Source organism: Amycolatopsis sp. NPDC051371, from assembly GCF_040682155.1.
Lineage (GTDB): Bacteria > Actinomycetota > Actinomycetes > Mycobacteriales > Pseudonocardiaceae > Amycolatopsis.
The window spans coordinates 137,136-187,728 of the sequence record NZ_JBFBAG010000016.1; the positions used below are offsets into that span (position 1 = coordinate 137,136).

50 protein-coding genes are annotated in these 50,593 nt (G+C 71.8%); 22 read left to right on the top strand and 28 right to left on the bottom strand.

Features of this window, described 5'->3' with window-relative positions:
• The 3 genes from AB0M59_RS21200 to AB0M59_RS21210 all read right to left on the bottom strand — a co-directional run.
• Positions 1 to 1,075, bottom strand: a 1,075-nt coding sequence (locus AB0M59_RS21200) for a WXG100 family type VII secretion target (RefSeq protein WP_364617391.1), incomplete at its 3' end; no start/stop codon positions are given.
• Positions 1,075 to 1,389, bottom strand: coding sequence for a hypothetical protein (locus tag AB0M59_RS21205; protein ID WP_364617393.1), 315 nt, complete (start codon positions 1,387 to 1,389; stop codon positions 1,075 to 1,077). The genes AB0M59_RS21200 and AB0M59_RS21205, both read right to left, overlap by 1 nt.
• The gene (locus AB0M59_RS21210; RefSeq protein WP_364617395.1) at positions 1,386 to 1,901 is read right to left on the bottom strand and encodes a YbaB/EbfC family nucleoid-associated protein; all 516 of its coding nucleotides are present in this window, start codon (positions 1,899 to 1,901) and stop codon (positions 1,386 to 1,388) included. The genes AB0M59_RS21205 and AB0M59_RS21210 overlap by 4 nt, the downstream gene beginning before the upstream one ends.
• A gap of 185 nt (positions 1,902 to 2,086) precedes the next feature.
• Between AB0M59_RS21210 and AB0M59_RS21215 the strand changes: the two genes are divergently transcribed.
• Complete coding sequence (locus AB0M59_RS21215) at positions 2,087 to 3,097, top strand: aldo/keto reductase (protein WP_364617397.1); 1,011 nt, start codon at positions 2,087 to 2,089, stop codon at positions 3,095 to 3,097.
• 102 nt (positions 3,098 to 3,199) lie between these two features.
• Here the strand turns inward: AB0M59_RS21215 and AB0M59_RS21220 are convergent, their stop codons facing one another.
• The 3 genes from AB0M59_RS21220 to AB0M59_RS21230 all read right to left on the bottom strand — a co-directional run bounded on the left by AB0M59_RS21220 (position 3,200) and on the right by AB0M59_RS21230 (position 7,730).
• Positions 3,200 to 3,745, bottom strand: coding sequence for a DUF4232 domain-containing protein (locus tag AB0M59_RS21220; protein WP_364617399.1), 546 nt, complete (start codon positions 3,743 to 3,745; stop codon positions 3,200 to 3,202).
• A 127-nt stretch (positions 3,746 to 3,872) separates the two neighbouring features.
• Positions 3,873 to 4,442: a DinB family protein gene (locus AB0M59_RS21225; protein ID WP_364617401.1), complete on the bottom strand. Its 570-nt coding sequence runs from the start codon at positions 4,440 to 4,442 to the stop codon at positions 3,873 to 3,875.
• Positions 4,443 to 4,460: 18 nt separating this feature from the next.
• Positions 4,461 to 7,730, bottom strand: a complete 3,270-nt coding sequence (locus AB0M59_RS21230) for a glucodextranase DOMON-like domain-containing protein (RefSeq protein WP_364617403.1) — start codon at positions 7,728 to 7,730, stop codon at positions 4,461 to 4,463.
• A gap of 122 nt (positions 7,731 to 7,852) precedes the next feature.
• Between AB0M59_RS21230 and AB0M59_RS21235 the strand changes: the two genes are divergently transcribed.
• On the top strand, positions 7,853 to 8,263 hold the full coding sequence (locus AB0M59_RS21235) for an ATP-binding protein (RefSeq protein ID WP_364617405.1): 411 nt from the start codon (positions 7,853 to 7,855) through the stop codon (positions 8,261 to 8,263).
• Between the two features lie 3 nt (positions 8,264 to 8,266).
• Here the strand turns inward: AB0M59_RS21235 and AB0M59_RS21240 are convergent, their stop codons facing one another.
• The 6 genes from AB0M59_RS21240 to AB0M59_RS21265 all read right to left on the bottom strand — a co-directional run bounded on the left by AB0M59_RS21240 (position 8,267) and on the right by AB0M59_RS21265 (position 16,038).
• Positions 8,267 to 8,989, bottom strand: a complete 723-nt coding sequence (locus tag AB0M59_RS21240; RefSeq protein ID WP_364617407.1) for a GAF and ANTAR domain-containing protein — start codon at positions 8,987 to 8,989, stop codon at positions 8,267 to 8,269.
• A 212-nt stretch (positions 8,990 to 9,201) separates the two neighbouring features.
• Complete coding sequence (locus AB0M59_RS21245) at positions 9,202 to 9,504, bottom strand: STAS domain-containing protein (protein WP_364617409.1); 303 nt, start codon at positions 9,502 to 9,504, stop codon at positions 9,202 to 9,204.
• A complete protein-coding gene (locus tag AB0M59_RS21250) occupies positions 9,501 to 13,568 on the bottom strand; it encodes a SpoIIE family protein phosphatase (RefSeq protein ID WP_364617411.1) in 4,068 nt (1,355 codons plus the stop codon). The genes AB0M59_RS21245 and AB0M59_RS21250 overlap by 4 nt, the downstream gene beginning before the upstream one ends.
• 99 nt (positions 13,569 to 13,667) lie before the next feature.
• On the bottom strand, positions 13,668 to 14,087 hold the full coding sequence (locus tag AB0M59_RS21255; RefSeq protein ID WP_364617413.1) for an ATP-binding protein: 420 nt from the start codon (positions 14,085 to 14,087) through the stop codon (positions 13,668 to 13,670).
• Positions 14,084 to 15,658: a GAF domain-containing SpoIIE family protein phosphatase gene (locus AB0M59_RS21260; RefSeq protein ID WP_364617415.1), complete on the bottom strand. Its 1,575-nt coding sequence runs from the start codon at positions 15,656 to 15,658 to the stop codon at positions 14,084 to 14,086. The genes AB0M59_RS21255 and AB0M59_RS21260 overlap by 4 nt, the downstream gene beginning before the upstream one ends.
• On the bottom strand, positions 15,655 to 16,038 hold the full coding sequence (locus AB0M59_RS21265; RefSeq protein WP_364617417.1) for an STAS domain-containing protein: 384 nt from the start codon (positions 16,036 to 16,038) through the stop codon (positions 15,655 to 15,657). The genes AB0M59_RS21260 and AB0M59_RS21265 overlap by 4 nt, the downstream gene beginning before the upstream one ends.
• 169 nt (positions 16,039 to 16,207) lie before the next feature.
• Here AB0M59_RS21265 and AB0M59_RS21270 point away from each other — a divergent pair, with 169 nt between their 5' ends.
• Positions 16,208 to 16,591 carry an STAS domain-containing protein gene (locus AB0M59_RS21270; protein WP_364617419.1) on the top strand — a complete coding sequence of 128 codons (384 nt, stop codon included), beginning with the start codon at positions 16,208 to 16,210 and terminating at the stop codon, positions 16,589 to 16,591.
• Positions 16,592 to 16,610: 19 nt separating this feature from the next.
• Here AB0M59_RS21270 and AB0M59_RS21275 read toward each other — a convergent pair whose 3' ends face one another.
• Entirely contained in the window at positions 16,611 to 17,834 is a 1,224-nt protein-coding gene (locus AB0M59_RS21275; RefSeq protein ID WP_364617421.1) for a GAF domain-containing SpoIIE family protein phosphatase, read from the bottom strand.
• A gap of 82 nt (positions 17,835 to 17,916) precedes the next feature.
• Between AB0M59_RS21275 and AB0M59_RS21280 the strand changes: the two genes are divergently transcribed.
• Together AB0M59_RS21280 and AB0M59_RS21285 are read left to right on the top strand one after the other, a co-directional pair.
• A complete protein-coding gene (locus AB0M59_RS21280) occupies positions 17,917 to 18,636 on the top strand; it encodes a histidine phosphatase family protein (RefSeq protein WP_364617423.1) in 720 nt (239 codons plus the stop codon).
• Positions 18,637 to 18,640: 4 nt separating this feature from the next.
• The gene (locus tag AB0M59_RS21285) at positions 18,641 to 19,483 is read left to right on the top strand and encodes an NAD(P)H-hydrate dehydratase (RefSeq protein WP_364617425.1); all 843 of its coding nucleotides are present in this window, start codon (positions 18,641 to 18,643) and stop codon (positions 19,481 to 19,483) included.
• A gap of 4 nt (positions 19,484 to 19,487) precedes the next feature.
• Here AB0M59_RS21285 and AB0M59_RS21290 read toward each other — a convergent pair whose 3' ends face one another.
• The 3 genes from AB0M59_RS21290 to AB0M59_RS21300 are packed head-to-tail and all read right to left on the bottom strand — an operon-like array spanning position 19,488 to position 22,698.
• Positions 19,488 to 20,213 (bottom strand): SDR family oxidoreductase, encoded by a 726-nt coding sequence (locus AB0M59_RS21290; RefSeq protein ID WP_364617427.1) that lies wholly within the window; start codon positions 20,211 to 20,213, stop codon positions 19,488 to 19,490.
• 43 nt (positions 20,214 to 20,256) lie between these two features.
• Complete coding sequence (locus AB0M59_RS21295; RefSeq protein ID WP_364617429.1) at positions 20,257 to 21,075, bottom strand: helix-turn-helix transcriptional regulator; 819 nt, start codon at positions 21,073 to 21,075, stop codon at positions 20,257 to 20,259.
• A 60-nt stretch (positions 21,076 to 21,135) separates the two neighbouring features.
• Positions 21,136 to 22,698, bottom strand: a complete 1,563-nt coding sequence (locus tag AB0M59_RS21300; RefSeq protein WP_364617431.1) for an alkaline phosphatase D family protein — start codon at positions 22,696 to 22,698, stop codon at positions 21,136 to 21,138.
• 134 nt (positions 22,699 to 22,832) lie between these two features.
• Here AB0M59_RS21300 and AB0M59_RS21305 point away from each other — a divergent pair, with 134 nt between their 5' ends.
• Positions 22,833 to 25,043, top strand: a complete 2,211-nt coding sequence (locus AB0M59_RS21305; protein WP_364617433.1) for a PHB depolymerase family esterase — start codon at positions 22,833 to 22,835, stop codon at positions 25,041 to 25,043.
• On the opposite strand, the gene AB0M59_RS21310 is transcribed toward AB0M59_RS21305, so the two are convergent.
• Both AB0M59_RS21310 and AB0M59_RS21315 read right to left on the bottom strand, forming a co-directional pair.
• Positions 25,040 to 25,534, bottom strand: coding sequence for a methylated-DNA--[protein]-cysteine S-methyltransferase (locus tag AB0M59_RS21310; RefSeq protein ID WP_364617435.1), 495 nt, complete (start codon positions 25,532 to 25,534; stop codon positions 25,040 to 25,042). The two genes, AB0M59_RS21305 and AB0M59_RS21310, sit on opposite strands and share 4 nt — an antisense overlap.
• 17 nt (positions 25,535 to 25,551) lie before the next feature.
• On the bottom strand, positions 25,552 to 26,448 hold the full coding sequence (locus AB0M59_RS21315) for a glycoside hydrolase family 16 protein (RefSeq protein ID WP_364617436.1): 897 nt from the start codon (positions 26,446 to 26,448) through the stop codon (positions 25,552 to 25,554).
• 325 nt (positions 26,449 to 26,773) lie between these two features.
• Between AB0M59_RS21315 and AB0M59_RS21320 the strand changes: the two genes are divergently transcribed.
• Positions 26,774 to 27,946 carry a glycoside hydrolase family 64 protein gene (locus AB0M59_RS21320; RefSeq protein ID WP_364617437.1) on the top strand — a complete coding sequence of 391 codons (1,173 nt, stop codon included), beginning with the start codon at positions 26,774 to 26,776 and terminating at the stop codon, positions 27,944 to 27,946.
• Positions 27,947 to 27,988: 42 nt separating this feature from the next.
• A complete protein-coding gene (locus tag AB0M59_RS21325) occupies positions 27,989 to 28,201 on the top strand; it encodes a hypothetical protein (protein ID WP_155546378.1) in 213 nt (70 codons plus the stop codon).
• A 177-nt stretch (positions 28,202 to 28,378) separates the two neighbouring features.
• Here the strand turns inward: AB0M59_RS21325 and AB0M59_RS21330 are convergent, their stop codons facing one another.
• Positions 28,379 to 28,867 (bottom strand): ATP-binding protein, encoded by a 489-nt coding sequence (locus AB0M59_RS21330; RefSeq protein ID WP_364617438.1) that lies wholly within the window; start codon positions 28,865 to 28,867, stop codon positions 28,379 to 28,381.
• Positions 28,868 to 29,141: 274 nt separating this feature from the next.
• Here AB0M59_RS21330 and rho point away from each other — a divergent pair, with 274 nt between their 5' ends.
• Complete coding sequence (rho, locus tag AB0M59_RS21335; RefSeq protein WP_364617439.1) at positions 29,142 to 30,203, top strand: transcription termination factor Rho; 1,062 nt, start codon at positions 29,142 to 29,144, stop codon at positions 30,201 to 30,203.
• 1 nt (position 30,204) lies between these two features.
• Here rho and AB0M59_RS21340 read toward each other — a convergent pair whose 3' ends face one another.
• The 5 genes from AB0M59_RS21340 to AB0M59_RS21360 form a co-directional block, all read right to left on the bottom strand.
• Positions 30,205 to 30,378 (bottom strand): hypothetical protein, encoded by a 174-nt coding sequence (locus tag AB0M59_RS21340; protein ID WP_364617440.1) that lies wholly within the window; start codon positions 30,376 to 30,378, stop codon positions 30,205 to 30,207.
• An 11-nt stretch (positions 30,379 to 30,389) separates the two neighbouring features.
• A complete protein-coding gene (locus tag AB0M59_RS21345; protein WP_364617441.1) occupies positions 30,390 to 30,668 on the bottom strand; it encodes a hypothetical protein in 279 nt (92 codons plus the stop codon).
• A gap of 243 nt (positions 30,669 to 30,911) precedes the next feature.
• On the bottom strand, positions 30,912 to 31,112 hold the full coding sequence (locus AB0M59_RS21350) for a DUF3072 domain-containing protein (protein ID WP_364617443.1): 201 nt from the start codon (positions 31,110 to 31,112) through the stop codon (positions 30,912 to 30,914).
• 67 nt (positions 31,113 to 31,179) lie between these two features.
• Positions 31,180 to 31,602, bottom strand: coding sequence for a hypothetical protein (locus tag AB0M59_RS21355; protein ID WP_364617445.1), 423 nt, complete (start codon positions 31,600 to 31,602; stop codon positions 31,180 to 31,182).
• A 69-nt stretch (positions 31,603 to 31,671) separates the two neighbouring features.
• Positions 31,672 to 32,724 (bottom strand): NlpC/P60 family protein, encoded by a 1,053-nt coding sequence (locus AB0M59_RS21360; protein WP_364617447.1) that lies wholly within the window; start codon positions 32,722 to 32,724, stop codon positions 31,672 to 31,674.
• A 351-nt stretch (positions 32,725 to 33,075) separates the two neighbouring features.
• On the opposite strand from AB0M59_RS21360, the gene AB0M59_RS21365 reads away from it, so the two are divergent.
• The 6 genes from AB0M59_RS21365 (at position 33,076) to AB0M59_RS21390 (ending at position 40,432) form a co-directional block, all read left to right on the top strand.
• A complete protein-coding gene (locus AB0M59_RS21365) occupies positions 33,076 to 33,279 on the top strand; it encodes a heavy-metal-associated domain-containing protein (protein WP_364617449.1) in 204 nt (67 codons plus the stop codon).
• Positions 33,276 to 34,154: a hypothetical protein gene (locus AB0M59_RS21370; protein ID WP_364617451.1), complete on the top strand. Its 879-nt coding sequence runs from the start codon at positions 33,276 to 33,278 to the stop codon at positions 34,152 to 34,154. The genes AB0M59_RS21365 and AB0M59_RS21370 overlap by 4 nt, the downstream gene beginning before the upstream one ends.
• A 44-nt stretch (positions 34,155 to 34,198) precedes the next feature.
• The gene (locus tag AB0M59_RS21375) at positions 34,199 to 36,292 is read left to right on the top strand and encodes a heavy metal translocating P-type ATPase (protein ID WP_364617493.1); all 2,094 of its coding nucleotides are present in this window, start codon (positions 34,199 to 34,201) and stop codon (positions 36,290 to 36,292) included.
• 69 nt (positions 36,293 to 36,361) lie between these two features.
• On the top strand, positions 36,362 to 37,192 hold the full coding sequence (locus AB0M59_RS21380) for a peptidoglycan-binding protein (protein WP_364617453.1): 831 nt from the start codon (positions 36,362 to 36,364) through the stop codon (positions 37,190 to 37,192).
• 166 nt (positions 37,193 to 37,358) lie between these two features.
• Complete coding sequence (locus tag AB0M59_RS21385) at positions 37,359 to 38,588, top strand: DUF222 domain-containing protein (protein WP_364617455.1); 1,230 nt, start codon at positions 37,359 to 37,361, stop codon at positions 38,586 to 38,588.
• Positions 38,589 to 39,613: 1,025 nt separating this feature from the next.
• Positions 39,614 to 40,432, top strand: coding sequence for an LLM class flavin-dependent oxidoreductase (locus AB0M59_RS21390; RefSeq protein ID WP_364617457.1), 819 nt, complete (start codon positions 39,614 to 39,616; stop codon positions 40,430 to 40,432).
• Here AB0M59_RS21390 and AB0M59_RS21395 read toward each other — a convergent pair.
• The gene (locus AB0M59_RS21395; RefSeq protein ID WP_364617459.1) at positions 40,386 to 41,330 is read right to left on the bottom strand and encodes a threonine/serine dehydratase; all 945 of its coding nucleotides are present in this window, start codon (positions 41,328 to 41,330) and stop codon (positions 40,386 to 40,388) included. The genes AB0M59_RS21390 and AB0M59_RS21395 overlap by 47 nt on opposite strands.
• 84 nt (positions 41,331 to 41,414) lie before the next feature.
• Here AB0M59_RS21395 and AB0M59_RS21400 point away from each other — a divergent pair, with 84 nt between their 5' ends.
• On the top strand, positions 41,415 to 42,299 hold the full coding sequence (locus tag AB0M59_RS21400; RefSeq protein ID WP_364617461.1) for a LysR family transcriptional regulator: 885 nt from the start codon (positions 41,415 to 41,417) through the stop codon (positions 42,297 to 42,299).
• On the opposite strand, the gene AB0M59_RS21405 is transcribed toward AB0M59_RS21400, so the two are convergent.
• On the bottom strand, positions 42,289 to 43,212 hold the full coding sequence (locus AB0M59_RS21405; RefSeq protein ID WP_364617463.1) for a LysR family transcriptional regulator: 924 nt from the start codon (positions 43,210 to 43,212) through the stop codon (positions 42,289 to 42,291). The genes AB0M59_RS21400 and AB0M59_RS21405 overlap by 11 nt on opposite strands.
• A 73-nt stretch (positions 43,213 to 43,285) precedes the next feature.
• Between AB0M59_RS21405 and AB0M59_RS21410 the strand changes: the two genes are divergently transcribed.
• The 3 genes from AB0M59_RS21410 to AB0M59_RS21420 are packed head-to-tail and all read left to right on the top strand — an operon-like array spanning position 43,286 to position 45,709.
• A complete protein-coding gene (locus tag AB0M59_RS21410; RefSeq protein WP_364617465.1) occupies positions 43,286 to 44,194 on the top strand; it encodes a DMT family transporter in 909 nt (302 codons plus the stop codon).
• Positions 44,195 to 44,231: 37 nt separating this feature from the next.
• Positions 44,232 to 45,128, top strand: a complete 897-nt coding sequence (locus tag AB0M59_RS21415; protein ID WP_364617467.1) for an NAD(P)H-binding protein — start codon at positions 44,232 to 44,234, stop codon at positions 45,126 to 45,128.
• A complete protein-coding gene (locus tag AB0M59_RS21420) occupies positions 45,125 to 45,709 on the top strand; it encodes a CPBP family intramembrane glutamic endopeptidase (protein WP_364617469.1) in 585 nt (194 codons plus the stop codon). The genes AB0M59_RS21415 and AB0M59_RS21420 overlap by 4 nt, the downstream gene beginning before the upstream one ends.
• On the opposite strand, the gene AB0M59_RS21425 is transcribed toward AB0M59_RS21420, so the two are convergent.
• Positions 45,706 to 46,764, bottom strand: a complete 1,059-nt coding sequence (locus tag AB0M59_RS21425; protein ID WP_364617471.1) for a serine hydrolase domain-containing protein — start codon at positions 46,762 to 46,764, stop codon at positions 45,706 to 45,708. The genes AB0M59_RS21420 and AB0M59_RS21425 overlap by 4 nt on opposite strands.
• Positions 46,765 to 46,918: 154 nt before the next feature.
• On the opposite strand from AB0M59_RS21425, the gene AB0M59_RS21430 reads away from it, so the two are divergent.
• Both AB0M59_RS21430 and AB0M59_RS21435 read left to right on the top strand, forming a co-directional pair.
• On the top strand, positions 46,919 to 48,703 hold the full coding sequence (locus AB0M59_RS21430; protein WP_364617473.1) for a glycoside hydrolase family 76 protein: 1,785 nt from the start codon (positions 46,919 to 46,921) through the stop codon (positions 48,701 to 48,703).
• Positions 48,704 to 48,717: 14 nt separating this feature from the next.
• Positions 48,718 to 49,329 (top strand): precorrin-3B C(17)-methyltransferase, encoded by a 612-nt coding sequence (locus AB0M59_RS21435; RefSeq protein ID WP_364617475.1) that lies wholly within the window; start codon positions 48,718 to 48,720, stop codon positions 49,327 to 49,329.
• A gap of 3 nt (positions 49,330 to 49,332) precedes the next feature.
• On the opposite strand, the gene AB0M59_RS21440 is transcribed toward AB0M59_RS21435, so the two are convergent.
• Positions 49,333 to 49,815 carry a MarR family winged helix-turn-helix transcriptional regulator gene (locus AB0M59_RS21440; protein ID WP_364617477.1) on the bottom strand — a complete coding sequence of 161 codons (483 nt, stop codon included), beginning with the start codon at positions 49,813 to 49,815 and terminating at the stop codon, positions 49,333 to 49,335.
• 82 nt (positions 49,816 to 49,897) lie between these two features.
• Here AB0M59_RS21440 and AB0M59_RS21445 point away from each other — a divergent pair, with 82 nt between their 5' ends.
• A complete protein-coding gene (locus AB0M59_RS21445; RefSeq protein WP_364617479.1) occupies positions 49,898 to 50,539 on the top strand; it encodes an NAD(P)H-dependent oxidoreductase in 642 nt (213 codons plus the stop codon).
• Positions 50,540 to 50,593 lie beyond the last annotated feature (54 nt).

Here is a 50,593-nt window from a genome sequence, read left to right on the forward strand (position 1 = left end):
GTTCCGGCTTGGGTTCGGGAGTGGCCGAGGACGGTGTGGTGTCCGGCTTCGGCTCGGGCGTGGTGTCGGGCTTCGGCTCCGGCTTCGGTTCCGGGGTGGCCGAAGACGACGACGGCGCGGGCTCCGGTTTGGGCTCGGGCTTCGGCTCGGGCGTGGTGTCCGGTTTCGGCTCGGGCTTGGGCTCCGGCGTCGCCGAGGACGGTGTCGTGTCGGGCTTGGGCTCCGGTTTGGGCTCCGGCTTCGGCAGCGGCGTGGCGTCCGGCTTGGGGGTCGGGGTCGGCGTCAGGCTGCTCGCCGGCGGCTTCGCCCCGGCGATTTCGTCGCCCGCCTTGCCCATCTTCGCCAGCGCCTGCACCAGGTCGCCCAGCTTCCGGCCCAGCTGGACGAGCTTCGCGCCGATCTTGCCCAGTGCCGTGGCCACCGTGCCGATCGTCGTGCCGACGAAGATCGCGATCGACGCACCGAACGTCACCGGGGCCAGCGCCGCCGCGATCAGGGCGCCCTTGATGATCGTCGCCAGCAGCATCGCGATCAGGTCGCGGAAGATGCCGCGGAAGGCGCCGACGATGCCGCCGGCGATCTTCATGTTCTTGCCGGCCTGGTCGAGGTAGCCGCCGAGGGAGTTCAGCTGCTCGGTGACCGCGTCCATGTCCTTCTTGAACTGGTCCGCGGCGTTGCCGGACCAGTCCTTCATGAGCGTTTCGATCGCCGACTGGTGGTCCGTCGACCACTGCTCCAGCTTCTTCTTCTCGGCGGAAAGCGCTTCGGCGGCCGCGTTGATGCCGATGGGGTCGCCCATCAGGATGTCCAGCGGCCACCGCAGGATCGTGATGTGCTCGATGAGCCAGCCGATCCCGGCGGTGAGCAGGCTGCCGATCGGGTCCAGCACGAGACCGATGGTCTCCAGCGCCATGCCCGCCGCGCCGATGCCGATCGCGACCTTGTCGTTTTCCTTGACGGCCTTGTCCAGGCCGATCGCGGCCTCGAAGAACCCGGCGCCGGCCGAAGCGTTGTCGCTGTTGAAGAGTTCGCCGCCGTGGAGGCTGACGTCCTTGCTCTGGTAGTCGTCGCCCACTATTCGAACCTCACGATCGAGTCGACGGCGTCTTCTTCGCCCGACTGGTAACGCTTCGCGGCCTCGGCGACCTTGTCGGAGAACTCGCCGATGGTCTTGGCGTAGTCGCCGAACTGGTGGTGCGCCTTGTCGGTCCACGTGCTCGCGCCCGCCGCCATCAGCTGGCACGCCGGGTTGATGCCGAACATGCCGGGGTCGCAGGTCATGCCGCCGACCAGGTCGGCGGTGCTCTGCAGGTTGCTCTGGAGCTCGTCGAGGTGCTTGCCGAAGGTGGTCAGGGGCTCCGAGTCGACCCTGAAGCCGCCGCCGCTCACCAGGGGTTCGATTCGTCGTCGTGGTCGTCGGCCGGGGGACGACGACGCGGGGCAGGCCCGGCCGCCGGCGGCGCGGGCGGACGCGCCGGGGGAGCGGCCGGCGGCGGGGTCCGCTCGGGCTCGGCGCTCTCCGGCGCCGCGAAGTCGGCGTCGGGCGGCGGGTCCGGCGGCAGGAACGATCGGACCATGTCGGTCGATTCGCTGTCGCCGTTGATGGTGGTGAAGGAGTCCGCGACGCTGCGGGCGGTCTGGCGCTGCGCTTCGCGGACGGTGCCCATGATGGCGGCGGTCAGCCGGGCGGGGCCCAGTTCGCACGCCCGGAGTCCGAGCTCGAGGTTCGTGAGCGCGCCGTTCGGCGCGAGCGTCACGGTGACCGACCCGTCGCGGGAGCGGACCGTGGCGCCGGCGGCGGAAAGCGCTTCGCTCAGCGCCGCCGCCTTCGACTGCATGTCCCGGACCTGCCGTTCGAGCAGGAGCTCGAAGTCTTCACCTGGCCCCAGGTTCGGTTGCACGAATTCGACTCCTCGCCACGCCGGGGTACGGGGCCCCCGGGCCCCACGATCGGGCCAGGCTAGCGCACCCCAGGAGTTCATTTCGGGCTAACCGGGAGGATGGCTCGTTTTCTCCCCGATGTTGCCCTCGAATGCCCTCGATCGGGTTTGACCCGGACCACGCTCCGGGTTGCACGATCGGGGACATGACACGATTGGACGACTACCGGGCGCTGGGCCGCTCCGGACTGCGGGTCTCCCCGCTGGCGCTCGGCGCGATGACCTTCGGCACCGGCTCCTTCTGCGCCGATGACGACACCGCGCGCAAGATCTTCCGCGCCTACGTCGAAGGCGGCGGCAACTTCGTCGACACCGCGGACAACTACAGCGCCGGCCGCTCCGAGGAGCTGGTCGGCGAGTTCCTGCGCGACGTCGACCGCGACGACGTCGTCCTCGCCACGAAGTACTCGGGGCCCGGCTTCAGCGGCGGCGAACCCCGGTCGGACCCCCGTCGGCGCAGCAACGGCCGCAAGAACATGGTCGCGTCGCTGGAAGCGTCGCTGCGGCGGCTGCGCGTGGACCACGTCGATCTCTACTGGCTGCACATCTGGGACGGCTTCACCCCGGCCGAGGAGGTCATGGCGGCGTTCGGCGACCTCGTGCGCGCGGGGAAGGTCCGCGCCGTCGGGCTCAGCGACGTCCCGGCCTGGTACGCGACGAAGGCCGCCATGCTCGGCGGCCCGCCGGTGACGGCCCTGCAGCTGGAGTATTCCCTGGTCGAGCGCGCGATCGAGGCCGAGTACGTGCCCTTGGCGCGGGAGTTCGGCATCGCGGTCCAGCCGTGGGGCGCGATCGGCGGCGGGTTCCTGTCCGGCAAGTACACCCGCGACGGCGCCGGCGAGGGCCGCCTCGCCGACGGCGCGCCCTACCGGTCGCTGCCGGAAAGCCGCTGGGCCGTGCTGGACGCCGTCCGCGAGGTCGCGGCCGAGGTGGGCGCGACCCCGGCCCAGGTGGCGCTGCACTGGGTGACGCGCCGGCCGGCGATGCCCGCGCCGCTGATCGGCGCCCGGTCACCGGAGCAGCTCGCCGAAACGCTGGGCGCGCTCGAGCTGGCGTTGACCGACGCCCAGCTCGACCGGCTGACCGAGGTGAGCGCGCCTTCGCTGCCGTTCCCGCACGGCATCCTGGCGCGGCTCAACGCGGGCGTGCCGAGCTGAATTAGGGAGTCCACAGTAGACCGACGTGAGGGAAGGGCCGGCTCGCGTGATCGGGCGGACGACACGGCGGCAGCCGGCGTGTCGTCCGCCGCCGCGTACGAGTTACAGCTCCGCCGGGCCCGCGGTCACCGCGCCGACGGTCAGCCCGTGCGCCTCGGCCGAGGCGTCGAGCGGGCCCTGGTTCCACGGCAGCGTGATCGCCGGGTCGCTGACGTCGCCGCGCGGGGTGGTCGTCTGCGGCGCGGTCACCGTGACGCTCACCGGCCGGACCTGGTTCTCCGGTGCCTCGATGCCGGTCCAGTGCAGCAGCATCGACGCGGGCGCGCCGTCGGCGACGGTGACCGCCGGCGCGTCGGCCGCGGCCGGGTCCGGCGTCACCGTCACGCCGGGCGCCCCCGACAACACGACCGGCAGCGCGCCCTGCAGCGTGCAGGACTCGCCCGGCTTCGCGGTGAACTGGACGGACGCGTACCGCTGGCCCGCGCCCGGGGACCCGGCGACCAGCGTCGTGTCGACCTGCGAGGAGGTGCAGCGGAAGTCGGTCGGCATGGCGGACGCGGTCCCGGCCGCGGACACGATGGCCGTCGCGGCGGCTCCGGTCACGGCGAGAGCGGTCACGGTGCGGCGGACGCTCGGACGAATGGTCATGAGCGGGAACCCCTTCCGGTGTCGGTACTTCGCGTACACAAGAAGAGATGTTCGTGACTCGATCAGGTTAGCTCCGAAGTGCGATTGCCCGCACGAAAGCAACCCTGAGTGATCTTGAACGTCGTCCTCACCGACCGGCGGCCTGAGCGGCCCGCTCGATTTCCGCGTACCGCTCCGTCCAGAACTCGCGGCCCCGGGATGGGGCGCTGGTCGCCCCGTCCAGCTGTTCCCGCAGGATGTCGGCGTGCCCGGCGTGCCCGGCGTGCCTGTTCGTCTCGGTGAGCACGTGCACCATGACGTTGAACAGCAGGACATCCGGCCGCGGCCACCACGGCACGTGGCCGGGCGCGTCGACGGCGAGAGCGTCGATCGTCGCGTCGGAGTGCGCCGCGGCGCGGCGGTAGCGGTCCACGATCTCCGCACGAGTTTCTTCCGAGGTCGCCCAGAAGTCACGGCCGCGCGTCTGGGTGTCGTCCCAGCGGGGCAGCGGCTCGGGGAACGGCCGACCGAACACCTCGCCCAAGTACCTGGTCTCCCACAGCGCCAGGTGCTTCACCAGGCCGAGCAGGTTGGTTCCGGTCGCGGTCAGCGGGCGGCGCACGGAGTACTCGTCGAGCCCGTCGAGCTTCTCCAGCACCGCCTCGCGGGCCTCGCGCAGATCGTCGTGCAGGTACCGCTTCGCGAAGTCGTCGATCACGGAGTCAACCCTGCCAGATCACCCGACGGGCACGCCGCGCACCGCGACCGGCCCGCGCGTCGGGTCCAGCTCGATCGCCTGGTCCACTCCGGACGGCGTCAGCACGTCCACCGCCTTCGGGGCCGTCGCCGGGTCCGCCGTGCAGATCGGCGCGGTACCGCCTGCCGCGCAGAGGCCGAACGTGTACTGCCCCGCCGTCGGCGTGAACGGCCGTGCCTGGTCGGCGGAGTTGCCGTCCTGCCCGGTCAGCACGACCGCGAACGTCCAGCCCGCGCCCGGTGTCCCGAACGCCGACTTCGCCACGCTGACCGTGATGTATCGCGTCGCCTGCGAAGCCTGCACAGACGGCGTTGCCAGCGAAGCACCCGAAGCGTCGACGAGTGCCGGGTCGGCGAAGCCCTGGACCTCGATGCGCCGGCTCCAGGCATCCGAAGCCGCGATCGAGTACGCCCGGCTCGGGAACGGCGCCGCGGTCGACGTCGCCGTCGCGGCCGGGTCGTGCGCGTAGATCGTCAGCAGTTGCGCGCCCAGCGGCGAGCCGAACGTCGGGGACAGGTCGCGGACCTGCGCGCGGAACACGAGGTTCGTGCCCGAGTCGATGACCTGGAACCGCTGCAGGTCGAACGCGCCCGCGTGGAAGTCGCCCGCCGTCGGATAGGTGTAAGTGCCCGGCCCGTTGTCGTCGCCGTCGGGGTCGGTCGCGTCGAGCAGGACCGTGCCGGTGACGAAGTCCGAGCTGATCGTCTTCTGCGTGTAGCCGGTCCCGGAACCGGAAGTGGCGGTCGCCGTGACGACGTTCGCGCCCAGCGGCGTCGGCACCGTCGCGGTGAACGTCCCCGCCGCCGAAGCCCGCACGGACAGCACGGAAGTCGTCCCGGCGTCGGTGGCCGACACGGCGAGATCGACCCGGCTGCCGGCGGGCGCGGTGCCGGAGACCGACGCGGTCGCCGTGGACACCGACGCGGGAGCGTCGAGGGTGACCGCCAGCGCCGCGGGCGGGGCGTGCGTGACGTACCGGGCGCGCACGTCGGCGGGCTGCTCGGGCAGCCGGCCGTCGTCCAGGGCCCGGGCCAGGCGCACCGACTGCGACTGCGCCCAGCTCAGCGGCGCGACCGAACCGGCGGGCTGCCCGGGGGCGAAGCCGATCGACGCCGTGCGCGGGTCCGAGCCGTAGGGCGACGCCGGCACCGCCGGGTTTTCCCACGCCTGCTCGGGAATCAGCCCGGTGCCGCCGGTCTGGGCCCGCATGGCGCGCAGCAGCGCCGCCGCGCCGGCGCGGTCGCCGGTCTGCACGGCCTGTTCGCCGCGTTCTCCCGCAAGCACCGGCCAAAGGTGGCCGGACCCGGTGTTCGGCCCCGGCCACGGCGCCCCGGTCGGCGCGCAGTTCGTCGGGTCGGGTTCGTAGCAGTCGCCGTAGCCGTCCTCGCTGCCCGGCGTGGAAGTCCCGTAGCGGTACCAGCCCGGGCCCGTCGGCGTGTCCCGCTTGATCACGCGGTCCACCACGGCGAGTGACGCGGTGACGTCCGGGTCGTTCGCGGGCAGCACGCCGAGGCGGGTCAGCTCGAGGAACCCGGCGTCGACGACCGCGCGCTGGTCGGCGTCGACCGAGCCGTTGCCGAGGTTGTAGATCCACTCCGAGTTCGGGTCGCCGTTCTTGGTCAGGCGCAGGAAGTACCGGCCGCCGTACGGTCCGGTCGAAGTGACCGTCCAGCCCTTGACGCTGCGCTGGAAGTGATCGGCGGTCGCCCGGTAGACGCGGGCGCGCGCCGGGTCGCCGTTGCGGTCGGCGAGCACGCCGGCGGCGACGAGCCCGGCGATCTCGGCGGCGATCGTCGAGGGGGAGTAGCCGCCCTGTTCCTCCCAGCGCTCGGAGCCGAACGCCGGGCCGTGCGCGACGACGAAGTCCGCGGCCGCGCGGATGTGGTCGGTGTAGAGCGTGTGGTCGCGGTCCAGCCCGGCCTGCAACGCCATCAGGATCGGGTACGCGCTCTCGTCGAGCTGGTCACCGCCGGAGTCGGGCGCCTTCTTGCCGTTGAGCATGGAGTTGCGCGGGAAGCGGCCGTCGGGCTGCTGCTGGCGGCTGAACAACCACCGCACGCTCGCTCGCGCGGTCTCACGGTCCCCCGCCGCGAGCAGGCCCGAGAAGCTTTCGTACAGGTCGCGGGCGAAGATCTCGCGGTAGGACCCGAAGTAGACGGGCTTGCCGCCGGGCGCGTCACCCGCGGAGACCGCCTGGCCCCACGGGCTGCCGAGCGACGCGACCACCGCGCCGGGGAACGTCTTGTCCTCACTGGCTTTCAGCACGTTCGCCGACTGGTAGTACGCGTCGGAGTCCTTGCCGTGCAAGGGAATCAGCCCATTGTCGTAGTCGCGCCAGCCGCGCGCGTAGTCGCGGTAGCTCTGGTCGAACGGCGTCCGCAGGCTCGCGCCGGCGGTCTGGACCGCCGCGCGCGCGTCCGAGCCGAACCCCAGCGCCAGCGTGGCCGGGCGACGCGGCTGCAGGTCCAGCTGCGCGGTCTGCACGACGTTGCCGTTCACCGCCGACGGCGTCCGGTCGGTGAGCCGGTGGTCGCGGTCGAGCTGGGCCAGTCCGTCACCGGCCGTGCCGGCGAAACCACTGGACGTGCTGAGGAACCGGCGGTCGGCGCGCAGCGCGGCGGCCAGCGGGGTGGCGTAGTCGCGGGCCGGCGCGCTCGACACCGTGTTCGGGTCGGCGCTGACCAGCGCGCTCGTCGCCGCGTCGACGGTCGCGGTGTCCCCGCCGCCGTTCGCCGGGCCACCTCCGCCGTTGCCGTTGACGCTCGCGTCGAACCGCACGTAGACCTTGAGGTCGGTCCCGGACCCCCGCAGCGGGTCCAGGCGCGTGCGGATCAGGACGCCGGTCCGGGCCGGGTCGGTCAGGTAGTCGGTGACCAGCCGGTACTTGCCGCTGCGCGGGGTCGAGGTGATCTCGCACGCCATCCCGCCCGCGCTGGTGCGGACGGTGTAGGTCATGTCCCGCGCCTGCAGGTCGGTGAACGTGCGGCCGTCGGTGACGGCGAACTGCAGCGTCTCGACGTTCGTGTTGTCGATCACCGGCGCGTACACGTCGGACAGCACGCCGCCCGCCACCGTGAACCACGCCTTGCTCGTCGTGTTCCGCGCGGTGCCCAGGCAGTCCTTGCGGGCGAGCCCGAAGTGCGAGAGGGCACCCGGCCCGGGAGCCGGGGCGGCAGCGGCTGCCGGCGCGGGGAGAAGGGCGGCGGCCAGCACCGCGCAGAGCACCACGGACGACGTCGACCGAGTCATCCGCACATCCGATCACGCCGGCCCGCGGCACACCAGAGCCGAACGCAGCAGGAAAGTCGTTTCCCGTGATTGAGAAAGCGAACCGGTGGGTAGCAAACGAACAGTCCCCCGGGGAGGTGAACGTGGAAGAGCACGGAGCGGACGGCTGGCGGTACCGCGGCACTATTTCGCCACGAACGCTGCCGAGCCTGCGGCGGCACCTCGTGTCGTGGCTGCGCAGACGCGCCGGTGACGAGGTGGGCCGGCAGGCCGACGACGTCGTCCTGGCCTGCTGGGAAGCGATGGCGAACGTGCTGGACCACGCTTACCGCGGCCGGCCCGGGCTGATCGACGTCCGGGCGCGGATCGACGAGGACGTCCTGATCATCACCGTCGCCGACCAGGGACGCTGGACCACGATCGCGGAGCGGACCGACGGCGGCCGCGGCCTGCGGTTGATCCAGGCGCTGGTCGACGGCCTGGACCTCCGCTCGACCGACGACGGCACGGTGATCACGCTGACCTGGCCGTTCCCGGTCCGCCGGACCGCCTGAACGTCAACCGGGCGACAGGCTCTCGACGAACCGGGTCGCGACGTCGCGGAGCTTCACGTTGCTGTGCTGCGATTCCGCGATCAGGCGTTTCATGGCTTCGCCGGCGGTGATCCCGTGTACGGCCATGAGGATGCCCTTGGCCTGCTCGATCACCGCGCGCGAACTCATCGCCGTCTCGAGCTCGGCGGCGCGCTGCCGGGCCCGGTGGTAGCGGCGCGTGGTGCGCAGCCCGAACGAGACGATCGTGGTGTACAGCCGCAGCAACCGGGAGTCGGTCTCGGCGAAGCCGTGGTCGCCGTAGCCGAAGAGGTTGAGCGCCCCGGCGAGGGTGCCGTCCACGCGCAGCGGCGCGGCGAGGTAGCTGCCGACGCCGAGGCTGAGGGCGTGCTCAGTGAACTCGGGCCACAGCGCGCCGGCCGTGGCGAGCGGCAGCCGCACGATCTCGCCCGTCTCGGCCGCCCGCAGGCACGGACCCTCGCCCGCGGCGTACTGGACGCGGTCGATGTCGACCGCGCGTTCGTCGGTGGAGGCGGCGGTTTCCGGCTCGCCGTCGCGGATCGCGGTGATGCTGGCCAAGTCGGCCCCGGGGATGGCCCTGACGGCTTCGGCGCAGACGGCGTCGAGGATTTCTTCCTCGGAGGGTTCGGTCTCCAGGGCACTCGTGAGGTCCGCCATCGCCGCGGTCAGCTCGTCGAAGTACTCGGACGGGATCGGGTCACCGGCCATCGCGCTCACCTCCGTCCCGGTTCCTGCGCGCACAGTACTCGCGAACGGCACGGCCCCGGCGAGCCAAGGGAAGAGAGCGGTGGCTCCGGCCCGTCGCTCTCTGCTGAACGTCGTGGGTTGGGCGCCGGGGCCACCTGGCGACAGCCGGCAGCACAACCCACCCGGCGACCGTCGCTGGGGTCCGCTTACCCCGTCGCGGGAGGGCCAACCACTCAGCGGATCGTCACTTTCGTCACCTGTGCGAGGCCGGAGACGCGCAGGACGCGGTCGAGCAGGCGGGGCGCGGTCAGGCGCAGGTCGTGGGAAGCGGCCCGGTCGAACAGGACCGCGACTCCCGCGCTGTCGACGTAGCTCACCCCGGTCAGGTCGACGGTCAGGGACGACCCGGCCGCGAGCTCGCGGTCCAGGGCCGCGCCGAACCCGGCCGCGTTGCTCATGTCGACCTCGCCGGTCACGGCCAGGATCCGGTCTCCGTCGTCGCCCGCGGAGGCGACCAGCGTGAGTGCCGTCGTCACGAACCCGTTCTCCATTCCAGCGTGACGGTCGTGCCGGTCGTGTCGTGCCGGACCGCGACCGCGTCGGCCAGCGCCTCCATCATCGGCATCCCGCGGCCGCGCAGCACGTGGTTGTCCGGGGGCGGCCGCTTCCAGTGGCCGCGGTCGGTCACCGTGACGACCAGGCGCGAACCGGTGAAGCGGGCCGAGAGGTGCGCGTCGCCCGGGCCTTCCGGATAGGCGTGCTCGACGGCGTTCGCGCAGGCCTCGCCCGTGGCGACGAGCACGTCCTGCGCGAGGTCTTCGCCGAGCGAAGCGGTGCCCAGCCACGCGCGCAGCCAGTGGCGCGTCGAGGCGAGGCTGTCCGGTTGCGCCGGGAAGTCCAGCTCCAGCGGCGGCACCGACCGGCGGTAGAGCAGCAGCGCCACGTCGTCCTCGTACCCGTCCGCCGGCCGGAGCCGGACCATCAGCGTGGTCGCCAGGTCGGCGAGGTCGGCGTCCCGCGCGTCGTGGGCGGCCGAGGTGGCCCGGTCGATGCCGTCGTCCAGCGATTCGCGGCGGCGCTCGACGAGGCCGTCGGTGTAGAGCATCAGCAGCGATCCGATCGGGACGACCGCCGTGGCTTCGGGGCGCGTGACGGGGACGCGGACCGCGAGCGGCACGCTGCCACCCGCGTCGAGGAACTCCGCCGAGCCGTCGCTGTGCACCAGCGTGGCCGGCGGGTGCCCGGCGCTGCTGTAGGTGAGCGTGCCGGTGGCGGGGTCCAGGACCCCGCAGAAGACGGTGGTGCACAGGGCACCCGGCAGCCGGTCGGCGAAGCGGTCGAGCGTGGTCAGGGTGTGCGCCGGGCCGTTGGCCTCCAGCAGCAGCGCGCGGCAGGCACTGCGCAGCTGACCCATCACCGCGGCCGCGGCGAGTCCCCGGCCGACGCAGTCGCCGACGACGATGCCGATCCGGTCACCGCTCAGGGGGACGACGTCGTACCAGTCGCCGCCGACCTCCAGGGGCGGGTTTGCCGGCTCGTAGCGCACTGCGAAGCCCTCGGGCAGCAGGACCGGCCCGAGGATCGAGCGCTGCAGCGCGATGGCGACCTCGCGCTGCCGGTCGTCGCGGTGGGCGCGGCGCAAGGCGTGCGCCAGCGTCCCGGCCAGCAGCGCCAGCAGCGTCCGGTCCTCGGTGCCGAGCGGACGACGCGGGTCCGGCTCCACCCAGAGCGTCAATCGGCCGCCGGGGTGGTCCAGGGTCGCGCCGGCCCCGCCCTCCGCCGGTGTCGCGTGCAAGGCCGGGAGCGCGCGCAGCTCGGCGAGCTTCGCGCGCAAGGGCGCGGCGAGGCCCGTCCACAGCCGGTCGCCCGGATCGGTGGACGCGAGCTCCGGCTCGCCGTCGTGCGGCCAGGTCACCGCGAGCACCCGCTCGGCCTGCCACAGCTCGCGCAGCAGGTCGAGCGCGGTGCGGAGCACGTCCGGCACCCCGCTGACCCCGGCGAGGCGCTGGTTCATCGCGGCGAGCGCGTTCTCCCGCTGCACGGCGTAGCGCTCCGCGGTGACGTCGCGGATCGTGCCGACGAGCCGGCGGCGGCCCTCGTCGTCGTGCAGCTCGTTGTAGGCGATCGCGGCCCACACCCGGTGGCCGTCCCGGTGCCGCAGCGGCAGGACGAAGCTGCCCGACGGCTCGGTGCGCGACCGGTCCTGCGCGTCGGAGACCTGCCGGAAGGCGATCGGGTCGTCATCCGGGCCCGGTGCCCAGGGGAACGGCGGCGCGTAGGGCAGTCCGCCGGGGCCGAAGCCGAGCAGCTCGGCGCACGCGGCGTTCATCTCCACGACCCGCCCGTCGGCGTCGCAGACGAAGAAGCCCTCCTGCAGGGAATCGATCATCGCCGCGCGCCACCGGGAATGCTGCGTCCGCAGCCGGGCCAGCCGGATGGTCGTGCGGACGCGGGCGAGCAGCTCCTGCGCGGAGAACGGCTTCACGAGGTAGTCGTCGGCCCCGGCGGCCAGCCCGTCGACGGCGGCCTCCTGTCCGGCGCGGGCGGACAGCAGCAGCACGGGCACGGCCGAGGTGCGCGGGTCGCGCCGCAGCTCGGCGAGCAGGCCCAGGCCGTCCAGCCGCGGCATCATGACATCGCTGATGATCAGGTCGGGGGGCTCGCCGGACGCGGCGTCGAGCGCCTCGAGGCCATCACGCACCGCGGTCACCGCGTAGTCCTCGTGCAGCAGCCGGGCGAGGTAGCCGCGCATGTCGGCGTTGTCGTCGGCGACCAGCACCCGGGCGCCCGTGACCGGATCGGGGGCGACGTCGGATTCGCCGTCCGGCAGCCAGCGCAGGGCCTCCTGCACGTACGGCTCGGCGGTCTCCGCGGCGATCCCGCCCGCCGAGGGCTCCGGAGCGAGGTGTTCGGCAGGCAGGTGCGCGGTGCCCAGCGGCAGCCGGATCCGGAACGTCGTGCCCACGCCGAGGGTGCTCTCGGCGGCGACGGTGCCACGGTGCATGCCGACGAGCTCGCGCACCAGCGCCAAGCCGATCCCGCTGCCCTCGTTCGAGCGCGCCCGCACCGACGGTATCCGGTGGAACCGCTCGAACAGCCGGGGCAGCTCGGCGGCGTCGATCCCGATCCCGGTGTCGGACACGGTGACCACGGCGTGTTCGCCGTCCAGCTCGGCGCGGACCCGGATCTCGCCGTCGAAGGTGTACTTGACCGCGTTGGACAGCAGGTTGAGGACCACCTTCTCCCACATTCCGCGGTCGACGTGCACCGGACGGCTCAGCGGCGGGCAGTCGACGTCGAACCGCAGCCCGGCCCGTTCGACCGCGGCGCGGAACACGCTCGCCAGCTCCGCGGTGAACGCGGCGATGTCCACCGGCTCGAAGCGGGCCTCCATCCGGCCCGCCTCGAGCCGGGAGAAGTCGAGCAGGTTGTTGACCAGCCGGCCCAGCCGCAGCGCGTTGCGGTGGATGACGGCGATCTCCTCGCGGACGCGCTCGTCCGCCTCGGCGAGCGTCTTGTCCAGCTCGGCGACGGGACCGAGGATCAGCGTGAGCGGGGTCCGGAACTCGTGGCTGATGTTGGCGAAGAAGGTGGTCTTCGCCGCGTCCAGTGCGGTCAGCTCCTCGGCGCGCTGCTGCTGCGCCTGGTAGGCGAGCGCGCCGTTGACCAGCGCCGCGGTCTGCTGGGCGACCAGCCCGAGGAACGTCCGGTAGGACTCGTCGAGCGCGCGCCCGGCGCTCGCCGCGAGCACGATCACGCCGGTGGCCGCGGTTCCGGGAGCGCCGGGCAGCGGCAGCACCATCGCCTCGGTGGGCGGCGTGGACCACGCGCCCGAGGGCAGCTCACCGAACGTCGTCGTCAGGTCGGGCACGGTGCGCGGGGTACCGTCGGCGAGCACGTCCTCCAGCGGCCAGCCGTCCGCGCGCCCGCCGCCCGGGGTCACGGCCGCGAGGGCGAGCCCACCGTTCTCGTCGCGGACGTGGATGGCGGAGTCGGGGACGTCGGCGCCGGCCCGGCCGAGCACGCCGGCGACCAGTTCGCAGGCCTCGCCGACCGTGCGGGCGATGCCGGCCTGGGCACCGAGCTCGCGCAGCGTGGCGAGCCGGCGTTCGCCGATCACGCGCTCGGTCGTGTCGGTGACCGCGGTGAACACGGCCCGCACGGCGCCGTCGTCGTCGTGGACCGGGCTGTAGGAATAGGTCCAGTAGGTCTCTTCCCAGTAGCCGTGCCGGTTCATCGGCAGCAGCAGGTCCTCCGACCACGTCGCTTCGCCGGTGGTCATCACACTCTCGAGCATCGGGCCGATGATGTGCCAGATCTCGCTCCAGACCTTCGCACCCGGCTTGTCCAGCGCCGGGTGCTTGGTGCCGAGCAGCGGCAGGTACGCGTCGTTGTAGAGGAACCGCAGATCCGGGCCCCACCAGACGATCATGGGGAAGCGCGAGGTGAGGCAGATCCGCACGGCCGTCGTCAGGCTGGCAGGCCAGTCCGCAGGTTCACCCAGCGGGGACGACGCCCAGTCGAACTCTCGCATCCGGGCCGCCATCTGGCTGGAGCCCGGGAAAACGGCGCGCTGGCCGGATTCCTCGCCGACGCTCATCACACTCCCGGTTGACGCGGCCCGGGCTGAGCCTACCCGGACCGGGCGGGTGCCGCCGCACACGCGAGCGCGGGGCCACAGCTCCAGTGACGGGGCTGCTCAGCCGCCGGAGAGCCAGGTCATCGTGACCGTCGTGCCGTCTTCGCGGTGCACCTGCGCGCTGTGGTCGGCGAGGCTGTCGATGAGCAGCAGGCCGCGGCCGCGCAACCCGTTCGTCGCGGCCGGGGCGCGCCAGGTGCCGTAGTCGGTGACCGTCACCGTCAGCCGCCCGTGCTGCGCCTCGGCGCGGACGTCGATCTGGCCCGCGTCGCCGTTGCGGTAGGCGTGCTCGGCCGAGTTGGCCATCGCTTCGTAGCCCGCGAGGACGACGTCCTCCTGGCGTTCTTCACTGAGGCCTAGTGTGCCCAACCAGTCCGCCAGTGCTCCGCGCAGCTCCGGCAGCCGGTCCGCCTCGGCGGTCATGCGCCGGTGGAACGTCGCCGGGGGCGCGGGCGCGCCCGGGGGGAGGGGGTCGGTCATGCTCCGTCCTCTCCGCGGTGACGAACGTGGATCAGCGCGATGTCGTCGTCGTGCCGGCCGTGGGTCAGCTCCTCGACGAGCTTGTCCCACGCCGTGCCGGGGGCGGCAGCGGCCAGCACGCCCGGGATGCCCGCCAGGAGCCAATCCACACCCAAGGTGAGGTCTCGCGTGCGGCTTTCGACCAAGCCGTCGGTGTAGAGCACCAGATCCGTGCCGGGCGGGAACCCGGTGCTGCGCTGGGGGAACTCGGAGCCGACGCCCAGCGGCTGCGCCAGCGCCTCGCCGATTTCCTCCGGCTTGCCGTCCGGGAGGACCAGGATTGCCGGCAGGTGGCCGGCGTTGGCGTAGGTCAGCGTGCCGTCGCCGGGCGAGTGGACCGCGTAGAAGCAGGTGACGAAACTCTCGCCGAACAGCCCGCCGGTCAGCGCGGAGACGTTGCGCAGCACCTCCGACGGCGGCAGCTCGAGCAGCGCGTAGCAGCGGATGGCGGTCCGGACCTGGCCCATCACGGTCGCGGCCGTGACGCCGTGGCCGACGACGTCGCCGATGACGAACGCCGTCGAACCGGACGGGAGCCGGATGACGTCGAACCAGTCGCCGCCCACCTTGCTCCCGGTCGCCGCGGGCAGGTACCTCGTGACCACGTCGAGGCCGGGGGTCGCGGGCGCGACCGGCAGCATGCTGCGCGAGAGCTCCGAAGCGAGGTTGCGCTCGCGCTCGTACAGGCGGGCGTTGTCCAGCGCGATGGCCGAGTAGGCGGCGATACCCTCGGCGAGGTACTCGTGCCGTGCGGTGAACCGGCCGGGCCGCGAGTGGCCGAAGAAGAACCCGCCCAGCACTTCCCCGGTCGTCGGGCTGATCACCGAAACGGCCAGGTAGCTGCACACGGGCAGGTGCCCGTCCGGCATCCCGTGGTGGGGCGCGTTCTTGCCGAACCGCGGGTCCCGCGTGATGTCGGGGCTGCGGACGGTGCCGTCGCCGTCGAAAGTCGGCGCGAACACCTCGGTGTTGCGCGGCATGGGGAACCGTTCGAACGCTTCCCGCGGCACACCCGAGATCGTGTACAGCGTGTACGACTCGCCGAGCTCGTCAATCAGGTTGTAGAAGAACGCGCCGAACTCGGCGCCGGTCGCCCGGGTGGCCGCGTCGGTCGCGTCCTGCACGATCCGGTCGATGTCGAGCTGCGCGGTCAGCTCGCGGCCGGTGGAGTGCAACGCGTCGAGCACGGCGGCTTCGCCCCGCAGCCGCCGCACGGTGCCGGCCAGGTGGGCGGTCGCGGCTTCGACGGCGGCGGCGACCGCCGACGGCGTCCCGCCGACCTCCCCGGAGGTGTAGACCAGCGCGTCCTGTCCGTCGCCGGTGACGGCGATCGCCCCGGTGACCTCGCGGCCCGGCACCAGGTCCGCCAGGACCGCGCGGTCGGTCACGGCGACCGCGACGTGGTCGCCGAGCACCCGCCGCGCTTCGGTGGGGTCCAGGGGCCGCACGGCGGTGGCCGCCGGGGCTCCGGTGCCGTCGACGAACGCCCGGCGCACGGCGCCGAGCAGCTCGTCGAACCCCGGAGCGGTCATCCGATGGCCAGCGCCTCGGACAGGGACGGGTAGATGGCCAGCTCGTCGGTCAGCCGGGTCAGCTGCAGCGGCCGCAAGGTGATCCGGCCGGTGGCCACCACCCGCAGCGGCGCGGCCCCCGTCCGCCCGCGGTGCGCCCGCACGAGCTCGGCCATCCCGGCCGAGGCCAGGAACGTGACGCCGGTCAGGTCGATGACGAGGACGGTGGGCTCCAGACGAGCGGCGCGCTCGGCCAGCCGCCGCAGCTTCGGCGCCAGCGCGAGGTCGAGGGCCCCGTCGACCCGGAGGACCGCCGTGCCGTTCCGGTCTTCCAGCGCCACCGCGCCCGCTGAGCTCGCGGCGTCACCGAGGGTGCTGCCGGTCGCTTCGGTGTCGGCCATGGCGCTCATCCTGCCTGTTCGTGGGTGTCGCGCAAAACGGAAGGGCTGCTGACACGGCGGCTTCCGGTGAAGACAGGCATGATTGATCCTGGTTGAGCAGACAGCCTTCGTGATCCAGTGCGCCCTCCGGACGTCCCGGGGTGCCACCGAAGGCGAGGAGAAGAAGACGATGACGGAGCACACCCACACTGAGGGCTCGGCCACCGCTGTGCCATTCGGCGAGTTCCGGATCGCCCGAACGGAGCAGGGAGACGCGGCCGTCGTCGAGGTCGCGGGGGACGTGGACACGACCACCGCGCCGGCGCTCGTGCGGGCGGCCGAAGAGGCACTGGCCGCGGCACCGCGGCTGCTCGTGGTCGACCTGACCCAGGTCGAGTTCCTGGCCTCGCCCGGCCTGACGGCGTTGCTGACCATCCACCGCGACGCCGGACCCGGCACCGCGGTGCGGATCGTCGCGTCCGGGCGGGCGACGTTGCGCCCGATCCAGCTGACCGGGCTCGAGGAAAGTCTCTCGTTGTTCCCGACCCGGGAAGCGGCGCTGGCCGAGTCCTGACCGCGTCGTCCCGGCCGCCTCAGCCGCCGGCCGGGACGACCTCGCGCCGGATGGCCAGCAGGGCGACGTCGTCCTGGGCCGGCCGGTTGCCGATCATCGCGGCCATCACCTGCGCGCACACCCGGTCGGGGTCCCCGGCGCGCACAGCTTCCGCGAGCTGCCGCATCCCCACGTCCACCGGCCGGTCACGGCGTTCGACCAGGCCGTCGGTGTAGAAGGCGAGCACACTGCCCGGTGTCAGGTCGAGCACCGTCGTGCGCCGCCGGGGCTGCCCGATGGTCAACCCGATCGGGGGATCCGGCGGCACGTCCAGCAGCCGGCCCGGTCCGTCCGGCTCGACCTGCACGGGCGGCAGGTGCCCGGCGAGGGAGAGGGCGATGGTCTCGCGGTCCGGTCCGATGATCCCGTAGGCGACGGTCGCCATCGCGCCGTGCTCGAAGTGGTTGGCCTTGCGGTCGAGCTTGGCGAGCACCTCGTCGGGGCTCTCGCAGTCGAGGGCGTAGGCGCGCAGGGCGCTGCGCAGCCGTCCCATGATCACGGCGGCTTCGAGACCGTGCCCGGAGACGTCACCCATCACGACGCCGAGCCGATCACCCGGCAGGGCAAACAGGTCGTACCAATCGCCGCCCAGGCCGGTTTCCGCGCCGGGCACGTACCGGGCACCGAAAGCGAGGCCAGGCACGGCCGGCAGGCTGCTGGGCAGCAGACTGCGCTGCAGCGCCATGGTGGCGGTGCGGTTCTCCTCGAGCGCCTCGACCTGGATCATCATGGCCAGGCGGTCGGCGAGCAACTGCATGGTGCTGACTTCGGCCTCGGTGAACTGCCGGCGCTCGACGGAGCCGACGTGCAGCACTCCGACGAGGTCCATCCCGGCGACCATCGGCACGCCGAGCATGGAGCGCAGGCCCCGTTCCCAGAGCAGGGAGTTCACGACGGTGGTTTCGTCGATGTGATCGAGGACGACGGGCGCGCGCTCCAGCGCCACCCGGCCGGCGAAGCCGCTGCCGACCGGCACCCGCACGCCCTGGTGGACCTCTTCCTCGATGCCGGCCGCCGCGAAGGCCACCAGCTGACGGCCGCTGGGCTGGTACCGCAGCACGGTCGCGGTGTCGACCTCCATGACCTCGCGCAGCCGCCGCAGGGTCTCGGCCAGCAACTCGGCCAGGCCGAGGTGCTCGGCGGGCACGCCGATGATCGTTTCCAGCTGCTGCAGCCGGTCGTGGGCGTCGAGACTTCGCGACATGGAACGACCCTAGCCGCCGGTCCTTTGCGCGCGTAACCATCCCGGGTTTCGTCGGCGGGTTCCCGGGGGTAATCAGCCCCGCGTGAGCGTCGACTTGGAGTGGGTGGCCGTGCTGCGGCACGGCCAGAGCACGGGGAACGTGGCCCGGGAAGAGGCGGAGTCGGCGGGGGCGGACGTGATCGACGTCGCCGAACGCGACGCCGACGTCCCGCTGACCGAGCTGGGGGAGGAGCAGGCGAAGGCCGCGGGTGAGCTCTTCGCCGAGGGCCCGCCGGACCTCGTGGTCACCTCGACCTACCGCCGGGCCTGGGACACCGCGCGCCTCGCCGCGCCCGACGGCGTGCCGATCGTCCCGGACGAACGGCTGCGCGACCGCGAGCTCGGCGTGCTGGACCTGCTGACCTCGCACGGTGTCCGCGAGCGGTGGCCCGACGAGCTGCGGCGCAAGCGGCGGCTGGGCAAGTTCTACTACCGGCCGCCGGGCGGGGAGTCCTGGGCGGACGTCGTGCTGCGGCTGCGATCCCTGCTGAACGAGCTGAGCGCCGAGCACTCCGGCAAGCGCGTGCTGCTGGCCGCGCACGAGATGACCGTCTTCGCGCTGCGCTACCTCCTCGAAGGACTGCCCGAACCCGACCTGCTGCGCGCCGCCGACGCCACCGAGGTCCCGAACGGCTCGGTGACGGCCTGGGACCGCGACCGCGACGGCGCGTTCACCATGGTGCTGGCCCAGGAGGTCGGCCACCTGCACGCCACCGACACCCCGCCGACGGCGGACGACGATGCTGCCGAACAGCTCTCCTGACCCGGTGCCGATCAGCCCGGCCCTGTTGCGGGACAGGCGGATCGGCACCGAAGACCGCGGAACGGTGCTCGTGCTCGGCGGCGCCCGGACCGTCCCGGGCGCGCCGGCGTTGTCCGGGACCGCCGCCCTGCGCGCCGGGGCCGGCACGCTGCAGCTCGCGGTCAGCGAACGACACGCGGGCGCGCTCGGGGTGTCCGTACCCGAGTCCTCGGTGTACGGACTGCCGGAGACGGAGTCCGGCGCGATCGGCGGCGACGCCGTCGACCGGCTGGCCGGCGTGCTGCCCGGCGCCGGCACCGTCGTGGTCGGCCCCGGCCTCACCGGCGCCGAGGAAACCGAGGACCTGTTGCGGCACTTGATCCCCGCCATCGCCCCGGAGGCCGGGGTGGTGCTCGACGCGTTCGCGCTCGGCGCGCTCAGCCGGGCTCCCGAACTGGCGAAACCCCTCGCCGGCCGGCTCGTGCTGACGCCGAACCGGACCGAAGCCGCGTTCCTCGACGACTGCTCCGAAGAGGACGTCGACGACCTCGAGACCGCGGTCCGGATCGCCGGCCGCTACGACGCTGTCGTGCTGCTCTTCGGCGTGGTCGCCGAGCCGGGCGGGCGCACCTGGCGGGACGGCAGCGGCCACATCGGGCTGGCGACGTCCGGCAGCGGCGACGTCCTGGCCGGCCTGACCGGCGGCTTCCTCGCCCGCGGCGCGGATCTCGACCAGGCCGCCTGCTGGGCGACGCACGTCCACGCCGTGGCGGGGCAGCGGCTGATCCCGGACACCGGGGCCACCGGCCTGCTGGCGCGGGAGCTGGTCGCCGAGATCCCCCGGGTGATCGCGGAGCTGGAACGCTGAGCCGTCACCGCTGGGCGGTCGGCCGGACGACGAGCTCGTTGACGTCGACGCCCTCCGGCTGCCCGATCGCGTAGGAGATCGCCGCGGCGATGGTGTCCGGCGGGAGCGTCACCGCGCGGTAGGTGCGCATCGCTTCCCGCGCAGCGGGTTCGGTGATCGTGTCGGCCAGCTCGGACTCGACGACGCCCGGCGACACGGTCGTGACGCGGATGCCGGGATCGGCCTCCAGGCGCAGTCCCTCGGTGATCGCGCGGGCGGCGTACTTCGTGGCGCAGTAGACCGCGGCCGTCGGCACGACCTCGTGCGCGCCGGTGGAGGCGATCGTCACGAAGTGCCCCGCGCCTGCGCGCCGGAAGTGCGGCAGCGCGGCCGCGATCCCGTGGAGCAGGCCGCGGACGTTGACGTCGAGCATCCGGTCCCACTCGTCGACGAGCAGGGAGTCCAGGCGCGACAACGGCATCACGCCGGCGTTGGCGACGAACACGTCCAGCCGGCCGTGCGTTGCCACGGCCGCGTCGGCGAAGGCGGCGACATCCGCGCGGTCGGTGACGTCGAGGCGGTGCACGTCGGCGGTGCCCCCGGCGTCGTGGATCTCCTTCGCCAGCGCGGTCAGCCGGTCTTCGCGCCGGGCGCCGAGCACGACCTGGTGGCCTTCGGCGGCGAGCCGCAGCGCGGTGGCGCGCCCGATGCCGCTGCTGGCGCCGGTGATGAGGACGATCTTTTCGGGCATGACGAAGTACTCCGTCCATTGTGGATTGACAGAAAAGGGTTGTTCAGCCGGCGGCGAGGCTGCCGAGGAGGGCGAGCCCGGCTTCCGACGGGCTGCCGGGCTCGGCCTGGTAGACGACCAGCTGCTGGCCGGGCGCGCTGTTCACGGTCAGCGCCTCGTAGCTCAGCACGAGTTCGCCGACCAACCGGTGGTGGAACCGCTTGATCTCGTGCGTCTTCTGCCGGATGTCGTGCCGCGCCCACAGCCGGCGGAAGTCCGCGCTCTTCGCCGACAGCTCGCCGACCGTCTCGATGAGCCGGGGATCGTCCGGATCGATGCCCGCGGCTGCGCGCAGGCCGCCGACGGTGTTCACCGCGACGCGTTCCCAATCCGGGTAGAACTCGCTTGCGTCCGGGTCGAGGAACACCAGCCGGACCAGGTCATCGCTGTGGGTGTGGCCGCCGAACAGCGCCTCGCCCAGCGTGTTGTGCGCGAGCACCTCGAGGCAGCGGCCGAGCACGAGCGCGGGCGTGTCCGGCCAGCCGTCCATCAGCCGCGAGAGGTTCGGGCTGACCTGCTCCCGCCGTCGCGCGCGACGGCGTCTCGGAGCCGGCTGAGCCAGCCGGTGCAGGTGGGCGGTGGCGTCCTCGTCGAGGGCCAGCCCGTGGGCCAGCGCGTCGAGGACCTGCGCCGACGGGTGCCGCTCCCGGCCCTGCTCGAGCCGGACGTAGTAGTCGGTGCTGACGCCGGCCAGCACCGCGACCTCTTCACGGCGCAGCCCCGCGACCCGGCGAGAGCCGCCCGCGGGCAGGCCCCGCTCCGCGGAGCCCACCTGCTCGCGGCGGGCCCGGAGGAACTCCCCGAGCACGTTCTCCCTGGTCATGATCCGAGGCTAACGCCGATCAAGCCGGGCAGGGTGGCCGCGCCGCACCCACCTTCAGGCTCACGTGAGCCGGATCGGCTCGCCGTCGTGCTCCGGTTGCAGCAGCGTCGCGGTGGCTTCCCGCCTGTCGACGTCGAAGGTCATCACGGCGTTCCCGAAGTGCGGCCCCGAGACGCAACCCCAGGTCAGCGGCGCGGGCGGGACCCCGGCCCGGCGCGCCAGCGCGTCGCTCAGCCGGGTCAGTCCCCGCGACCAGCCGGCGCGGAACAGGCGGTTCATGTACCAGGGCACGGTGTTGTGCACCGGCGAGCAGGTGAGCTGGTGGACCGGCGCCCCCGGGAGGTCGGCGCGCGCGACATAAGCGTGGTGGACGTCGCCCGAGAGCACGCTCACCGACGCCCTGTCCTCATCCGCGACCCGGGCGATCAGCCGGGTCAGCCGGTCGAACGACTCGCGGAACGCCGGCCAGTGCTCGAGGTCGGCGAACTGCCGGAACCACTCGGACATCCGCCCGATGCGCCCGGGCCGTGCGCAGAGGCGCTCGTTGACCGACTGCGCGGCCGACAGCGCGGTGGGCATCAGCCACGGCAGCGACGTCCCGATCAGCAGGTGGTCGAACTCGCCGTCGGTCTGCTCCTCGATCCAGCGGAACTCCGCCTCGCCGATCATCGACCGCTGCCCGCCCTCGAGGATCCGCCCGGCGCGCGAGTCGATGACCAGCAGCCGGACCGGGCCGAAGTCGCGCCGGTAGGACCAGCGGGTGCCCTTGGCGCCGTCGGCCTCGCGGTCGGCCTGGTCGGCGAATTCGCGCAGCAGCTGCGCGTTGTCCGTGCCGGACGTGCTCACCCGGCGGTAGAGGTCGTCTTCGGCCAGCTCGTGCGGCCCGAGGTTGCCCAGGTGCTGGTAGACCCAGTACGAGACGAGCGCGCCGCGGATCCGCTCCGGCCACCACGACGTGCGGGTCATCTCCTCGCGCCAGGCCTGCGAGGTGTTCCAGTCGTCGCGGACGTCGTGGTCGTCGAAGATCATCGACGTCGGCACGGTGGACAGCAGCCAGCGGACCGCCGGTTCGCACCACGCCTCGAAGTACAGGTGGCAGTACTCCTCGAAGTCGGCGACCTCCTTGCCGGGCGGCTCGCTCGTGTCGCGCCGGCCGGCGAGCCACTCCTGCGTCGCATCGGTGGTTTCGTCGGCGTAGACCTGATCGCCGAGCAGCAGCAGCGACTCGGGCCACTCGGCTTCGTCGAGCCCGGCCATCCGGTGGGCGTAGGCGGCGAGCGCGTCCGGCCCGAGCGCGTCCTGCTCCCGCGGCTTGCGGCACGACCCGAAGACCAGCCGGAACCGGGGGTCACCCGGCGTCAGCGTCCGGATCCGGCTCGGCGGCAGCTCGCTGTCCGGTTCGGGCCAGACGAGCTCGCCGTCGAGCCGCACTTCGTACGGCGTGCTGCGCCCGGGTTCCAGCCCGGTGAGCACGACGAGGGCGTAGTGGTGCCCGGAGACTTCGAACGTCCGCGCTTTCGCTTCCGCGACAAGGACTTCACACGGAGCGCCGGTCTCGACCCAGATCGTCGCCGAGGTGGCGTCGACGTGCCGGAGCAGCGGTCCCAGGAGGAGCTCGGTCATCCCCGGATCCTTTCAGCAGTACGCCTTGCCGGCAGTTCGAACGGTCCGAAACTTTCCGAAAATCGTTGACCGGTCCCGGGTGGCGAACGAACGATCGTCGCAGCTGCGCCCTGCTCCCCGAAAGGATTCGTCGAGTGCGAAGACTCTTCACCGCCCTCCTCGCCGCCGTGTTGTCGATCGCCGCCGCCATCGTGCTGGTGATCACGGCGCAGCCCGCATCGGCGGCCACGCTCACCCGGGTGACCGGCTTCGGCACCAACCCCAGCAACCTCAACATGTACGCCTACGTCCCGGATCACGTCGCCGCCAAGCCGGCGCTGCTGGTCGCGCTCCACTACTGCACGGGCTCGGCCTCGGCGGTCTTCAACGGCTACGCGCGCGACTACGTCACCGCGGCCGACCAGTACGGGTACGTCATCGTGTTCCCGGAAGCCACGCGCAGCGGGCAGTGCTTCGACGTCTCCTCGCCGCAGGCCCTCACCCGCGGCGGCGGCAGCGACCCGGTCGGCATCCTGTCGATGGTCGACTACGCCAAGCAGCACTACAACGTCGATTCCTCGCGCGTCTTCGTCACCGGCTTCTCCTCCGGCGCGATGATGACGAACGTCCTCGCCGCGGAGTACCCGGACGTCTTCGCCGCCGGCTCGGCGTTCATGGGCGTGCCCGCCGGCTGCTTCGCCACCACCGACGGGTCGAGCTGGAACAGCCAGTGCTCGGGCGGTCAGCTCATCAAGACCGCGCAGCAGTGGGGTGACCAGGCCCGCCAGATGAGCGGCGGGCGCAGCGGCCCGTACCCGCGGATGCAGCTGTGGCACGGCACCGCCGACGACACCCTCCGCTACCCGAACTTCGGGGAAGAGATCAAGCAGTGGACGAACCTGCGCGGGGTGAGCCAGACGCCGTCGTCGAGTGACGCGCCGCAGTCCGGCTGGACGCGTACGCGCTACGGCAGCACCGGCACGCAGGCGCCGGTCGAAGGGATCAGCGTCCAGGGCGCCGGGCACGCGCTGCCGCAGAACGGGATGGTGGCGTACGCGATCGCGTTCCTCGGCCTGAACAGCGGCTCGACGTCGACCACGCCTTCTTCGCCGGATGCCGGCACCACGCTGGGCAGCGCGGCGAGCGGGACCGGTCGCTACTTCGGCACCGCGGTTTCGGCGAGCAAGCTCTCGGACAGCGTCTACACCGGCATCCTCAGCCGCGAGTTCTCCATGATCACGCCGGAGAACGAGCTGAAGATGGACGCCACCGAGCCTTCGCAGGGCCAGTTCTCGTACGGCAACGCCGACCGGATCGTCGCCCAGGCGGCGAGCCAGGGCGCCCGGATGCGCGGGCACACGCTGGCCTGGTACTCGCAGCAGCCCGGCTGGATGCAAAGCATGGAGGGCTCGGCGCTGCGGTCGGCGATGCTGAACCACGTCACCCAGGTCGCGAGCCACTACCAGGGCAAGATCTACGCCTGGGACGTCGTCAACGAGGCCTTCGCCGACGGCAGTTCGGGTGCGCGGCGCGACTCGAACCTGCAGCGCACCGGCGACGACTGGATCGAGGCGGCGTTCCGCGCCGCGCGGGCGGCCGACTCCGGCGCCAAGCTCTGTTACAACGACTACAACACCGACGACTGGAACCAGGCGAAGACCCAGGCCGTGTACCGCATGGTCCAGGACTTCAAGTCCCGCGGCGTGCCGATCGACTGCGTCGGCTTCCAGTCGCACTTCAACAGCGACAGCCCGGTGCCGTCGAACTACCAGACCACCCTGCAGAGCTTCGCGAACCTCGGCGTGGACGTGCAGATCACCGAGCTGGACGTCGAAGGGTCGGGCACCGCGCAGGCGAACAACTACCGCACGGTCACGAACGCCTGCCTCGCGGTGGCGCGCTGCACCGGGATGACGGTGTGGGGCATCCGCGACACGGATTCGTGGCGGGCGTCCGCCACGCCGCTGCTGTTCGACGGCAACGGCCAGAAGAAGGCCGCCTACACCGCGGTGCTCGACGCGCTGAACGGCGGCACGACTCCGACGCCGCCGACCACCACGCCGACCACGCCCACCACGACCACGACCCCGCCGCCGGGCGGCTGCACCGGGACCTACGCCAAGACGGCGGAGTGGAACGTCGGCTTCAACGGGCAGGTGACGGTGACCGGGTCGAACACCTGGGTGCTCACGATCACCTTCCACTCGCCCCAGAAGGTCATCGGCAGCTGGAACTACACCGGGACGTGGGACAGCACCGGGTACGTGCTGACCGCGCGGCCCAACGGGAGCGGCAACGTCATCGGGTTCACCGTCGAGCACGGCGGGAACCTGACGGCACCGACCGTGACCTGCTCGGCGGGCTAGAAGAGCCGGCCGACCTCGTCCGCGGGCGGTTCCTCCAGGCCGAGGAGGAACCGCTTGCGGGTGAGGCCGCCGGCGTACCCGGTCAGGCCGCCGCTGGTGCCGACCACGCGGTGGCAGGGCACGATGACGCTGATGGGGTTCCAGCCGTTGGCGTTCCCGACCGCCTGCGCGGCGCCGGGGTCGCCCAGTTCGGCGGCCAGCTGCCCGTACGTGCGGGTTTCGCCGTACGGGATCTTCGTGAGCAACGCCCAGACCTGCTTCTCGAACGCCGAGCCGCGCGGCGCGAGCTCGAGGTCGAACTCGCGCCGCGTGCCCGCGAAGTACTCGCCGAGCTGCTGCTTCGCCGTCTCGAAGCCGTCGTCGTCCCGGGGGCCGAGGTCGGTGAGGCGAGGTGTCCGGAGGTGGCCGTCGAAGTAGAGCCCGGCCAGCGCCTCGCCGTCGCCGACCAGGGTCAGCGGTCCGATCGGTGACGCGATGACGGCGTGCTTCATGACGCCCAGCCTACGGGTCAGCCCACGCTGGTCTTCACCGAGAGCGAGTCGATGCTCATCTCCGCGCCGGGCGTGATGTCCGCACTCGGGGAGGTGCAGCCGCAGACCTTGTTGGGGTAGGAGCCGCCGATCGCGACGTCGAAGATGACGAAGAACCCGTGGTCCACGGCGGCCTTCCAGGTCGCATCGGACACCTGGTTCTGCTTCACCGAGAACGTCTGGGTGCCGTCGAGGGAGAAGCGCAGCTCCTCGGCCGCGGCGTCGCGGCGGTCCACGACGGCGGAGTAGGTGTGGAAGCCGTCCTGGCAGCCGGCGCAGTCCTGCAGGTCGCTGGTGATGCCGTCCGGGTCGTGGCACTCGCCCTGCCACTGTCCACAGTGGAAGGTGGTGGAGTGCTTGCTCAGGGCGTTGACGTCTTCCATGATGTCGAGCTCGCCGATGCTCGGCCAGTTCGTCGCGCCGACCGGGCGGGCGTCGGCGCCCATCGCCCAGAACGCCGGCCAGTAGCCGAGGCCGCTGGCGGGGGAGGGCTGCTTCAGCGTCGCGCTGATCTCCAGCTGGCCGCCTTCAGGGGCGGCGAAGTCGGTCCGCTGGGTTTCGATCCGGCCGGACGTCCAGTGGCCGGCGGCGTCGCGCAGCGGCTTGATCGCCAGGTGTCCGGCGCCGTCGTGGTAGACGTTGTCCGTCGAGTTCGTCGCTGTCTCGAGTTCGCCGGTACCCCAGTTCGCCGCGCCGCCGGGGTAGCCTGTTCCCGTGTCGTAGAGCCAGTCCTGGGCGTTCAGGCCGGTGCCGGCGGCGCCGTCGAAGTCGTCCTGGAACACGGTGGTCCACCCGGCTTCGGCGTGCGCCGGAGCGGCGGTCAGGACGAACGACAACGTGGCGAGCACGGCGGTGAGCCGCTTGACGGTGCGCATGAGGTCTCGCTTCCTGAGGGGCATGTGGCCGTCCACGACCTGCGAGGCCATCCACTGTCACTCTTCGCGCGCGCCCGGGTCAAGGGATGTGCCCGGAAGTACCCGGCACCCGGTACCCGGGGGCAATCCCGGGAGGGTCCCGTTTGGAATTCGCCGCGGCGGGGCAGCGCGCGGGCCGGATGGGACGGTGGTCTGGACCTTCTTTCGAAGGGTTGCCAGGTAACGAAACCGGAGTCATAGTTTGTTGACGTCCACAACGAATTCCTGCGAACCGCCCTCGGATGTCCACTATGGACTCCGCCGTCTCCTCAACGTGGAGGACGCCATGATCTCCCGTCGCTCGTTCCTCAGCCTCACGGCGGCGACGCTCGCCACGGCCACCGCGCTGCCCCTCGCGCGGTCCGCCTACGCCGCGACGCCGGACACGTTCGGCCTCAAGCTGGTGAACAATTCGGGCTCCGGCACCGTGTACGCCTACGTCACCGGCACGACGCCGGACGGGCGCCTTGTGCTGCTGCGCGCCGACGGCACGCCGTACTACCCGGATTCGCCGTCGGCGCCGACGACCCCGCTGCCGGAGGACTGCGCCATCCCGATCGCTTCGGGGGCCCAGGTGTCGGTGCCCAAGATGGGCGGCGCGCGCATCTACGTCGTCACGGACGCGAAGCTGGACTTCTTCCTCGACCCGGGCCCGAACCTGGTGCACCCGAGCTTCCTCAACTCCGGTGATGCGAACTTCGGCAAGAACTGGTCGTTCAGCGAGTTCACGTTCAACGACACGCAGCTGTTCGCGAACATCAGCTACGTCGACTTCGTGGGCATCCCGATGGGCCTCTCGCTGACGACGTCCGGGTCCGGCACGTCGACGGTCAACGGCCTGCCGGCCGGTGCGCTGGACCAAATCGCGTCGTCGCTGACAGGACTGGGCGGCGAGTGGGCGGGCCTGGTGCAGACGGGCGGTGGCGGGAACCTGCGGGTGCTGTCGCCGCACCACCACGCCGAGCAGTTCGGCGGCTATCTCGACGCCTACATCGACCAGGTGTGGCAGAAGTACGCGGGCACGGACCTGGTCGTCGACTCGCAGAACCCCGGTCTGGGCACGTTCACGGGCCGCGTCTCGGGCGATCAGCTGGTGTTCGGGTCCGAGTCGTTCGCCAAGCCGGCGACGGCGGACGTGTGGAGCTGCGACAGCGGCCCGTTCGCGCTGGCTCAGGGCGCGAGCGACGCGCGCAAGGCGATCGTCCCCCGCCTGGCGGCGGCGCTGAACCGGACGACGTTGCTGGACAACCCGAACCAGCCCACGGGGGAGGACCCGGCTCGCTTTTACGGCGGCGACGTGACCAACCACTACGCGCGGATCGTCCACTCGAAACTCCCGGACAACCGCGGGTACGCGTTCCCGTACGACGACGTGAGCCCGGGCCCGGACTTCAGCGGCGCGGTCTTCGCGGGCGACCCCGAGGTGCTGACGATCACGATCAGCGCCGCGCACGGCTGAGGCAGTGCGAAAACTGTCGGTGGTGACGGCTAGCCTCATGGCATGAACACGGACGACGCGACGGTCCCGGCGGACCAGCTGACCAAGGGCCAGTGGTTCTGGCACGAGCCGGCGCCGGGCCTGCCCGCGTGGCAGCTGCAGGTGACCTCGGCGGAGTTGCTGGAGGACTCCGTCGAGATCTTCACCACGGACGAGGAGAGGGAACTGGTTTCGTACCCGCGGAACCGGCTGGTCCGGCTGGCTGGAGCAGCCTAGAGAGTCGGTCCGGGGGTGTGAGGTAGGGCACTTCGGGGAGTGAACCTCGGCAAGCGCGCCGAGGTGACTCCCGCGGTCAGACGGCCGCCCGGCGCAAGCCGTCGTGCAAGGTTCTCCGCCTGCAACGCAGGCATCTCTTCGCCGGGCCGGTTCGAGCAAGTCCGAAGTGGCCTCGAATCAGGACGCGTTCTCGTCCCGCAAAGCCGCCGGGCGCCAGGTCATGCGGATCGTCGTCCCGTCGCCGCTCGTGTCGATGTCGGTCTGGTCCGTCACCTTCTCGATCAGCGCCAGACCCCGGCCGCCCGACGTGCGCAGGCCGGACTGACGCGGGCGGGTCGCCGGGATTCCGCAGCCCGTGTCCGTCACGATCACCGTCACCGCGTCGCCGGTGCGGGTCGCCTGGAGGCGGGCCCAGCCGTGGCCGTCCGGGTAGGCGTGGGCCGCTACGTTCGCCAGCGCCTCGTACGTGGCCAGCGTGATGTCGTGCGTGCTCTCCGGGTCGAGCGGAAGTTCGCCCAGCCAGCGGGTCAGCTTGCGGCGCAGGTCCGCCACCTCGTTCGGCAGCGCGGGCGCCAGTTCTTCGAACGTCGAGGTGACCACGGCGCCGCCGCCGTGGCGGGCCGGTGGCGTGGTCCCGATTTGGTCGCCGTCGGTGCTCTCACCCATGTCGACGCCACTTTCCCGAGTATGTCGATACACGTTCCGCTCCCATCGTCAGTCGCGGTTCCCCAGTGCTTCGGGTTTCTCTGAAGAGCTACCCACCGCGATGGAGTCTTACCCGTTGTGCTTTCCGTGATGTCGCGCTAACGTAAAGGTGCTCCTCGCGGATGTCGGCCCCTCGGCCGCCCGGAGGAAGCTCCCGGATCAGGCCGCTCGGCCTTCTTCCTCATTACCCGGCTCCGCGGTCTGCGTGGGCCGAGCCTTCATCAGGAGAACACCCATGTCTTTTCACGGAATCCTTGACCTGTCAGGAAAAACCCCCTTCGTCCGCGCCGAATACCGGCCGGCCCCGGAGGACGTCTCCCTCCCGCTTTCCGTCGTTCGCAAGCACAAGCTGCGTCCCGGCGACGAAATCACCGGCGCGGGCGAAGAAATCACCAGCGTCAACGGTGCCGACCCGGCGGAGCCGCGCCCGGACTTCACCGACCTGGTCCCGCTGCATCCGGACCAGCGGCTGCTCCTCGAAACCACGCCGACGCGCCTGGTGCCGCGCGTCATCGACCTCGTCACCCCGCTCGGCAAGGGCCAGCGCGCGCTCGTCGTTTCTCCGCCGAAGGCCGGGAAAACCACGGTGCTGCGGGAGATCGGCCACGGCATCTCGGTCAACCACCCGGAATGCCGGCTGATGGTGCTGCTCGCCGACGAGCGCCCGGAGGAGGTCACCGACCTGCGCCGGACCGTGCGCGGCGAGGTGATCGCGTCCACTTTCGACCGTCCACCGGCCGAACACGTCGCGGTGGCGGAACTCGCCGTCGAGCGCGCGAAACGCCTGGTGGAGCGCGGCGAAGACGTCGTGCTGCTCCTCGACTCGCTGACCCGCCTCGGCCGCGCGTACAACCTTTCGGCTCGGGCGTCCGGCCGCACGCTGTCCGGCGGCGTCGACGCGGCCGCGTTGCAGCCGATGAAGCGCATCCTCGGCGCGGCCCGCAATCTCGAAGGCGGCGGTTCGCTCACCATCGTCGCGTCGGCGCTGGTGGAAACCGGTTCGCTGGCCGACACGGTGTTCTTCGAGGAGTTGAAGAGTACGGGCAACGCCGAGCTGAAGCTCGACCGCAAGGTGGCCGAGCGCCGCGTCTTCCCGGCGGTCGACGTCGCCGCGTCCGGCACCCGGCGCGAAGAACTCCTGGTGACGCCGGGTGAACTGGCCGCGATGCGCGAGGTCCGCCGCGCGCTGCAGGGTCCCCAGGCGATCGAGCAGCTGCTCGACCAGCTCCGCAAGACGGGCTCCAACGCCGAGTTCCTGCTCCGCGTGACAGGCGCGACGCTGCCTGCCGCAGCCTGAGTCAGCTTTCGCGCCGCTCGCGGAGTTCGCCGATGACCTTCGGCCCGACGCCGTCGGCTTCTTCGGCACTGTCAGGCGGAGTGCCTTCGCCTGGCTCGTAAAGGTTGTCGTCCGGCCGCTCGGGATCCGGCGTGCCGGGCCGCGCGATCTCGGGCTGCTCGTTCGGTCGGGACATCGGCTGCTCCTTCACCGGGGCGGCTGATAGGGAGTGGCGGCCGGGTAGGAAGTCCGTTCCGGCCCACGATTCAGGGCAGCGACCAGAAAACCGAGTCCGACCACGGTGACGACGAGTGGCGCGGCCCCGGGTGCAACGGCCCACCAGCCCACGCCGGCGGCAGCGACAAACCAAGCCACGACGAGGGTGCGCTTCGCGGTGAGGGGATAGGGCTTCGGCAGTTCTCGGAGGGCGGTCGCGCCGAGCACGAGAACTCCGGCCAAGGCCACGAGCAGCACGGTCAGGTACACGGGATGTCCTCCTTCGGGGGAGTCCGGGCATCTGAACAGAGGGCTACCCGCTCGCACCGCCGACAAGCCGTGGCGCGGGGCACAGTGAGGCGGCCGCGGCCGCCGACAGACATGGGCTCAGCCGCGTCGTAGGCAGCCTGCGGCTACCGCTGTGGCACCCTGGCCGGTCGGCCTATCGCAGCGCCACGACGGCCGACAGCAGCGCGCGTGTCACCGCATGAGCCCGAGCCCGCCGCGACCCCTTCAGCTACCCCGCCCAGTGGTCTGCTGCAGCTCATCGATCCGAGCCGAGGCCTCAGCCTTCGTCAACCCCTCCGGAACCTCTTCCCCCGCCTCCTGGGCCAGCGTCTGCAGATACGACTTCTGCGGCCCGGTCATCGGCTCGTCCCCGGTAGTCCACTCGCTCGGGTCCTTCTCCGGGTTGGGCTCCACCTGATCAGTCACAACAGTCTCCAATCGAACATCTGTTCGCTCGAATCCGACTCTAGCGCAGGGGTCCGACAATCGCCGGTCACGAGCGGTCGGGCGGCGTGGTCGGCGCCCCCGCCTCGTGACCCGCGCGCCCGTGGGTCCGGCGGTCGTCCTTCATCTGCTGTTCGAACAGGTGGCGGCGCCCGCCGGTCAGGGACTCCAGCAGCGAGCGCTCGAGGTCGCGACAAGCCTTGTAATAGCCGTCGTCGTACTCCTCGACCATCTGGAAGGTCCACCGATCGGGGAGCACGTTGAGCCCGATCAGCTCCTCGGAGATCCGCCGTGCCCACTCCTCGTGGCCCGCCTTCTCCAGCGCGTCCACCGCCTCGCCCAGCGCGAGGTCCGCGCTGCCCGTCAGCTGGTGGAACGAATAAAGGTGCCCGCGCGCCCGCTCGATCGTCTCGAGCGCTTCGGTGACCTTGCCGACCGCCGAGACCGTGGCGGCGTCGTAGTTGTCGACCATGGACGAAAGATGCCCCGTCCCGGGATTTCTACACTTCCCGGAACGGGGCACCTGCCCGAAGCGTGGAACTCAGGCCGTCGGCCGCGTCGCTCCCGCGTACTCCTTCAGCAGCGGCGAGATCTTGACGACGTCGCCGCTGGTCGGCGCGTGCACCATCTTGCCGTCACCGATGTACATCCCGATGTGGGACACGGGGGAGTAGTACGCGACCAGGTCGCCCGGCTGCAGCTGGTCGCGCGGCACCGACGTGCCGAAGCCCGCCTGTGCCGACGACGTGCGGGGCAGCGTGATCCCGGCCTGCTTGTACGCCCACTGCATGAGGCCCGAGCAGTCGAACGTGCTCGGGCCGGTGGCGCCGTAGACGTAGGCGCTGCCGAGCTTGCTCAGTGCCGCGTCGACCGCCTTCTGCGCGGCCGAGGAGGCCGCCTTGACGGTCGGGGCCTTGCCGCCGGTGTCCTTCTGGGCGGTCTTGTCGGCGGTGCTGAGCGTCTTGCTCTGGGCCTCGATCTGGTCGATCTGGGTCTGGAGGTTCTTCTTCTTGCCTTCGATGTCCGAGGCCAGCTTCGCCGCCGCGTCCCGGGCGTCGGTCGCCCGCTTCGCCGCGTCCGTCGCCGACTTCTCGGCGGCAGTGGCCTTCTGGGCCGAGCCGCTGAGGCCGTCCATCGCGACGTTCTTGTCGGTCGCGATGACCTCGAGGGCCGCCGAGCGATCCAGGAAGTCCTGCGTCGACGTGCCGGCCAGCAGCGCCGACAGCTTGTTGAGCTGGACGCCGCTGGTGAACGACGCGCCGGCGAACTTGTCGACCTGGCCCTGGTACTTCTGCTTCGCCTCGATGGCCTGCGCGCCGGCGTCCTTGGCGGCGGTGACGTCGGAGTTGGCCTTGTCGAGCTGGCCCTGCTTGGCGGTCAGGTCGTCCTGGGCCTTGAGCAGGTCCTCGTTGAGCTTCTCGGCCTGCGCCGAGAGGTCGCGGTACTTGGCGAGGGCGTCGGACCCGGTGGGCGGGGCCTGGAGGACGGGGATGGGGGCGGCGGTGGCCGTGGGCTGGGCCATGGTGATGACAGTGATCACCGAGGCGGCGGCGAGGGCACCTGACACCACGCGCTTGACGGGATGCGAACGCATTCTCGCGCGGGTCTCCTTTGCTGATCGGCCGCCGTCGGGCACCGGGGCGAGTCGGGGGCCTCGCCGTGTCCGGTGCGTGCTCGACCGCAACAGGAAGAGCACGCGGTGGGGTCCGGTACCCGGCAGGGGGGTATCGGCGGCGATCTCGCGTCGCCGTCTCATCGACGACCGGGGGCCGCGAGATCTCGAACAGGTTACGAAAGGAACACGGGAACGTCCAGGGGTCCCATCCGAGAACTCTCCGTGACGGCAAGAAACACGCTTGGACCAGTGGTAACCGGATCGACTGTGGCCTGGATTACATGTCGTGACAGGGTTGATTACCCTACCCCCCTAGGGTATTCATGAGACATGACAGACACGACCTACACCGTCACCGGCATGACGTGCGGCCACTGCGCCCGCTCGGTCGAAGAGGAAATCCGCGGTCTCGGGGGCGTCACTGGCGTCACTGTCGAGCTGGCCACCGGCGCAGTGACCGTCAGCAGCGCCGAGAGCCTCTCCGCGGCCGACGTGCGCGGTGCCGTCGAAGAAGCGGGGTACCGGCTGACATGAAGACCGCAGCGAAGCTCTCCGCCTACGGTGCGGCACTCGCCCTGGTCGCCGCCGGCGCCTGGGCGGCCGGCACCGCCGTCGGTCCCTTCCCCGGCCAGGCCGAGGGGCACGGCGGCGAGGACGCCGCGCACGGGGACGTCCACGGCGGCACCGTCGCGGAGGCCGCGAACCACCAGCCCGGCGGGCTGGCGTCGGCCGCGGGCGGCTACACCCTCACCCCCGCCGGCACGACGCTCACCCCGGGCGCCACGACGAAGTTCACCTTCACGATCACCGGCCCGGACGGCGCGCCCGTGACCGCCTACGACGTCGAGCACGAGAAGCGGATGCACTTCATCGTCGTCCGCCGCGACACCAGCGGCTACCGGCACCTGCACCCGGACCTCGGCGCCGACGGCACGTGGAGCGTGCCGATCACCGTCGCCGAGGCGGGCAGCTACCGCGCCTTCGCCGACTTCACGCCCACCGGGGGAGCGGCACAGACGCTCGGCGTCGACCTCGTCGCGCCGGGCATGTTCCAGCCGGTCGAGCACCGGGAGGCGCGCGTCGCCGACGTCGACGGCTACCGCGTCCGGCTCGACGGCGACCTCGTCCCCGGCCGCTCGTCCCGGCTGACCGCGACGGTCACCAAGGACGGCCGGGACGTCACCGATCTGCAGCCCTACCTGGGCGCGTACGGCCACCTCGTCGCGTTGCGCGGCGGTGACCTGGGGTACCTGCACGTCCACCCGGACGGCCGCACGGGCGCGGCCGTGACGTTCATCGCCGAGGTGCCGTCGGCCGGCACCTACCGGATGTTCCTTGACTTCCGCCACGGCGACGTGGTCCGCACCGCCGAATTCACGGTGACCACCGGGGGAGGAGCGCACTCGTGACGCTGCAGCTAGAGGCGAAGAACGTCGAACTCGCCATCACCGGCATGACCTGCGCGTCCTGCGCGGCGAGGATCGAACGCAAGCTCAACAAGCTGGACGGCGTCACGGCGACCGTCAACTACGCCACGGAGAAGGCCAAGGTCGTTTACGGCGGCGAGGTCGCTCCGCAGGATCTCGTCGCGCAGGTCGAAGCGGCCGGCTACGGCGCGGCGCTGCCCGAGGCCGAGCCGGAACTCCGACAAGACGACCCGATCCTGACGCTGCGGCAGCGGCTGGCCGGTTCCGCGGTGCTTTCGGTGCCCGTGATCGCCCTGGCGATGGTGCCCGCGTGGCAGTTCACCTACTGGCAGTGGATTTCGCTCGTCCTGGCCGCGCCGGTGCTGGTGTGGGGCGCGTGGCCGTTCCACCGGGCCGCGTTCGCCAACCTCCGCCACGGCGCCGCCACGATGGACACGCTCATCTCGATCGGCACCCTCGCCGCGTTCGGCTGGTCGGTGTACGCGCTGCTGTTCGGCAGCGCGGGCATGCCGGGCCTGAAGCACCCGTTCGAGCTCACCATCGAGCGCATGGCCGGGGACGGCGCCATCTACCTCGAAGTGGCCGCCGGCGTCACGACGTTCATCCTGGCCGGCCGCTACTTCGAGGCCCGTTCGAAGCGCCGCGCCGGTGCCGCGCTGCGGGCGTTGCTGGAGCTGGGCGCGAAGGACGTCGCTGTCCTGCGCGACGGCGGCGAGCAGCGGATTCCCGTCGACGAGCTGGTCGTCGGCGACCGGTTCGTGGTGCGGCCGGGGGAGAAGGTCGCCACCGACGGCGTCGTCGAGGACGGCGGGTCCGCGATCGACGCGAGCCTGCTCACCGGCGAGAGCGTGCCGGTCGAGGTCCGGCCGGGCGACGCCGTCGCCGGTGCGACGGTCAACGCCGGCGGCCGGCTCGTCGTCCGCGCCACCCGCGTCGGCGCCGACACGCAGCTGGCCCAGACGGCCCGGCTGGTCGAGGAGGCGCAGACGGGCAAGGCCCGCGTCCAGCGGCTCGCGGACCGCGTCTCGGCCGTCTTCGTCCCGATCGTCATCGCGCTGGCCGTGGCGACGCTCGCCTTCTGGCTCGGCGCGGACGCGACGCCGTCGGCCGCGTTCACCGCCGCGGTCGCGGTGCTGATCATCGCCTGCCCGTGCGCGCTGGGCCTGGCGACCCCGACGGCGCTGCTGGTCGGCACCGGCCGCGGCGCGCAGCTCGGCATCCTCATCAAGGGGCCGGAGGTGCTGGAGTCCACTCGGCGCGTCGACACCGTCGTGCTCGACAAGACCGGCACGGTGACCACCGGCCGGATGACGCTGGTCGAGGGCGACGGCGACGTCCTGCGGCTCGCGGGCGCCGTCGAAGCCGCGTCCGAGCACCCGGTGGCCCGCGCGATCGCGGACGCCGCCCGGGAGCGGTTCGGGACCCTGCCGGCCGTCGTGGACTTCCACAGCACGCCGGGGCTGGGCGTCGAGGGCGTCGTCGAGGGACGCAAGGTGAGCATCGGCCGTGACGCCACCGGCAGCGCGCTGACCACGGTCGCCGTGACCTGGGACGGCGAGGTCCGCGGCACGCTGGCCGTGGCCGACACCGTCAAGCCGACGTCCGCCGAGGCGGTCCGGCGGCTGCGTGAGCTGGGCTTGACGCCGGTGCTGCTCACCGGCGACAACGCGGTGGTCGCGCGCGCGGTCGCGGCCGAGGTCGGCATCGAGCGCGTCATCGCCGAGGTGCTGCCGAAGGACAAGGCCGACGTCGTCCGGGAGTTGCAGGAGGACGGCAAGGTGGTCGCGATGGTCGGCGACGGCGTCAACGACGCGGCGGCGCTCGCCCAGGCCGACCTGGGCCTGGCGATGGGCACCGGCACGGACGTCGCGATCGAGGCGGCCGACCTGACGCTTGTCCGCGGCGACCTGCGCGCGGCCGCCGACGCTATCCGGCTGTCCCGCCGGACGCTGCGCACGATCAAGGGCAACCTGTTCTGGGCGTTCGCGTACAACGTCGCCGCGCTGCCGCTGGCCGCCGCGGGCCTGCTGAACCCGATGCTCGCCGGCGCGGCGATGGCGGTCAGCTCGGTCTTCGTGGTCACGAACAGCCTGCGTCTGCGCGGCTTCCGGGCCGGGTGATTTGTACGGTCCTTGTATCCGGTCAGGTGATGCTGGTCGAGTAAGGATTCCGACCAGTGGAGGACAGGGATGTTCACGAAGGCCGCCGTGCTGACAGCACTCACCGCAGCGGCGTTCGCCGTGGCCGCACCGGCTCAGGCCGAGCCCGCGGCCACGACGGCGCTGCCCACGGCGAACATGGAGGCCGTGCTGAAGGCGGCCCAGATCGACCCCCGCCGAGCCGACGACACCCAAACGCCCGGCGCGCACGACAGCGTCCTGCTCGTCGAACAGGCGCTGCAGGCGAAGGGCCTGCTGGCCTCGACGTACGTCGACGGGTACTTCGGCACCACGACGATCACGGCGTACTCGCAGTACCAGAAGTCGTTGGGCTACACCGGGATCGACGCTTCCGGCCTGCCGGGCAAGACGTCGCTGGAGAAGCTGGGTGAAGGCCGGTACACGGTGACCTCGCCGATTTCGGCCGGGAGCCGCGTTTCCTACCGCGGCGTCACGATCAACACCCGCACCAAGGCGATGCTGCTGGAGGCCGAAAGGCTCACCGGCACCACGGTCAGCCTGACGCAGGGTTCGTACAACCCGGGCGGCGTCGACGCGTCGGCGGGAACGCACGACGGCGGCGGCGCGATGGACATCTCGGTGTCCGGCATGTCGTCGACGACCCGGACGAACTTCATCAAGGCGTTGCGTCAGGTCGGTTTCGCTGCCTGGTACCGGACGCCGGCGCAGGGGTTCGCTTATCACGTCCATGCTGAGGCTGTCTCGGATCCGGACCTTTCTTCGGGGGCTCAGCATCAGACCGGGGATTACTACCTGGGTATGAACGGGCTTGCCGGGCGTGGGGCTGATGATGGTCCTTCGGTGGCCAAGGTTACCTGGGAGGAGTATCAGCGGGGCTGACTTTTACTGATACGGCTTCGCCGGGGCGTGGGAAATCGGCGCTATCTGTTGTTGCTTCCTGCTCGGTGCAAGAGCGCCGATTCCCCACGCAACGGTGCTCCTACCGCTGTGCCGTTCCACCTGATCGAGTGATGATCATGCGTTCGGATGCCGGTAATCTTGTTGTGTGGACAGAGAAGCGGTGTGGAAAGCAGATGCGGTGGCCCTGGCCGACCGCATCTCCACCCTGCTCGCCGTCGCTCGGTCTGCCGAGGCTGAGATCGGTTCTGTGCTGGCGGAAATCGAGTCCCGCGGCGTCATGGAACTCTTCGGATACCGCTCTGTGGCACGGTTATTCGAGCACCTCGCCGACATCCCCAAATCTGCCGCCGAAACCGTCGTCAAACGAGCCCGAGCCCTCACCCCCGGTCACACCCTCGACGGCACCCCGATCCCCGCCGTCGCTCCCGCCACCGGCGCCGCCGCGCTGGACGGACGGTTGAGCACCCCGATGATCGACACCATCGTCGGCGTCATGACCCAGATCCCGCCCGAATACCGCGACGACGCTGAGCGACACCTGCTCTCCTTCGCCGAAGACGCCGGACACAAACAGGTCGGCGCCCTCGGGACACGCATCCTGGCCCACCTCGACCCCGACGGCGCCGCACCCGAGGAGACCGAACCGGCCACCCCGAATCGCGAACTGTCGTTGCGCCGCAAAAGAACCGGGATCTGGGAACTTCAGGGCCGCTTCGACGACGAAACCGGCACCCGCGCCAGCGCCCTCCTCGACTCCCTCGCGCAACGCCGCACCACCGACGAAGGCCCCGACCTCCGCTCCCCGCAGGAACGCTACGGCGACGCCTTCTCCGACGCCATCGACCTCGCGTTGAACTCGCCAGACCTCCCGCTGCAGGCCGGCGAACGAGCCCACGTCATGGTCGCAGTCTCCCTCGCCGACCTGAAAACCGGCGTCGGCAAGGCCATCCTCGGCGACCTGGGCACGATGTCCGCGGCCGAAGCCCGGATCCACGCCTGCGACTGCAAGCTGATCCCCGCAGTGCTGGGCACGAAGAGCGAGCCTCTCGACCTGGGTCACCAGCGACGCTTGATCTCCACCCCGCTGCGCCACGCGCTGTACCTCCGCGACCGAGGCTGCGCCTTCCCCGGCTGCCACCGCCCACCGCGGCACTGTCAAGGCCACCACATCCGCCATTGGACCGACGGCGGCCCGACGGAACTGGGAAACCTGGTCCTGATGTGCGCCCACCACCACCGACTCCTGCACCGCTCCGGCTGGCAAGTCCGCATAGCGGCCGACGGGTTGCCCGAGTTCCTGCCACCGGTGTTCCTGGACAAACGCCGAAAACCCAGGCGCAACAACCTCCACCAACCACTGCCGTTCGCGGCGTGAACAACCACACATGGGAAAGGCCCGCAGCCACCGGCTACGGGCCTACACCCACGCCAGCTCCGTGAGACCCGTCGGGCGGTCATCACCTGAACCACGGTGCTATCAGATCGCAGAGCTTCGACCGGCCACGCCCGGCAAACCAACAGCACGCATCCGGCCACCGATCGGGCCGACGGATCCGTGACCGGCCGCGGATCACGGGGTGACTCGTTTGAGCTCGCCAGAACACAGCGCCAGCGTGACCGAGCAACCAGCGGCGCATGGTCGTACCCGCGGCGAATTCGCTCGGTCGCGTCTGTTCGCCGCGCGCGGAGGCAGTGTCACCGTGGTCTGTGGCAATCGGCGGCTCATGGTCTGCGTCCGCGACGAGTCCGGCGCGCTCGCGTGTGGACGCAACCTCCCCGCAGCGCACGGACAGTGCGCCACCATGGTCTGGTAGTCGGCGACTTATGGTCGTACCCGTGGTGGGTCCGGCTCGGTCGTGTGTGAATTCGGCTTGCCCATTGCGTTTGGGTGCATCGCCACTGTCGTCCGGTAGTCGGCGGCTCATGGTCGTACCCGTGGTGAGTTCCGCTCGGTCGTGTGTGAACCCGCCTTGCCCATTGCGTTTGGGCGCATCGCCACCGTCGCCCGGTAGCCGGCGACTTATGGTCGTACCCGCGGCGAGTCCGGCTCGATCGCGTGTGAACCCAGCCTGCCAGCCGCGCCCGAACGTAGCGTCATCGTCGTCGGGTAATCGGCGGCTCGTGGTCCGCGTCTGCGGCGAGTTCGGCTCGACCCGTGTCACTCCGGCAAGAGCCATCGCGGATACCTCGGTGCCAACGTGTCGAGGCCCTGGGGCAAATCCGAACCGACCGAAGCTCGCAAACCCGGCGTACACCCCGACTTGCGCCCACCGCCACGGTGGCCGGCTACTCGAAACCGCCGCAAGTCCGCCCGATCGAACCCAACCACCGCCCCCGTGGTGGCACCGCCGACCTCCCCGGTGGTTTGATCGAAGTACCAAACAACTTGGGGGTGCTTCGATGGCCAAAAAGGCGTTCCGGTTCGGCGTGGTCGCCGGCGCGACGGAAGGCGGTGCGAAATGGCTGCAGACCGCCCGGCGGGCCGAGGAGCTCGGTTACTCCACCCTGCTCTGTCCCGACAACCTCAACCTGCCGACCCCGACCGCCGCGCTCGCGGCTGCCGCTGCTGTGACCACCGACCTTCGGGTCGGGTCCTTCGTTCTCGCCAGCCCGCTTCGCACAGCGCGGGCCGCCGCTTGGGAATCGCACAGTCTCGCCGTCGTCACCGGTAACCGGTTCGAGCTCGGGCTCGGGACCGGGCTGCCCACCATGCGGCAGCAAGCCGAAGAGCTCGGCCTTCCCTACGGCTCGGGCCAGGAGCGGCTCGACTCGATCTCCGAGACCATCGACCACGTCCGCCGGCTCGATGGCGACGCGCAGACGCCCGTCATGATCGCTGCCGGTGGGCCGAAAGCTCGCCGGCTTGCCGGGGCGAAAGCCGACATCGTCACGCTGGCCGGGGGCGTCTTGACGACCCGCGAGGAGATGGCCGGCTACGTCGAGGAGATCCGGGCCGCCGCCGGTGATCGCGATGTCGAGCTCGGGCTGAACATCTTCGTCGTCGGGGAGCAGGTGCCGCCGTGGATTCGGGGGTTCATCGGGGTTGATGCCGAAACGCTCATCGAGCACGACTCGCTCACCATGATCCGTGGCAGCGTCGACGACATGGCCGCCGAGCTCGAACGGCGGCGCGACGAGCTCGGTGTCTCCTACGTCAGCGTCAACAGTGCCTTCATCGAGGAGTTCGCGCCGCTGGTGGCGCGGCTGTCGGGGAAGTGAGCGTCGCCGGGTCGGTGTTCGCGCCGCACAGCAGGACCGCGACGCGTTCGCCCGGCTCCGGGCGGTAGGCGCCGGTGAGCAGCGCTGCGTACGCCGTCGCTCCGCCGGGCTCCACCGCCAGGCGGTAGCGGTCCCACAAGGTCGTCCTCGCCGAGACGATCGCCGCGTCGTCCACCAGCAGCGATGCCACGTCCGTGCGGGACGCCACCGCGAACGCGATGTCGCCGAGGCGGGACGCGCCGAGGGAGTCGGCGGCGATGCCGGACACCTCGACCGAGACGGGCGAGCCCGCGGACAGGGCCGCGTGGAGCGTCGGGGCCGTGCGCGGCTCGACGCCGACCACGCGCGCCCGGCCTTCGACCGCCGCCGCGATGCCGGCCAGCAGCCCGCCGCCGCCGACCGCGACCAGGATCGTGTCCAGCCCGTCGATGTCGGCCAGGAGTTCGAGGCCCACCGTGCCCTGGCCGGCGCAGATCTCCGGCTGGTCGTACGCGTGGCAGAAGAGCGCGCCGCGGTCCGCCGCGTCCTTCACCGCCGCGTCGTAGGCGTCCGCGTACTTGTCGCCGACCAGCTCGACGGCCGCGCCCAGCTGTCGCAGCTTCGCCACCTTGACCGCCGGCGCGTTCGCCGGGACGTAGACCCGCGCGGCCACCCCGAACTCCCGGGCGGCGTACGCGACGGCGAGCCCGGCGTTGCCGCCCGACGCGGCCACCACCCCGGCCGCCGAGAGCTCGCCCGCCGCGATGATCCGGTTGAAGGCGCCGCGGGCCTTGAACGACCCGGTGTGCTGCAGGTGCTCGAGCTTGAACCACACGCCGTCGTCGGCGAACACCGGCGTCCGGCGGATCCGGCCCTCGATGCGCGCGGCGGCCTGCTCGACGTCCGAAGTGCTGATCATGCGCTCCAGCATGCGCGCGGACCGTCGTAAGCACCAGCGCCGTCTCCTACGCTGGCCTTAGCAACGCTTACGGCTGGAGGCTCCGTGCTCGACGCTCACCGCTTGGCCCTGCTCGCCGAGGTCGCGCACGCCGGGTCGATCGCCGGCGCCGCTCAGCGGCTGTCGTTCACGCCGTCCGCCGTCTCGCAGCAGCTGGCCAAGCTCGAACGCGACGTCGGCGCGCCCGTGGTGCACCGCAACCCGCGCGGTGTCACGCTCACGCCGGTCGGGGAGGCGCTGCTCAGCCACGCGGAGACCATCGTCGGGGAGCTGCGGACCGCCGAGCGGACCGTCCGCGCCCTGCTCGACGAGGAACCGGCGCAGCTCACCGTCGGCACGTTCGCCAGCGCCGGCATGACGCTCGTCCCCGCCTCGCTCGCCGGATTCCGCCGCGACCACCCCGCGGTCGCGCTGCGGCTGCTGGACCTCGAACCGCCCGATGGGTACGGGCTGGTCAGCTCGCGCGATCTCGACCTGCTGATCACCCACCGCTATCCCGGCGCGCCGCTGCCCGACCCGCGCGGTTTGACGAGGTCGCTGCTGCGCTCGGAGCGGTTCCGGCTGATCCTGCCCGAGGGACACCCGAAAGCCCGCGCCCGTCGGCTCACGCTGCAGGCGCTCGCGGGGGAGGACTGGATCTCCGGCAGCCCCGGCGTGCCCAACCGCGTTTGCCTCGACGAGCTCGCCGACGCCGCCGGGGTCACCCTCACCGTGGCCTATGAAACCCGGGACTACCAGGTGATCCTGGCGCTGGTCGAGGCCGGGCTGGGGGTCGCGTTCGTCCCGGAGAGCGTGCTCGCCCGGATGGGGCCGGCCCGGATCGAGGTCCGCGACGCCGCCGACGCCCGGCCGGCGCGGGACGTCTCACTGGTGCACCACCGGCGGCCGGGAAAGCTCGTGACCGAGATGATCGAGCGGCTCAGCGGGTGAGTTGCCCCACGCTCTCGAACCGCGCCGAGGCGGCCCTGAGCGCGTCCAGGCACGCGCGCACCGCGCCGCGATCCTCTTCACCCGCCCGGCAGATCGCGTAGATGGTCCGGGTCAGCGCCGGGCGCGTCGCCAGGATGCGGACACCCTCGGGCTGCGGCTCTCGGGCCAGGCGCGGCACCAGCGCCGCGCCGACGTTGCCCGCCACCAGCGCCAGCTGCGTCGGGTAACCGCCGACCGTGCAGCTGATCCGCGGCTCCAGCCGTTGCTTGCGCAGCACCTGCACCAGCCACTCGTAACAGCCGGACCCCTGACTCCAGCCGATCCACGGCAGATCGTCCACGTCGGACAGATCGACGGTCTTGCGGTGCGCGAGGCGGTGCCCGGCGGGCAGGGCGAGGTCCGCGACGTCGGAGAACAACGCGATCCGCGTCGTCGCCGGCGGGAGCACCGTCGGCCGGTCCTCCCAGCTCTCCAGCACCGCGACGTCGAGGTCGCCGCCCAGCACGCGGGGCATCGTCTGCTCCGCCTCGCCTTCGTGCAGCGTCACGGCCAGCCGCGGGTGCTGCGCGGCGAGCGTGGCCAGCGCCGGCGGCAGCAGCGCGTGCACCGTCGTCGGGATCGCGCCGACCCGCAGCGGCCCGATGACGTCCTCGCGCAGCAGCTCCAGGTCCGCCTTCGCCTCGGCGATCTGCGCCAGGATCCGCTCGGCGTGCCCGGCCAGCACCTGGCCCGCCTTCGTCAGCCGGACGCCCCGGCCGCGCGGCTCCAGCAGCCGCTGCCCGGCTTCGCGTTCCAGCTTCGCCAGCTGCTGCGACACCCCCGACGGCGTGACGTGCAGGGACGCGGCCGCCGCGGCGACCGAGCCCTGCGTGGCGACAGCGTGCAGCGCGCGCATCCGCTCGATTCCGAACACGGTAGTGATGCTACCGAATGAGCCGCAGAAACATTCGCTTGTCCTTGATAGTCGTCACCCGCAGGCTGGAACCGTGACCACGACCGCGCCCCGACTCACGACCATCCCCACGCCGTTCACCGAGCGCTTCGACCCGCGTCTGCTCGCCGCGCTCGGCAGCTTCTGCATCTCCCTGTCGTCGGTCTTCATCAAGGTCTCGCACGCCAGCGGCAGCACGAGCGCGTTCTGGCGCTGCCTGCTGGCCTTGCCGGTGCTGCTCGCGCTCGCCGTGCGGGAGCGGCGTAGGTCGGGGCCGGCACCTCGCGTGCTCCTCCCGCTGCTGGCCGGCACCGGGCTCGGCCTGGACTTCGTGCTCTGGGGCGAGGCGATCCCGCGGATCGGCGCCGGCATCGCGACGGTGCTGCTCGCCGTCCAGGTGATCATCGTGCCGCTGCTGGCGTTCGCGTTCCTGCGGGAACGCCCGGCGAAGCAGTTCCTCCTCGCCGTGCCCGTGCTGCTCGGCGGTGTCGTGCTGGCCGGCGGGTTCGCCGAGAGCGGATCGCTCGGCCCGGACCCGGTCACCGGTGCCGTGTTCGCGATGCTCGCCGGCGCGGGGTACGCCGTCTACCTCTTCCTGATCCGGCTCAGCGGCGGCGCCGGTGCGCAGGCGCAGTCCCTGGTGCTGGCGACGCTCTCCGCCGGCGTCGTCGCCGTCGTGCTGGGCGTCCCGACCGGCACGCTCGACCTGAGCCCGAGCCCGGCCACGTTCGGCTGGCTGGTCGCGCTCGCCGTGGTGGGTCAGCTGATCGGCTGGATCCTCATCTCCGCCGCGCTGCCCCGGATGTCGGCCACCACCGGTGCGACGCTGATGCTGCTGCAACCGGTCGGCGCGGTGCTGCTGGGCATCGGCCTGCTCGGGGAGACGCCGAGCGTGCTGCAGCTCGTGGGCTGCGCGGGCGTGGTCGCGGCGGTCTGTTTCGCCGGGCGGACGCGCCGCGGGTGATCTGCGGGCCGAGCGCGTCGCGGCTAACGTCCCCGGTATGCGTGTGCTGGTGGCCGGGGCTTCGGGGTTCGTCGGCGGCCGGTTGTGCCCGGTGCTGGAAGAAGCGGGGCACGACGTCTTCGCGATGACGCGCCACCCCGCGAAGTACGAAGGCGCCGGGACGCCCGTCCGCGGCGACGTCGCCGACGCCGGATCCCTGCGGGACGCGCTCAAGGGCACCGAAGCCGCCTACTACCTGGTGCACTCACTCGACAGTGCGGACTTCAAGCAACGCGACGCCGACGCCGCGCGCGCGTTCGCCCAGGCGGCGTCCGACGCGGGCGTGGGCCGGATCGTCTACCTCGGCGGCCTCGGTGACGACGACGACGCGCTCTCGGAGCACCTGGCCAGCCGACGCGAGGTCGAGCGGCTGCTGGGGGAGACCGGCGTGCCGGTGACCGTGCTGCGCGCCGGGATCGTCATCGGCCACGGCGGGACGTCGTGGGAGCTGACCCGCCAGCTGGTGGAGCACCTGCCGGCGATGGTCACGCCGCGCTGGGTCGGCACGCGCACCCAGCCGATCGCGATCGCCGACGTCGTCCGCTACCTGGCCGGCGTGCTCGAGCACCCGGAGGCGGCGGGCCGCACGTTCGACATCGGCGGGCCCGAGGTGCTGGCCTACCGGGACATGCTGCAGCGGGTCGCGGCGATCGAGGGGCGGCCGCTGGTGATCGTGCCGGTGCCGCTGCTCTCGCCGCGGCTGTCGTCGTACTGGCTTTCGCTGGTGACCGACATCGACGTCACCACCGGGCGGGCGCTGATCGACTCGATGACGAACGAGGTCGTCGTCCGCGACGACGCGATCCGCCGGATCGTCGAGTTCGAGCCGATGGGCTACGACGAAGCCGTGCTGCAGGCCCTGGGCGAGCGGGCGAAGAGCCGGCGGCCGGCGTGAAGAAGGCTCTCCTCGCCGGAGTGACGGCCGTCGGTTCCGGCCTGCTCGGCGCGTCCCTGGCCAGCCGGCCGGGTTCGCGGCGGTTCCACGTCCTCACGGCGTCGGTCGCGGCGACCTGGTTCGCCGGCGCCGGACCGGTGAACCGCGGTCGCCCGGACGTCGTGCAGCCCGTGCTCGCCGGCGTCGGTGCGTTCGGCGTGTTCTACGGCTGCGCCCTCGTTTCCCGCCGCATCCCGCCGCTGCGGCGCGCGATCGCGGGCGTGCTCGACCACGCCCACCGCGGTTCGACGTCGTCGGTGGCGGCGACGACGCTGGTGACGGGCGCGGCGGAGGAGTTCTTCTTCCGCGGCGCGCTGTACGACGCGTTCGGCGGCCGCGGGGCGACGGCGCTGTACGTCCTTTCGACGACGGCGACGCGCAACCCCGCGCTTGTCCTGGCCTCGACGGTGATGGGCACGCTCTTCGCCGTCCAGCGCGGCCGGGCGGGCGGGGTGCAGGCACCGGTGCTGACGCACGTGGTCTGGTCGGCGCTGATGCTCGCCTTCATGCCGCGACTGTTTCCGTCGGAGGGCGAGAACTAGATCCCGTCGTAGGCGGCCATCACCACTTCCAAGCCGCGGGCGTACCCGTTGTCCCAGAGGGTCTGGTTCATCACGTACGACACCACCAGGTGGTTGTCGGCATCGACGAGGACGATCGAACCACCCCAGCCGCCCCACGTGCACGTGTGGCCTTCCAGCCGGAAGCCCAGGCCGTACCGCATCGGCGCGCCGAGGACGCGGTCCTCGCCGTGGAACTGCTCTTCGAAGACCCGCTCGGCGCCGGCCGGTGACAACAGCCGTACGCCGCCCGAAACTCCCTCGCACGCCAGTACCGACTGCACCGCCGCGACCGAGCGCGCGTTGCCGTATCCGTTGATGGCGGGCAGTTCCGCGCGCCGCCAGGCCTCGGGGTAGGAGTCCGAGACGCCGACCAGGAAGCCCGGTGGCTTGTCGCCCTGGGGATCGGGGATCAGCGGGGCGACCCGGTGGTCGTGCTCGGCGGCCAACCCGATGTGGAAGTCGGCGCCCAGCGGTCCGGCCACCTCCTCGGCGAAGAACGTGCCGAGGCTGCGTCCGGTGACGCGGCGGACGACTTCGCCGACCAGGAACCCGAAGGTGACGGAGTGGTAGCCGCCCGCGGTACCGGGCTCCCACGCGGGAGTCTGCGCGGCCAGCCGCGCTGTCACGGCCGGCCAGTCGAAGAGGTCGTCGACCGCGATCGGGCCGTCGAAGTCCGGCAGGCCCGCGGTGTGCCCGAGCAGGTGCCGGACCCGCGCGGTTCCCTTGCCCGCGGCCGCGAACTCGGGCCAGTACCGCGCGACCGGCGCGTCCAGGTCGAGGTCGCCGCGGTCGGCCAGGACCAGCGCACAGAGCGCGGTCATCGTCTTGGTGGTGGACCAGACGTTGGTGATGGTGTCCCGTTCCCACGCGATGGTGCGAGCGGTATCGACGTACCCGCCCCAGAGGTCGGCCACCGGCTCGCCGTCCACGAACACGGCGACCGAGGCGCCCACGTCGTCGGTGTCCAGCGACGCCGCCAGGACGTCGCGAACCTTGTTGAACCGTTCCTCGCAGCTACCGCTGATGTCGGTCACGGCAGCCAGCCAACTCCGTCCGGCCCGGTCACACCACTCATTTTCCGGGCGGACAACCATTGTCCGGAACGAGCCAGAACCGGGCGGAATCCTTCAGAATCGGGCGCCGGCTTCCTATGCTGGAACGAACCCCGGTGCGTGGAGAGGGATGTCGATGCGGACATTGCTCGTGCTGCTGCTCGTCCTCGGTTCCCTGACCCCGATGTCCCGGTCCGCCGCCGCGGCCACGGCGGTGTGCGTGACGTCGTGCGACACCCTCGACCCGGCGCGGGCCGCGCGGGAGAGCTTTCCCTTGCCCGACAAGGTGATCAACGGCCGCGTGCTGCGGCTGCACGCCTCCGACCCCGACGGCATGGCGTGGGCGAGCATCGACAACGGCGTCGCCGGCGACGCCGTCTGGCTCGACCGTTCGTGGGACGGCGGCGCCACCTGGGAAGGCCTGCTGGGCAAGGCGAGCATCCCGAGCACGTGGACCGGCACCCGCACGCTCATGTACAACCTCACCGACCCGCAACACCACCGCCGCGGACTGGTCCGGGCGTGCGGGGACGCGCAGGGCGTCGCGTGCACCGCGTGGATCTACCCGGACGTCTGCGACGTCGCGTGCGACCGCAGCGCGCCCGGTGCCGGCGACAGCCAGCCGGTCGCGCCGGCGACGCTCTTCGGCCGCACGATCCGGCTCCACTTCGACGGCCGGGGCTTGGCGTGGGCCGGGATCGAAGCCGGCGGCGCCGGCGACGAGATCTGGCTCGACCGCTCCTGGGACGCCGGCGCGAGCTGGCCGGACGGCTCGTCGCTGGGCCGCACGAGCGTCGCCTCGGGCGCCACCGGCACCCGCACCACGGCGTTCGCGACGCGCGATCCGCGTGGCCGGCTCTACGGCGGCGCGGTGCGCGCTTGCGGCCGCGAAGTCACGCACACGCAAGGAAGCTGCACGGCCTGGGCGCGGCCGGCGACGACCCGCGCCGCGGGTGCGCTCGACGCGCTGATGTGGTCCCACGACCCGTACACCGCATGGTGGCCGTCGAGCTGGTGGAACTCGGCGGTCGCGGTGACGGCGGTGGCCGACGCGGGCGGGTTCGACACCGCGCTCGCCCGGACCTTCGACGTCAACCGGGTGGCTTTCCCCGCCGGGGCAAGGAGTTCCGACGCCATCGAGGGCGACTTCGTCAGCCGCGCCATCGACGACAGCGCGTGGTGGGGCCTGGCCTGGGTCGCCGTCTACGACCGCACCCACGACCCGCGCTACCTCACCGAGGCGACGACGATCGCGAACTACGTCCACGGGTTCTGGGACATCGGCAGCTGCGGCGGCGGGGTCTGGTGGAACCGCGAGCGGACGTACAAGAACGCCGTCACGGCCGGGCTGTACCTGCGGCTGACCGCGTCCCTGCACAACCGGCTCGGCGGCGACACGGTGTGGGGCCAGCGGGCCAGGACCGCGGGCGACTGGTTCCTCGACAGCGGCCTGATCAACTCCTCGGGCCTGGTGAACGACGGGCTGACGTCGTCGTGCGCGAACAACGGACAGACCGTCTGGACGTACAACCAGGGCCTCGGCATCGGCGGGCTGCTGGAGCTGTGGCGCGGCACCGGTGTCCAGTCCTATTTGGACGCGGCGAAGCGCCTGGCGGACGCGGCGATGGCGCGCCTCACCTCCGGCGGCGTGCTCGTCGAGTCCTGCGACACCGGCACGGGGTCCTGCGACGACAACCAGAAGCAGTTCAAGGGCATCTTCATGCGCTACTTCGGCGACCTGGCCACGGCGACGGGCTCGGCCACCTACCGCGCGTTCGCGCAGAAGCAGGCGGACGCGCTGTGGGCGGGTGATCGTGACTCGCTGAACCGGATCGGCCAGCGTTGGACCGGCACCACACCGAACGTGACGGACTGGCGCACCCAGGCTTCCGGGCTCGAAGCGATCCTGGCGGCCGGATAGGCCCGCACGCCAGAATGGGCAGCGTGCGGATCCTCCTCTTCGCGGCCGTCGCCGTGCTCGTCACCGGGTGCCAGGCCGAGGTCGTGGGTCAGGCCGCGCCCACCGGCTTCATCGTCAAGGACGGCACCCAGCTGCGGTTCCGGCCGGTCCTGGCCGAGCTGCCGCCGGGACCGCCGATCGGCTCGTCGACCGAGCGGCAGAGCACCGATCCGCTCACGCAGCAGGCCTCCGCGCAGGCGTTCGACTGCGCGCAGGGGCAGCCGGACCCGCTGGACGGGCGCGACGACCCGGCGCTGCCGTTGGTCACCTGCGATCGCGCGCAAGGCACGAAGTACGTCCTCGCTCCCGGCTTCCTCAGCGGCGCCGACGTGAGCCGCGTGGACGCCGCCCTCGATCCGCGGACGGGGAGCTCGGTCATCAACCTCAGCTTCACCACCGCCGGGGCGGAGACCTGGGCGGAGTGGACCGGGCAGAACATCGGCAAGCAGGTCGCGATGGTGCTGAGGAGCCGCGTGCTGACCGCGCCGGCCGTGCAGTCCGCCATCACCGGCGGGGAAACGCAGATCACCGGGAAGTTCACGCTGCCCGAAGCGCGGCAGCTGGCGCGCGACATCGCCGGCGGCTGAGCTTCAGCAGGTCGGCGGCGGCTGGATGGCTTCCGTGCAGGCTTCGAACTCGGTCTTGTTCGTCGCCTGCTGCAGCAGCGTGTAGAGCGTCTCGCGCTGGTCGTCGCTCAGTCCGCAGAACACCTCGTCCTCGACCGCGGCGAGCGCGAACTCCGCCCGGGCGAGCAGCTTCGCGCCGACGTCGGTGAGCTCGACGACGTGCCGGCGGCGGTCGACGGGGGAGCGGCGCCGCTCGATCAGGTTCTCGGTTTCGAGGTCGTTGAGCAGCCCGACGACGTTCGTGCCGTCCATCTCGAGGGTCTTCGCCAGGTCCTGCTGCGAGCTGCCGTCCTGGTCGCGCAGGACCGTGAGCGCGATCAGGTGGCGCGGCCGCAGCCCCAGGGGATTCAGCACCGACTCGCTGCGCAGCTGCAGCCGGCGCGTGAGCTGGCCGAGCAGCGCCCCACAGCGGTGGGGCGGCTGGTTGACGACCGGCAGCGAGGTCATGAGCCCAGTATATGGGCACACGGATGGTCGATGTGCTATTAATGGTTTGTCTTACACAAACGATCCACGGGCGGCTAACGACATGGCGCATCTCCTTCACATCGACTCGAGCATCCAGGGCGAGCGCTCGGTGAGCCGCCGGCTCAGCGCGCGGGCCGCGGCCGCGTGGCGGGCCGCACACCCGGACGGCACGGTCACCTACCGCGACCTGGGCGCGCACCCGCTCCCGCACCTCGACGCCGAGAGCGGGGCGGCCCGCGCGGTCCCGCCCGAGCAGCACACGCCGGCCCAGGCCGCGTCGTGGGCGCTGACGCAGGAGCTCATCGGCGAGATCAAGGCGGCCGACACGGTGCTGCTGGGCCTGCCGGTCTACAACTACGGCGCGCCGAGCAGCGTCAAGGCGTGGGTGGACCACCTCATCGCGCCCGGGCTCTCGGTCGACCACGAGACGATGACCGGCCTGCTCGGCGGCCGCGACTTCATCGTGCTGGCCTCGCGCGGCGGTGGCTACGGCGAGGGAGCGCCCCGCCAGGGCTGGGACCACGCCGAACAGTGGCTCCCGCACGGCGTCTCGCTGACGGGCCTGGAGCCGCGGTTCATCACCGCGGAGCTGACGCTGGCCCACGTGAACCCGGCGATGGCGGAGCTCATCCCGCTGGCCGACGCGAGCCTGGCGACGGCCGAGAAGACCATCGACGACCTGTGGGTCCCGGCCCATGTCTGACCGGCCCGAGCGCCCCAAGGTGGCCTTCGGTGCGTTCAACGGTCCGGCGGTGTT

Bases quoted from the DNA above. Each gene is read 5' to 3' on its own strand.
- AB0M59_RS21215 (WP_364617397.1), top strand. From the start codon at position 2,087: ATGACACGATTGGACGACTACCGGGCGCTGGGCCGCTCCGGACTGCGG.
- AB0M59_RS21220 (WP_364617399.1), bottom strand. From the start codon at position 3,745: ATGACCATTCGTCCGAGCGTCCGCCGCACCGTGACCGCTCTCGCCGTG.
- AB0M59_RS21230 (WP_364617403.1), bottom strand. From the start codon at position 7,730: ATGACTCGGTCGACGTCGTCCGTGGTGCTCTGCGCGGTGCTGGCCGCC.
- AB0M59_RS21240 (WP_364617407.1), bottom strand. From the start codon at position 8,989: ATGGCCGGTGACCCGATCCCGTCCGAGTACTTCGACGAGCTGACCGCG.
- AB0M59_RS21250 (WP_364617411.1), bottom strand. From the start codon at position 13,568: ATGAGCGTCGGCGAGGAATCCGGCCAGCGCGCCGTTTTCCCGGGCTCC.
- AB0M59_RS21255 (WP_364617413.1), bottom strand. From the start codon at position 14,087: ATGACCGACCCCCTCCCCCCGGGCGCGCCCGCGCCCCCGGCGACGTTC.
- AB0M59_RS21260 (WP_364617415.1), bottom strand. From the start codon at position 15,658: ATGACCGCTCCGGGGTTCGACGAGCTGCTCGGCGCCGTGCGCCGGGCG.
- AB0M59_RS21265 (WP_364617417.1), bottom strand. From the start codon at position 16,038: ATGGCCGACACCGAAGCGACCGGCAGCACCCTCGGTGACGCCGCGAGC.
- AB0M59_RS21270 (WP_364617419.1), top strand. From the start codon at position 16,208: ATGACGGAGCACACCCACACTGAGGGCTCGGCCACCGCTGTGCCATTC.
- AB0M59_RS21275 (WP_364617421.1), bottom strand. From the start codon at position 17,834: ATGTCGCGAAGTCTCGACGCCCACGACCGGCTGCAGCAGCTGGAAACG.
- AB0M59_RS21290 (WP_364617427.1), bottom strand. From the start codon at position 20,213: ATGCCCGAAAAGATCGTCCTCATCACCGGCGCCAGCAGCGGCATCGGG.
- AB0M59_RS21295 (WP_364617429.1), bottom strand. From the start codon at position 21,075: ATGACCAGGGAGAACGTGCTCGGGGAGTTCCTCCGGGCCCGCCGCGAG.
- AB0M59_RS21300 (WP_364617431.1), bottom strand. From the start codon at position 22,698: ATGACCGAGCTCCTCCTGGGACCGCTGCTCCGGCACGTCGACGCCACC.
- AB0M59_RS21310 (WP_364617435.1), bottom strand. From the start codon at position 25,534: ATGAAGCACGCCGTCATCGCGTCACCGATCGGACCGCTGACCCTGGTC.
- AB0M59_RS21315 (WP_364617436.1), bottom strand. From the start codon at position 26,448: ATGCGCACCGTCAAGCGGCTCACCGCCGTGCTCGCCACGTTGTCGTTC.
- AB0M59_RS21320 (WP_364617437.1), top strand. From the start codon at position 26,774: ATGATCTCCCGTCGCTCGTTCCTCAGCCTCACGGCGGCGACGCTCGCC.
- AB0M59_RS21325 (WP_155546378.1), top strand. From the start codon at position 27,989: ATGAACACGGACGACGCGACGGTCCCGGCGGACCAGCTGACCAAGGGC.
- AB0M59_RS21330 (WP_364617438.1), bottom strand. From the start codon at position 28,867: ATGGGTGAGAGCACCGACGGCGACCAAATCGGGACCACGCCACCGGCC.
- rho (WP_364617439.1), top strand. From the start codon at position 29,142: ATGTCTTTTCACGGAATCCTTGACCTGTCAGGAAAAACCCCCTTCGTC.
- AB0M59_RS21340 (WP_364617440.1), bottom strand. From the start codon at position 30,378: ATGTCCCGACCGAACGAGCAGCCCGAGATCGCGCGGCCCGGCACGCCG.
- AB0M59_RS21355 (WP_364617445.1), bottom strand. From the start codon at position 31,602: ATGGTCGACAACTACGACGCCGCCACGGTCTCGGCGGTCGGCAAGGTC.
- AB0M59_RS21360 (WP_364617447.1), bottom strand. From the start codon at position 32,724: ATGCGTTCGCATCCCGTCAAGCGCGTGGTGTCAGGTGCCCTCGCCGCC.
- AB0M59_RS21365 (WP_364617449.1), top strand. From the start codon at position 33,076: ATGACAGACACGACCTACACCGTCACCGGCATGACGTGCGGCCACTGC.
- AB0M59_RS21370 (WP_364617451.1), top strand. From the start codon at position 33,276: ATGAAGACCGCAGCGAAGCTCTCCGCCTACGGTGCGGCACTCGCCCTG.
- AB0M59_RS21375 (WP_364617493.1), top strand. From the start codon at position 34,199: ATGACCTGCGCGTCCTGCGCGGCGAGGATCGAACGCAAGCTCAACAAG.
- AB0M59_RS21380 (WP_364617453.1), top strand. From the start codon at position 36,362: ATGTTCACGAAGGCCGCCGTGCTGACAGCACTCACCGCAGCGGCGTTC.
- AB0M59_RS21390 (WP_364617457.1), top strand. From the start codon at position 39,614: ATGGCCAAAAAGGCGTTCCGGTTCGGCGTGGTCGCCGGCGCGACGGAA.
- AB0M59_RS21395 (WP_364617459.1), bottom strand. From the start codon at position 41,330: ATGATCAGCACTTCGGACGTCGAGCAGGCCGCCGCGCGCATCGAGGGC.
- AB0M59_RS21415 (WP_364617467.1), top strand. From the start codon at position 44,232: ATGCGTGTGCTGGTGGCCGGGGCTTCGGGGTTCGTCGGCGGCCGGTTG.
- AB0M59_RS21430 (WP_364617473.1), top strand. From the start codon at position 46,919: ATGCGGACATTGCTCGTGCTGCTGCTCGTCCTCGGTTCCCTGACCCCG.
- AB0M59_RS21435 (WP_364617475.1), top strand. From the start codon at position 48,718: ATGGGCAGCGTGCGGATCCTCCTCTTCGCGGCCGTCGCCGTGCTCGTC.
- AB0M59_RS21440 (WP_364617477.1), bottom strand. From the start codon at position 49,815: ATGACCTCGCTGCCGGTCGTCAACCAGCCGCCCCACCGCTGTGGGGCG.
- AB0M59_RS21445 (WP_364617479.1), top strand. From the start codon at position 49,898: ATGGCGCATCTCCTTCACATCGACTCGAGCATCCAGGGCGAGCGCTCG.